This is a genomic window from Pseudarthrobacter sp. CCNWLW207 (genome assembly GCF_037203945.1).
Taxonomy (GTDB): Bacteria; Actinomycetota; Actinomycetes; order Actinomycetales; family Micrococcaceae; genus Arthrobacter.
Map to the genome: position 1 here is coordinate 1 of NZ_JBBCBS010000004.1, position 57,671 is coordinate 57,671.

Annotated in this window: 52 protein-coding genes, 1 tRNA gene and 1 pseudogene (1 of these 54 running past the window's edge); 35 read left to right on the forward strand and 19 right to left on the reverse strand. The window is 61.4% G+C overall.

The window, feature by feature from the left end; all coding sequences use genetic code 11:
* From V9L17_RS07950 to V9L17_RS07960, 3 genes and pseudogenes are all read left to right on the forward strand, one after another.
* Nucleotides 1-84 (forward strand): acyl-CoA dehydrogenase family protein (locus tag V9L17_RS07950; RefSeq protein WP_337351257.1); only part of this gene is annotated, 84 nt, incomplete at its 5' end.
* A gap of 17 nt (nt 85-101) precedes the next feature.
* Nucleotides 102-635, forward strand: a complete 534-nt coding sequence (locus V9L17_RS07955) for a MaoC family dehydratase (protein ID WP_337351041.1) — start codon at nt 102-104, stop codon at nt 633-635.
* 18 nt (nt 636-653) lie between these two features.
* Nucleotides 654-1,447: pseudogene (locus V9L17_RS07960) on the forward strand (HpcH/HpaI aldolase/citrate lyase family protein).
* Nucleotides 1,448-1,684: 237 nt separating this feature from the next.
* Here V9L17_RS07960 and V9L17_RS07965 read toward each other — a convergent pair.
* From V9L17_RS07965 to V9L17_RS08015, 11 genes are all read right to left on the reverse strand, one after another.
* A complete protein-coding gene (locus V9L17_RS07965) occupies nt 1,685-2,617 on the reverse strand; it encodes a cytochrome b/b6 domain-containing protein (RefSeq protein ID WP_337351042.1) in 933 nt (310 codons plus the stop codon).
* Nucleotides 2,618-2,702: 85 nt separating this feature from the next.
* Nucleotides 2,703-3,668 (reverse strand): electron transfer flavoprotein subunit alpha/FixB family protein, encoded by a 966-nt coding sequence (locus V9L17_RS07970; protein WP_337351043.1) that lies wholly within the window; start codon nt 3,666-3,668, stop codon nt 2,703-2,705.
* A 12-nt stretch (nt 3,669-3,680) separates the two neighbouring features.
* On the reverse strand, nt 3,681-4,460 hold the full coding sequence (locus V9L17_RS07975; RefSeq protein ID WP_337351044.1) for an electron transfer flavoprotein subunit beta/FixA family protein: 780 nt from the start codon (nt 4,458-4,460) through the stop codon (nt 3,681-3,683).
* Nucleotides 4,461-4,952: 492 nt separating this feature from the next.
* Nucleotides 4,953-5,156: a hypothetical protein gene (locus V9L17_RS07980; protein ID WP_337351045.1), complete on the reverse strand. Its 204-nt coding sequence runs from the start codon at nt 5,154-5,156 to the stop codon at nt 4,953-4,955.
* A gap of 693 nt (nt 5,157-5,849) precedes the next feature.
* Nucleotides 5,850-6,059 (reverse strand): hypothetical protein, encoded by a 210-nt coding sequence (locus V9L17_RS07985; RefSeq protein WP_337351046.1) that lies wholly within the window; start codon nt 6,057-6,059, stop codon nt 5,850-5,852.
* A 395-nt stretch (nt 6,060-6,454) separates the two neighbouring features.
* Complete coding sequence (aceB, locus tag V9L17_RS07990) at nt 6,455-8,116, reverse strand: malate synthase A (protein WP_337351047.1); 1,662 nt, start codon at nt 8,114-8,116, stop codon at nt 6,455-6,457.
* A 98-nt stretch (nt 8,117-8,214) separates the two neighbouring features.
* Nucleotides 8,215-9,375 (reverse strand): NAD/NADP octopine/nopaline dehydrogenase family protein, encoded by a 1,161-nt coding sequence (locus tag V9L17_RS07995; RefSeq protein WP_337351048.1) that lies wholly within the window; start codon nt 9,373-9,375, stop codon nt 8,215-8,217.
* A 1,379-nt stretch (nt 9,376-10,754) separates the two neighbouring features.
* Entirely contained in the window at nt 10,755-11,519 is a 765-nt protein-coding gene (locus tag V9L17_RS08000; RefSeq protein ID WP_337351049.1) for an amino acid ABC transporter ATP-binding protein, read from the reverse strand.
* Between the two features lie 4 nt (nt 11,520-11,523).
* Nucleotides 11,524-12,405, reverse strand: coding sequence for an amino acid ABC transporter permease (locus tag V9L17_RS08005; protein WP_337351050.1), 882 nt, complete (start codon nt 12,403-12,405; stop codon nt 11,524-11,526).
* Nucleotides 12,406-12,425: 20 nt separating this feature from the next.
* Nucleotides 12,426-13,313: an ABC transporter substrate-binding protein gene (locus V9L17_RS08010; RefSeq protein ID WP_337351051.1), complete on the reverse strand. Its 888-nt coding sequence runs from the start codon at nt 13,311-13,313 to the stop codon at nt 12,426-12,428.
* A 1,534-nt stretch (nt 13,314-14,847) separates the two neighbouring features.
* Nucleotides 14,848-15,753 (reverse strand): MurR/RpiR family transcriptional regulator, encoded by a 906-nt coding sequence (locus V9L17_RS08015; RefSeq protein ID WP_337351052.1) that lies wholly within the window; start codon nt 15,751-15,753, stop codon nt 14,848-14,850.
* Nucleotides 15,754-15,940: 187 nt separating this feature from the next.
* On the opposite strand from V9L17_RS08015, the gene V9L17_RS08020 reads away from it, so the two are divergent.
* The 4 genes from V9L17_RS08020 (at nt 15,941) to V9L17_RS08035 (ending at nt 19,378) form a co-directional block, all read left to right on the forward strand.
* Nucleotides 15,941-17,119 (forward strand): NAD(P)/FAD-dependent oxidoreductase, encoded by a 1,179-nt coding sequence (locus V9L17_RS08020; RefSeq protein ID WP_337351053.1) that lies wholly within the window; start codon nt 15,941-15,943, stop codon nt 17,117-17,119.
* Between the two features lie 178 nt (nt 17,120-17,297).
* Nucleotides 17,298-17,504 carry a hypothetical protein gene (locus V9L17_RS08025; protein WP_337351054.1) on the forward strand — a complete coding sequence of 69 codons (207 nt, stop codon included), beginning with the start codon at nt 17,298-17,300 and terminating at the stop codon, nt 17,502-17,504.
* A gap of 43 nt (nt 17,505-17,547) precedes the next feature.
* Complete coding sequence (locus V9L17_RS21290; RefSeq protein ID WP_443198020.1) at nt 17,548-18,936, forward strand: histidinol-phosphate transaminase; 1,389 nt, start codon at nt 17,548-17,550, stop codon at nt 18,934-18,936.
* Nucleotides 18,923-19,378, forward strand: a complete 456-nt coding sequence (locus V9L17_RS08035; protein WP_332603694.1) for an Lrp/AsnC family transcriptional regulator — start codon at nt 18,923-18,925, stop codon at nt 19,376-19,378. The genes V9L17_RS21290 and V9L17_RS08035 overlap by 14 nt, the downstream gene beginning before the upstream one ends.
* 488 nt (nt 19,379-19,866) lie before the next feature.
* Here the strand turns inward: V9L17_RS08035 and V9L17_RS08040 are convergent, their stop codons facing one another.
* Entirely contained in the window at nt 19,867-20,451 is a 585-nt protein-coding gene (locus V9L17_RS08040; RefSeq protein WP_337351056.1) for an antibiotic biosynthesis monooxygenase, read from the reverse strand.
* Nucleotides 20,452-20,961: 510 nt separating this feature from the next.
* Between V9L17_RS08040 and V9L17_RS08045 the strand changes: the two genes are divergently transcribed.
* Entirely contained in the window at nt 20,962-24,630 is a 3,669-nt protein-coding gene (locus V9L17_RS08045) for a hypothetical protein (protein WP_337351057.1), read from the forward strand.
* Here the strand turns inward: V9L17_RS08045 and V9L17_RS08050 are convergent, their stop codons facing one another.
* Together V9L17_RS08050 and V9L17_RS08055 are read right to left on the reverse strand one after the other, a co-directional pair.
* A complete protein-coding gene (locus V9L17_RS08050; protein WP_337351058.1) occupies nt 24,631-25,020 on the reverse strand; it encodes a hypothetical protein in 390 nt (129 codons plus the stop codon).
* A 259-nt stretch (nt 25,021-25,279) separates the two neighbouring features.
* Entirely contained in the window at nt 25,280-25,921 is a 642-nt protein-coding gene (locus V9L17_RS08055) for an ATP-binding cassette domain-containing protein (protein ID WP_337351059.1), read from the reverse strand.
* 55 nt (nt 25,922-25,976) lie between these two features.
* Between V9L17_RS08055 and aztB the strand changes: the two genes are divergently transcribed.
* From aztB to V9L17_RS08080, 5 genes are all read left to right on the forward strand, one after another.
* A complete protein-coding gene (gene aztB / locus V9L17_RS08060; RefSeq protein WP_337351060.1) occupies nt 25,977-26,861 on the forward strand; it encodes a zinc ABC transporter permease AztB in 885 nt (294 codons plus the stop codon).
* A 149-nt stretch (nt 26,862-27,010) separates the two neighbouring features.
* Entirely contained in the window at nt 27,011-28,108 is a 1,098-nt protein-coding gene (locus V9L17_RS08065; protein ID WP_337351061.1) for an ABC transporter, read from the forward strand.
* The gene (aztC, locus tag V9L17_RS08070) at nt 28,105-29,016 is read left to right on the forward strand and encodes a zinc ABC transporter substrate-binding protein AztC (RefSeq protein WP_337351062.1); all 912 of its coding nucleotides are present in this window, start codon (nt 28,105-28,107) and stop codon (nt 29,014-29,016) included. Before V9L17_RS08065 ends, aztC begins: the two co-directional genes overlap by 4 nt.
* Before the next feature lie 50 nt (nt 29,017-29,066).
* Nucleotides 29,067-30,290: a zinc metallochaperone AztD gene (gene aztD, locus V9L17_RS08075; protein WP_337351063.1), complete on the forward strand. Its 1,224-nt coding sequence runs from the start codon at nt 29,067-29,069 to the stop codon at nt 30,288-30,290.
* Between the two features lie 306 nt (nt 30,291-30,596).
* Nucleotides 30,597-30,672 (forward strand) — tRNA-Ala (locus tag V9L17_RS08080).
* A gap of 87 nt (nt 30,673-30,759) precedes the next feature.
* Here the strand turns inward: V9L17_RS08080 and V9L17_RS08085 are convergent.
* Nucleotides 30,760-32,094, reverse strand: coding sequence for a class I SAM-dependent methyltransferase (locus tag V9L17_RS08085; protein WP_337351064.1), 1,335 nt, complete (start codon nt 32,092-32,094; stop codon nt 30,760-30,762).
* A 120-nt stretch (nt 32,095-32,214) separates the two neighbouring features.
* Here V9L17_RS08085 and V9L17_RS08090 point away from each other — a divergent pair, with 120 nt between their 5' ends.
* The 7 genes from V9L17_RS08090 (at nt 32,215) to V9L17_RS08120 (ending at nt 39,488) form a co-directional block, all read left to right on the forward strand.
* Complete coding sequence (locus tag V9L17_RS08090; RefSeq protein ID WP_337351065.1) at nt 32,215-32,574, forward strand: zinc ribbon domain-containing protein YjdM; 360 nt, start codon at nt 32,215-32,217, stop codon at nt 32,572-32,574.
* A gap of 16 nt (nt 32,575-32,590) precedes the next feature.
* On the forward strand, nt 32,591-33,736 hold the full coding sequence (locus tag V9L17_RS08095) for an NAD(P)-binding domain-containing protein (RefSeq protein ID WP_337351066.1): 1,146 nt from the start codon (nt 32,591-32,593) through the stop codon (nt 33,734-33,736).
* Nucleotides 33,717-34,937 (forward strand): class I SAM-dependent methyltransferase, encoded by a 1,221-nt coding sequence (locus V9L17_RS08100; protein ID WP_337351067.1) that lies wholly within the window; start codon nt 33,717-33,719, stop codon nt 34,935-34,937. The genes V9L17_RS08095 and V9L17_RS08100 overlap by 20 nt, the downstream gene beginning before the upstream one ends.
* 99 nt (nt 34,938-35,036) lie before the next feature.
* Nucleotides 35,037-36,239 (forward strand): ROK family transcriptional regulator, encoded by a 1,203-nt coding sequence (locus V9L17_RS08105; protein ID WP_337348227.1) that lies wholly within the window; start codon nt 35,037-35,039, stop codon nt 36,237-36,239.
* Nucleotides 36,240-36,345: 106 nt separating this feature from the next.
* Entirely contained in the window at nt 36,346-37,698 is a 1,353-nt protein-coding gene (locus V9L17_RS08110) for an extracellular solute-binding protein (RefSeq protein WP_337348187.1), read from the forward strand.
* A gap of 45 nt (nt 37,699-37,743) precedes the next feature.
* Nucleotides 37,744-38,619, forward strand: coding sequence for a carbohydrate ABC transporter permease (locus tag V9L17_RS08115; RefSeq protein WP_337348226.1), 876 nt, complete (start codon nt 37,744-37,746; stop codon nt 38,617-38,619).
* Nucleotides 38,616-39,488 carry a carbohydrate ABC transporter permease gene (locus tag V9L17_RS08120; protein WP_337351068.1) on the forward strand — a complete coding sequence of 291 codons (873 nt, stop codon included), beginning with the start codon at nt 38,616-38,618 and terminating at the stop codon, nt 39,486-39,488. Before V9L17_RS08115 ends, V9L17_RS08120 begins: the two co-directional genes overlap by 4 nt.
* A 44-nt stretch (nt 39,489-39,532) precedes the next feature.
* On the opposite strand, the gene V9L17_RS08125 is transcribed toward V9L17_RS08120, so the two are convergent.
* A complete protein-coding gene (locus V9L17_RS08125; RefSeq protein ID WP_337351069.1) occupies nt 39,533-41,515 on the reverse strand; it encodes a PKD domain-containing protein in 1,983 nt (660 codons plus the stop codon).
* 191 nt (nt 41,516-41,706) lie between these two features.
* A complete protein-coding gene (locus V9L17_RS08130; protein ID WP_066294296.1) occupies nt 41,707-41,910 on the reverse strand; it encodes a hypothetical protein in 204 nt (67 codons plus the stop codon).
* 140 nt (nt 41,911-42,050) lie between these two features.
* Here V9L17_RS08130 and V9L17_RS08135 point away from each other — a divergent pair, with 140 nt between their 5' ends.
* The 9 genes from V9L17_RS08135 to metE all read left to right on the forward strand — a co-directional run bounded on the left by V9L17_RS08135 (nt 42,051) and on the right by metE (nt 50,968).
* A complete protein-coding gene (locus V9L17_RS08135) occupies nt 42,051-43,058 on the forward strand; it encodes an AAA family ATPase (RefSeq protein ID WP_337351070.1) in 1,008 nt (335 codons plus the stop codon).
* A gap of 7 nt (nt 43,059-43,065) precedes the next feature.
* Nucleotides 43,066-43,947 (forward strand): DUF58 domain-containing protein, encoded by an 882-nt coding sequence (locus V9L17_RS08140; RefSeq protein ID WP_337351071.1) that lies wholly within the window; start codon nt 43,066-43,068, stop codon nt 43,945-43,947.
* A complete protein-coding gene (locus tag V9L17_RS08145) occupies nt 43,937-44,407 on the forward strand; it encodes a hypothetical protein (protein ID WP_337351072.1) in 471 nt (156 codons plus the stop codon). The genes V9L17_RS08140 and V9L17_RS08145 overlap by 11 nt, the downstream gene beginning before the upstream one ends.
* Nucleotides 44,398-45,417, forward strand: coding sequence for a vWA domain-containing protein (locus tag V9L17_RS08150; protein WP_337351073.1), 1,020 nt, complete (start codon nt 44,398-44,400; stop codon nt 45,415-45,417). The genes V9L17_RS08145 and V9L17_RS08150 overlap by 10 nt, the downstream gene beginning before the upstream one ends.
* Nucleotides 45,414-46,091, forward strand: coding sequence for a VWA domain-containing protein (locus tag V9L17_RS08155; RefSeq protein WP_337351074.1), 678 nt, complete (start codon nt 45,414-45,416; stop codon nt 46,089-46,091). The genes V9L17_RS08150 and V9L17_RS08155 overlap by 4 nt, the downstream gene beginning before the upstream one ends.
* Nucleotides 46,088-46,528: a hypothetical protein gene (locus V9L17_RS08160; RefSeq protein ID WP_337351075.1), complete on the forward strand. Its 441-nt coding sequence runs from the start codon at nt 46,088-46,090 to the stop codon at nt 46,526-46,528. Before V9L17_RS08155 ends, V9L17_RS08160 begins: the two co-directional genes overlap by 4 nt.
* Nucleotides 46,525-47,280, forward strand: coding sequence for a hypothetical protein (locus V9L17_RS08165; RefSeq protein WP_337351076.1), 756 nt, complete (start codon nt 46,525-46,527; stop codon nt 47,278-47,280). The genes V9L17_RS08160 and V9L17_RS08165 overlap by 4 nt, the downstream gene beginning before the upstream one ends.
* A 332-nt stretch (nt 47,281-47,612) precedes the next feature.
* On the forward strand, nt 47,613-48,578 hold the full coding sequence (locus V9L17_RS08170) for a methylenetetrahydrofolate reductase (RefSeq protein WP_337351077.1): 966 nt from the start codon (nt 47,613-47,615) through the stop codon (nt 48,576-48,578).
* A 56-nt stretch (nt 48,579-48,634) separates the two neighbouring features.
* Nucleotides 48,635-50,968: a 5-methyltetrahydropteroyltriglutamate--homocysteine S-methyltransferase gene (gene metE, locus V9L17_RS08175; RefSeq protein ID WP_337351078.1), complete on the forward strand. Its 2,334-nt coding sequence runs from the start codon at nt 48,635-48,637 to the stop codon at nt 50,966-50,968.
* Between the two features lie 87 nt (nt 50,969-51,055).
* On the opposite strand, the gene V9L17_RS08180 is transcribed toward metE, so the two are convergent.
* Both V9L17_RS08180 and V9L17_RS08185 read right to left on the reverse strand, forming a co-directional pair.
* Complete coding sequence (locus V9L17_RS08180; RefSeq protein WP_337348176.1) at nt 51,056-51,562, reverse strand: DUF2004 domain-containing protein; 507 nt, start codon at nt 51,560-51,562, stop codon at nt 51,056-51,058.
* Nucleotides 51,563-51,607: 45 nt separating this feature from the next.
* A complete protein-coding gene (locus V9L17_RS08185) occupies nt 51,608-52,525 on the reverse strand; it encodes a LysR family transcriptional regulator (protein WP_337351079.1) in 918 nt (305 codons plus the stop codon).
* Nucleotides 52,526-52,649: 124 nt separating this feature from the next.
* Here V9L17_RS08185 and V9L17_RS08190 point away from each other — a divergent pair, with 124 nt between their 5' ends.
* From V9L17_RS08190 to nrdE, 6 genes are all read left to right on the forward strand, one after another.
* Nucleotides 52,650-54,023 (forward strand): NAD(P)/FAD-dependent oxidoreductase, encoded by a 1,374-nt coding sequence (locus V9L17_RS08190; RefSeq protein ID WP_337351080.1) that lies wholly within the window; start codon nt 52,650-52,652, stop codon nt 54,021-54,023.
* Complete coding sequence (locus V9L17_RS08195; RefSeq protein ID WP_337351081.1) at nt 54,020-54,751, forward strand: DUF1365 domain-containing protein; 732 nt, start codon at nt 54,020-54,022, stop codon at nt 54,749-54,751. The genes V9L17_RS08190 and V9L17_RS08195 overlap by 4 nt, the downstream gene beginning before the upstream one ends.
* Entirely contained in the window at nt 54,748-56,121 is a 1,374-nt protein-coding gene (locus tag V9L17_RS08200) for a class I SAM-dependent methyltransferase (protein ID WP_337351082.1), read from the forward strand. The genes V9L17_RS08195 and V9L17_RS08200 overlap by 4 nt, the downstream gene beginning before the upstream one ends.
* Before the next feature lie 474 nt (nt 56,122-56,595).
* Nucleotides 56,596-56,841 carry a glutaredoxin-like protein NrdH gene (nrdH, locus tag V9L17_RS08205; protein ID WP_337348171.1) on the forward strand — a complete coding sequence of 82 codons (246 nt, stop codon included), beginning with the start codon at nt 56,596-56,598 and terminating at the stop codon, nt 56,839-56,841.
* A 198-nt stretch (nt 56,842-57,039) separates the two neighbouring features.
* Entirely contained in the window at nt 57,040-57,444 is a 405-nt protein-coding gene (gene nrdI / locus V9L17_RS08210) for a class Ib ribonucleoside-diphosphate reductase assembly flavoprotein NrdI (protein WP_337351258.1), read from the forward strand.
* Nucleotides 57,445-57,506: 62 nt separating this feature from the next.
* Nucleotides 57,507-57,671, forward strand: the 5' portion of a protein-coding gene (gene nrdE, locus V9L17_RS08215; RefSeq protein ID WP_337351259.1) for a class 1b ribonucleoside-diphosphate reductase subunit alpha. Its footprint extends 1,956 nt past the window's final position; only the first 165 of its 2,121 coding nucleotides appear in the window; it begins with the start codon at nt 57,507-57,509; the stop codon falls past the right edge of the window.

Sequence of the window (57,671 nt, forward strand, 5' to 3'; positions counted from 1 at the left end):
TACCGCGACTCCAAGATCCTTGAAGTGGGGGAGGGCACCACGGAGGTCCAGCTGATGCTGATCGCCCGCGAACTCGGTTTATAGCCGAGGTGAAGACATCAATGGGTGAAAAGATTCTTGAGGCTGCAGATTTGCACTCCGACAGCGACCGCATAATTGAACAGCGTGGATTGTACTTCGAGGAGCTTAAAGAAGGCGTGGTCTATGCGCACCGGCCTGGGCGGACAGTTACGGAGGCCGACAACGTGCTGTTCACTACTATGACCATGAACACTCAAGCCCTTCATCTGGATTCGGCATGGAGCGCAGGACAGCCGTTTGGTCAGCGATTGGTGAATTCAATGTTTACGCTGGCCACTGTTGTAGGTCAGTCAGTTCCTCAGCTGACGCAAGGCACTATCGTCGCCCAGCTCGGTCTGACTGATGTTTCGTTTCCCCACCCGCTGTACCACGGAGATACGCCCTACACCGAGACGATTATCAGCCAAAAGCGGCTCTCTTCCTCCCGGCCCGGTCAAGGGATTGTGTCTATGCGGCATGTGGGACGTAACCAGGACGGGGTGATAGTTGCGGTGGCTGTGAGGAGCTGCCTGATGTGGGCTAGAGAAGCCCATGTCGCCCAGTGGGGTGTTTAGCTCCATGGCTATTGGGAGATTTGTGGACTGGGGCCGGCTGTGCTCTTCTGCCCCGCTGACCGCCCGGAGCGCTATCAAAAGCAGCGGAACGCGCCGACGCCGTAATTCTGGATCTTGATGACGCCGTTGCGCCAGAGGATAAGGAGTTCGCCCGACGCAATATCGTGGCTCAGATGGAAACAACTGGGTTCGCCTTGGATCCACTCTGGACCATTGTCCGAATTAATCCTGCCGGGACCGAAGAGTTCATTTTGGACCACCAGTGCCTGTTTCGGGCGCCGTTCCGTACCTTGATGCTGGCTAAGACTGAGCACGTTTCGCAGGTTCGGGCTGGAAGGATATGACGTCGTTGCCCTTTGCGAGACAGCTGCGGGCATCGTTAACGCATCCCGCATTGCGGCTGAGCCAAATGTCGTGGCTCTCATGTGGGGTGCGGAAGATCTCGTGGCGTCGATGGGTGGAGCATCAAGCAGGACTGATGAAGGTCGTTATCGCGCCGTCGCAATGCATGCACGCTCTGCGGTGCTCATCGCCGGTGGCACAACTGGCAAACATGTCATCGATTCGGTCTTTGTCGACATCGCAAACCTCAGCGGATTGGCCGGAGATGCAGCTGACGCGGTTGCCTTGGGGATTCGCGTCAAAGGCATGTATCCATCCAAGCCAAGTGCAGACCGTCCGCGCCGCCTACGCACCCACCATAGAGGACGCTGCAGCTGCGTCCGAGCTCCTAATGGCAGCAGCAAACGCAACTAATGGCGTTTTCAGCTTTCGGCAAGATGATTGACGGGCCAATCCTGAAGCATGCCTAAGCAGTGCTCCGCAGGGCGAACGTCAGTAGGTAGGCAAGGAACTCGTTGAGGGAAAGGGGGGGCAGCCGGTGACCTGATGGCCGCATAGTCGGTGCGCGATTGGCTCCCCTTGCCTCATAAGAAAGGGACACGTGGCTGGCTCCACCCCTCCAGCACATTTAGACAATCGGCGCGATGCCCATCCGGCCATCTTCTTGAGCCAGAGTGACCGGGTGCCGAAAAATGACCGCCCTCGACCTAGCGCGTAACTGAGCCGGTAAGTGAGGCTACAGGGCGCAGAAACAGTGGCTTGGTGAGGAACCAGGCGGCAACCATAACGAGGAGAGAAGCCGCGAAAATCCCGAATCCGACCCAGTTGTCTTCATTGCTTGACGCGTACATGTGGTTTAGGTTGCGCAATGCCCCGGTTGCCAGTACAAGGGTAACGTGAACGATCACGAACCCGACGAAATAGATCATTACTGGAAAGTGGAGGGCCCGAGCGAACTCGATGGGATACATCCTATTTAGCTTGCTGCTTTGTTTCGGCCATAGGGCGGACATCCGGAGTCCAGTGACAAATGCCAAGGGGGCCGCAATGAAGACAGTGACGAAGTACGACATTAACTGCAAAGCGTTGTACTTCACCCAGCCGTCTTCTGTTGGCCAGTCAAGAGCCAGGTACTGGACCCCTGCCGACAGGGCATTGGGGACGATATCCCAAGTTGTGGGGACGATTCGCTGCCAGTGCCCGGTTGAGAACAGCAAGAAGACGAAGATCATGCCGTTCAGAATCCAGAGCGCGTCGAGACTAAGGTGAAGCCACAGGTAAAGGCTGATCTTGGTGGGCGCCTTCTTGGTCCGAATAAGGCCTCTATTGTTTCGGGTCCAGTGCCCTTTCGGGCGGGTGTCGGTCCGTATTTGCCAGCCAGTCCTGATGATCAGCACCAAAAAAAAGACGTTGAGAAAATGCTGCCACCCGATCCACGCAGGAAAGCCTACGGCGGAACCTGTTGGAGCCTGCGAGTGCCCAGGGAACTCACGCAGGAACAGCGCCGTACCGGCCAGTCCTGTGAACCACTTCGCAGCAAGGACGACGGCAAGAAGCAGCAGCAGAATCGATGCTGCGACCATAGCCAGCCGTGCCCATCTTACCTTCGACGTTCGCTGCCTTTTCGCTTTGGTTGACATTGGCCTAGCTGCTCTCTTGTGAAAAGTTGAGGATCATGGTGGGCGTCAGCAGATGGACCCGCGGCCCATCGTGGCCGGATGGGTCTCATGCTGAGCGCGATTCGATGGCCTGAATTAGCTGCGGTACGACGGTGAAGACGTCCCCAACGATTCCGAAGTCGGCCACATCGAAAATGGGTGCACTCTCATCGGAGTTGATGGCCACGATTGTTTTGGCCATTTGCATGCCGGCTCGGTGTTGGATAGCGCCTGAGATTCCTAGAGCGACGTAAAGTTGCGGGGTTATTGTGACCCCGGTCTGCCCTACCTGGGAGCTCTGGTGAACGTAGCCTGCGTCTACTGCGGCGCGGGAAGCTCCGACCGCTGCGTTCAGCACGTCGGCGAGTTCTTCAACGAGGGCGAAGTTCTGCTTGGAACCCATCCCACGACCGCCGGATACGACCTTGTCAGCTGTGCGGAGATCGGGACGGGACGAAGTGACGACTGATGTGGATCCTTCGATTACTCCGGCTGTCCTCACGTCAACGGTCAACGGACGTACGGTCATTTCGGCGATGGCTGCAGGTGCCCTGGTTTCCACAGCACCGGGCCTCACAGTGACAACGGGCAACCCGCCCTTAGCGGTGGATTCCACAGCATAGGAGCCGCCAAAGACCGAATGAGTGGCCACCATCCGTTCCCCCTCCCAACGAACACCGACAGCGTCAGCAAGGAGCGCCCCATCCGCGCGCGCGGCCAGTCGTGCAGCTATTTCCCGTCCATCCACTGAGGTAGAGGCGAGCACGGCCGAAGGCCTGAATTCGTCGACGGCCTGCCAAAGAGCTTCAATCTGGGGTGTCAAGAGCAGAGTCGGTTCCAGCTCGCTCTCGCCGGCAAATATGTGTTGCGCTCCGAATGCTCCCAGCTGGGAGACGACGCCAGTCTCAAGGTGGGCCGTGGCGAGAACCGCAATCGGCGTGCCGAGTGTGGAAGCTAGCCCGAGCATTTCCCGGGCACTGGCGGCGATAGTCCCTGCCGGTGAAACTTCAACAAGTATCAATACGTTTGACATTTTCAATCCTCCTTAGAGCAGCCGGCTTGTGGCCAGGAACTCGGCAAGCTGAACTCCGGCAGTACCGTCGTCCACGATCTTCTTTCCAGCCTCACGCTTCGGATGGGCAACAGCGGTTAAGACGACCGACCGTCCTGCGGCTGAGCGAGCTGCGTAATCCAGGTCCAGGTCCTCCAAGGACAGCGTTGTGACAGGTTTTCGCTTCGCAGTCAATATGCCTTTGAAATTGGGAAAGCGTGCCTCAGGTGAACGCTCAGTAACCGTTACGATCGCCGGCAGCGTAGCGCGAACCTTGAGTGTGCCGGATTCCACTTCCCGCCTGCCAGCCACGGAAACGCCGCTGATCTCCACCGAACTAATGGAACCGAGAAGAGGAAGGGAAAGGTACTCAGCTACCATGGCTGGCACCGTCCCGGTTCGTCCGTCCGTCGATTCGTTTCCGGCCAGGACAAGATCAAATTCCGCCGCTTTCAAGGCGGCGGAAAGGACTTTCGCTGTCCAAACAGCGTCGGCGCCCGAAAGATCATCGTCCAGCACATGAACGGCGGAGTCGGCCCCCATGGACAAGGCCTTACGCAGGGCTTTGATAGCGCCTTTAGGCCCCATGGAGAAAGCGACCACCTCAGTTCCTTTGTGGGAATCCTTGTGAAGGAGAGCCACTTCCAACCCCCGTTCGTTGATTTCATCGACGACGCCCTCGGTCGAGATTCTGTCGAGAAGGCCGGTGGCAGGATCAAGATCTCTGTCATCCGACGTGTCTGGCACTTGTTTTATTAGAACGACGATCTTCATGAACAACTCCTTCGGGCCTGTCATGGCGGTGTTGGCAAAACAGTTTTGGGAACCTTCGAGGGGACGTGAGGCGGCATGTACGGTACGGCAGCCTAACGGCTGGACTTTGATCCTCCGAGGTGTCCGCAATGCTAGTAACTCGCATTTGAGTGGGCAACAGTCGGCAATGCAACCGGTCACGGTGTGCGAAATTCGGTGTTCTATGAAGTCCGATTTGGGCACCATGCTGAGCCGTGCCTGCGATTGTCGACCAGGACGGCGGCGATCGCCAGACCTGGAAAGGTCCCCACTCTGCAATAAAACCCCGAACGTACCCCAGCTGGTCGTTTCAGGTGCACATCATACTGCGGACAGTAATACTGGTCATTCGTCAAGCAAAACGACTGTTTCTGACTTGCCGTAGGCAAGTCTCCGAACTCGGTGCGTGGGGATCGTGGCGTTTTTTGCCTGGAATTTTGGCATCGTTAGATGTCAATCCTTCGACGAGTATCGTCAGCAACGGAGAGCCCTCGGCTCCCGGGCCAGGTGAAGGTTCTTGGGCGTGACGAAGACGAACGACGACTCCTCAAACTCGTCGATGAAGTAGCCGGGCTCGAAGGCCCTGGCCTCATAGTCGTCCGCACCGGACTCCCGGGAGAAATGGACGAGCGGCAGCGCCGCCTGTGCGGCGAGCGAATGTTCTACGATTTGCAACAAAACGGCGTGCAGAATGCGGTATTCGAATCCAAGACCGGCAGACCCGACTGTGCATCATCGGCCCAGTTGACGGTCATCCTCTTCCTGCGTTAGTCCCCCAAGCGTGGCCGCAGCTCCGGAACAGCGCTGATAACCACGAACAAAATCGACGACGTGCCGGAATTCATCGCAACACGTCATGCCTTGGGACGGATCTGGATCTATGACCCGACGGCATCTACCAGACCGCGGACCGTCCGGATATCATCTCACGCCGATGTTTTAGGCGGAGGAGACCGTCAAGGAGATAGTACTGGCCTCGATCATCATCACCGCGGCTAAGAAGAGAACCCGCGGCGGTGACGGCAAAGAAGACGTTCACTCTGGCCCGGCGGGCGAAACGTGCCTGGCGCGGGCATGGCTCACAGCTGACTCTAGAGTGATGCCCTCTCGTCGGTCCTCGAGCGTAGGGCCCAAGGGCGAGCTCGTCCTGATCAAAGAGATATTGGAGGACTCCGGTCATGAATCGCCTGCAGCTGATGTGTTCGGTTTCAGCGAGTGCCGAGACCGGGCCAGTGGCGCCCGCTGGTCGCCGTTACACCACTGGATGGAGGCTCCTTCACCTTGGAGGGGCACCTGTCGACTCATCTCATCTCAGTCTCGTGAGATTGAGCCTAGTCTTGTTTTAGTACAGCTGCCTGACGGTACAACAGGCTACAGGTCAACCTCCAGCGTCACTCCAAAGGGAACGCTGCTGGACAGGGAAGCCGTGTAGTGATCGGCCCGATGCCTTGTAACCAGAATTCCGTGCGTCTTTGTGGCCATCGCGAGTTGCTGAAGGTACCCGTGGACCGCTTCGAGCTGCTCTTCAAGGGCGATTCGGTTGGAGGCTGTTATTCCGATGCATTCGGTTGTGGAAGACATCGCGATCCTCTCATTCTGTTTCGGAAGCGGGACATGATCTGGTAACTCAGGGGGACAGGCCTTGCGAAGGCAATTAGGGAGACACGATTCGTGCGGCAGCGAGCTGGGAATTGACTTCCATGGTAAGTGGCCTGACCTGCGACTACTGAAATTTCCACCCAATTCCCAGCCCCAACGGGAAGGTTCACGGTTCGCAAACCTTCCGCCGAAGCCCTCACTCTCTCCACGAGGGTGCGCGTTAGCGCGCCGTGAGCTGCCCTACGGCGGAACGATCACTGGTTCTTCATGCATGTGCTCATATAGCCCAGCGCAACAGAGTTGCCCGCTCCCCTCGTGAAATGCATGAAATGCCAGTCGCGATGTCAGATCGGGCCTTCTAAAAATCTCTGCCGCCCTCAGAGATGTCTCGGGGTCTGCACTTCTGCTTCTTTGCCAGGCTTGATCCGGCCCTCCAGGTACCAGACGTAGGCGGGGAGGGTGAGGAAGGAGGGGAAGTCCTTGCTGAGGGTGACTTCCTCGAAGATGTCGCGGGAGTCTTCGAAGCGGTCGCCGTCGAAGCGTTCCAACTTGTCGAATTCGTCATCCAGAAGGTCTTCTACCCACTCGCGGGTCACAATCTCTCCGTCATCGGTGATGGCGGACGCGAACATCCATTGCCAGATCTGGGACCGGGAGATTTCCGCGGTGGCGGCGTCCTCCATCAGGTCGTGGATGGCGACGGCGCCGTTCCCCCGCAGCCAGGACTCGATATAGCGGATCCCTACCTCGATGTTGTTCCGGATGCCCTGCTCGGTGATGGTGCCCTCAGTGGCGGCCACGTTGATCAGGGCGCGGTCATCGGGGATCACGTCCTCGCGGAGCTTCCCGAGCTGGTTGGGACGCTCGCCAAGGATGCTGTCGAACACTTCGCGGCACACCGGCACCAGGTCCGGGTGGGCCACCCATGAGCCGTCGAAGCCGTCGTTGGCCTCGCGCGTCTTGTCGGCCCGGACCTTTTCGAAGGCGTTGGTGTTGGCTGCTTCGTCCTTGCGGTTGGGCACGGCTGCCGCCATCCCGCCGATGGCCATGGCGCCGCGCTTGTGGCAGGCACGGACCAGCTGTTCGGTGTAGGCGCGCATAAAGGGCTGGGTCATGGTCACCTGGGCGCGGTCCGGGAGGACGAACCGGGGGCCGCGGGTGCGGAAGTTCTTGATCAGGGAGAAGATGTAGTCCCAGCGGCCGGCGTTCAGGCCTGATGCGTGGTCGCGCAGTTCGTAGAGGATTTCTTCCATTTCGAAGGCTGCGGTGATGGTTTCGATCAGCACGGTGGCGCGGATGGTGCCCTGCGGGATGCCGAGGAGGTCCTGGGCGAGGATGAAGATGTCGTTCCAGAGCCGGGCTTCGAGGTGGTTTTCGATCTTGGGCAGGTAGAAGTACGGGCCTTTGCCCTGGGCCAGGAGGCGGCGGGCGTTGTGGAAGAAGAACAGGCCGAAGTCAACGATCCCGCCGGCCACCGGGGTGCCGCCGATGAGCATGTGCTTCTCCGGCAGGTGCCAGCCGCGGGGACGGACCACGATGGTGGGCAGTTCCCCGGCGGGGCGCAGCTTGTACTCCTTGCCTTCGGGGCTCGTGTAGTCGATGCGTCGTTCCAGCGCATCGGTGAGGTTCAGCTGGCCCTTGATCACGTTCCGCCACGTGGGGGTGGAGGAGTCCTCCATATCAGCGAGCCACACATTCGCGCCGGAGTTCAGCGCGTTGATGGTCATCTTCTTGTCCACCGGCCCGGTGATCTCCACCCGGCGGTCCTCCAGGCCCGGGGCCGGCGGAGCAACGCGCCACGACGGGTCGTCACGGATCTGGGCGGATTCAGGCAGGAACCTGGGGTCCTGGCCGCTGCGAATCGCGGCTCGCCGGGTCTGCCGGGTTTTCAGGAGCTCCTGCCGACGTTCCTCAGTCATCCAGTGCAAAGTCGAGATGAATTCCAGCGCCTCCGGAGTGAGGATTTCGTTCTGCCGTCGAACGGCGTGAGCCGTCAGGGTTATCCCGTTGATCGTGAAGTTGTCAGTAAAGCTGTTCATTGATGTTCTCCTGGTGCAAGGTTCAACTGAAAGAGCAGCAGAGGGCGTGTAATCCCACGTGCTGCTTTCCAGCTGGGAAGATTCTTAGTGGAATTCTCCTAGGCGCGCATGATTGGCAACTTAGAACTCACGCTCTTCGTCCAGGTCAGAAACGAAGCATGGTCATTGACCAATTCCTTCATGGAATTCACGGTGAGTCCCTCTAAAGCAAGGTTCCGGGCACTGCGACCAGTTGCACGGAAGTCACGCCCAAGAGTGGCACTGGCCAAGGCTACGAACGCATCGCATATCGGTACCGGCACGTCCGCGATTTCGGCCAGAGCCAGCAGAGGCACTGCACCTGACAGTGTGTCTTCCCATAGGAAGCGGTGATTAAGGCTGTCCGGTGCGCGAATTCCGGAATACATCGCACATCCACGGATTGACTCGTACAGACTTCCCTGAGGAGCGCCGACCACTTGTGTGAGGTATTCGGATAGTGATGTAGGTTCGTAGCCGAACGCTCGAGCTACGGCTATACGTTCATCATCCAGTTGGCCAACGACCGATGCGATGCCTGGAGTCACCCCTTCGGCGTAGTAAAGGAAATCTGAACCTGGGTGTTCAATCCTGCCCGCGTTGAGAAGCATTGGAACAATGTGCAGTGCTGGCCCCACATTGCTCAGCCCGGATATCAGCACGTCCTCGACCGCCACGAACGGGAACTCGGGAAGAAGACCTGCCATGAAGTCTGCCTGTCCGCTTGGAAGACTTGCGATTTCTACGCGATCCTTCATTGCGCGGATGTGAACGCTAGCCGGGCCGATCACGTTGCTACCAAAGACGGTGGTCGATGTTTCGCCTAGCATCAGGTCATCTTTGTAGCCGGCTGCCACGAGACTGTGCCACATGCCGATGGATCCGAGCGTTCCGGGGGACATCAGGATGAGAATCTGTGAGCTCAGGAGATGCGGTGCCAACTGCAAAGCGATATCTGGATAGGCGTCGGCTGTGGTGTTGACCAAAATAACGTCTGCGCCGGAGATCGCATCTGCCATTTCTGTCGTGACGTACCGGACGGGCGCGAATCCTTCAATTGTTCCCTGGACGCTGATGCCGCCGCGTTCAATGATGGGCTTTAGCCACTGGTTCACTTCGCCGTCATCGTCACGGTTCCAGAGGTTCACGTGGTATCCACTTAGCCCAAGGAAGCCCGCGATCGCTTGTCCGCTGCTGCCAGCACCTATGACGGCGACAGTGGCCACCTTTGTTCTAGCCATTTATATTTCCCTTCTCTGGTGAACCGTGAGCACGACGAGGAACCATAGAGACCTCGGCGTGTTCGGTGGAAGACGAGGGCCTGCCGACAAGACCCTGCCCTTGCTGGTGCATCAAGACTTGGCGCAAGGATGCTTGTGAGTGCAGGAGTGAACTCAACAGAGACTCCCCTGCGGTGCTGCACCACTCATGTAATCCGGAACCCTCAGTAAGCTCTCGCAGTCGTCGGATTAGCGTGATGCTCAGTAGGCGTCGAGGTTCTTCTCTTTAAGAAATTTGGTTACTTCGTCGGCCACTTGAACGTTGTTGAGATCGGACATGGGGAAGTGAGTGTTCCCGTGGAGCCCTCGGTCCGGCAGACGCACCACAGTGGCGTCACCGCCGTGGCGGTTGGGGGAGTCTCGGCGGATGATTTCGGGATGTTGTCGCCGAAATAGATGACGATTGGAATCTTAGAGAGTGCGGTGAACTGGTCGAGCGTAACCGCTACGCCGGGTACCGTTGCGATCGGGCCTATAACAGGCGGCGGCACTTCGCCTTCAGGAAACACAAATCCGCTTGATGGTTCGAAGGAAACGATGCCCTTTTCCCGTGGATTCTGGATTGCCGTCAACCAGCCCGACCCCCGCTCTGCGAATGGGTGAACAGAACCCCGTCCCCGATCCGGTCGAACAAGGCGGACATGGACTTAGCCACAACCTCGGGGTCGTACGGTCCGGTGTTGGGTGTCATCTGTCGAAAATACTGATCGAGAGCTGATGGTTCGTTCGAGAATTGAACGCCAGGGTATAAATCCGGCCAGTTACCGAGCCGAAAAACGTTGAATAGATATTGTTCATCGGGAGTGGGGGTGATTGTCGTGCCGACTGTGCTTCGGCCGGCATCGCCTCGAGGTGGTTGATCGACAAGATACGTACTGTAGTGACGGCGCAGGAATAGGCTCTGAAAGCCTTCGCGTCCGTCGGGGGTTGACTCTCATGTTTTCGAGGATTGTCCGGCGCCGTGCACCAACACAAGGGGTAGCCGAGGTGCGTCCTTCGGTACTTGGTAGAAGGTGTAGGCATGATCACCGTGATACGTCTGACCTTCCGGCTTCAGCGGCTGCAGGGGATCGAACTGGCCGGGGGCAGTCGTGGTGGTTCCGCCCACCGTGAAGCTACCTTGCTCCGCGATGGTCAGAGGCCCTGCGGTGTCGGGCTCCGAGCCAGATCCGCAAGCGGACATCGTGGCCGCCGTAACCAGCATTACGGCTAAGGAGCGAGTTCGTAAACGACTAAGTTTCAAAATAGCAGCCCTCTTCATTTCGTCGCGTTCTGCCTAGCACATTTGGCTCCCCATAGAGCCCGTTCGCTGCCCATCTGGCGACGGGTGGCGTTCCCTGTCAGAGGACCTTTGAGAGGAAGGACTGTGTTCGTTCGTGCTGGGGCGCCCCGATGACTTGTGATGGACTTCCCGATTCAACGATTAGTCCTTGGTCCATGAAGATGACGTTGTCGGCGACTTCACGGGCAAATCCCATCTCGTGGGTCACGACAATCATGCTCATCCCGTCCTGGGCAAGTCTCTTGATAACGGCTAGGACTTCACCGACGAGTTCGGGATCCAAGGCTGACGTGGGTTCGTCGAAGAGGAGTATTTCAGGGTCCATTGCCATGGCCCTGGCGATGGCAATGCGCTGTTGCTGGCCTCCGGACAACTGGGATGGGTAGTGCCTTCCGTGCTCCGACAGCCCGACAACCTCCAGGAGTTCCTCGGCCCGGAGAAGCGCGGCCTTCTTAGGGGTTCCCTTGACCCTCGTCGGGCCTTCGATGATGTTCTCGATCGCGGTCATGTGCGGGAAAAGGTTGAATTGCTGGAAGACCATGCCCGTCTTCCTCCGTCTTAGGGCGATGTCCTTCTCGCGCATTTCGTAAAGTTTGCCGTTCCGACTGTCATAACCAACTGTCTGGCCACATACCTCGATGCGGCCTCCATCCAGGGTTTCGAGGTGATTGATGCAGCGAAGGAACGTGCTCTTGCCGGATCCGGAGGGGCCGATGATGCAGGCTACTTCTCCAGAGTGCAATGTCAGATCGATGCCTTTGAGGACCTCGTTTTGACCGAAAGTCTTGGTTACGCCTTCAGCGACGAGGATGTTCGTGGTCATAGTCTTACCTGTTCGCATAGTGGCGCTCGACTCGGCCTTGGATGAGGGTCAGTACGGTTGTAATCGCCAAGTACCAGACACAGACGACCATCAGCAGGGGAATGGTTTCATACGTTCTTGCGTAAATCAGTTGTGCGGAATGGAGCAGGTCCGTCATGGCGATGACACTCACCAAGGAGGTACCTTTCAGCATTGAGATGAGCTCATTACCAACCGGGGGGATAATGCTGGGCATGGCCTGGGGAAGGACTATCCGTCGGTAAATCAGTCCAGGTGTCATGCCAATCGCTTTGGCGGCTTCCCGTTGGCCTTTTCCTACGGAAAGGAAGCCACCGCGGATGACCTCTGCTGTATAGGCGGCCTGGTTAAGACCCAATCCCAAGATTGCCGCCGTCAACGGCGTGATGAAGTCGTTGCTGGGGACACTGAGCAGCTGTGGTCCGAAGGGGATTCCCAGCGACAGGTGGGAGTACAGTGCCCCAAAGTTGTACCAAAAAATGAGTTGGACCAGCACCGGGGTGCCCCTGAAGAACCAGATGTAAGCGGAACTGATGGCTTGGAGCAGCCAAGTCGGGGACAACCGCATGACCGCCAGCGTGATTCCCAACGCCAGACCGATCATCATCGCGATGACGGTCAGATACAGAGTGTTGACAAGACCTTCGAGGATCTGAGGATCGAATAAGTACTGGCCGACGGTTTCCCAGCCGAAGTTTTCATTGGTGACAACGCTGTATCCGCCAAGAAGGAGCGTGATCGCGATGACGATAGTGATGGCGTTGCGCACCGGGTGCTTCAGCCTAACAACGGTCGCATTCGTTTTTCCGGGTCCGTCTTTGGATGCTTCAGATGAAGTGTGCACCGGGCGTAGTGGGTAAGTTTTCATGAGGTTCTCTTTTGCTGCAGTTACCAGGTTATTTCCGGATTGAGTTTGGCGTCAGTGACTCCGTTGTCCTTCAGGCCCCACTTTTCGAGGATCCGCTGGTAGGTGCCATTTTCCATGAGATGTTGGAAAGCGGCTTCAATCGCTGGCCCAATGGAGGATCCCTTATTCAAGGCGATGCCTGTTGGGTTGGGCTGCAGGTGGTGACCAACGACTTGCGCCTCTGGTGATTTCGACACGAGGTAGCCGACGTTGGTAGCACCGGCCCAGTAGATTTCCGTTCGCTTACTCTGCATGGCCAGCCAGGCGTCGTTGGCACTTTGGAAGACGCTGAGATCGACCGCTGGCTTGCCCTTTTCCCCACAGGTTTTGGACTGCGTCGCTCCAAATTCCTGCTGTCGTGAGCCTTGGATAATCGCCACCTTCTTGCCGCACAAATCATCGATGGTCAGGTCGTGAAGACCGGCGGCCTTAAGAGCTGCGAAGGCCTGGTTAGTGCGGATCAGCGTTACGAAGTCGACAATTTCCGCTCTCTCGCGGGTGATGCCGATTTGTCCGACAGCCACGTTGAAGCGCGCCGACTTGAGCCCAGGGATGAGCGAGGCAAAGTCAGTGATCTGCCAGTCGACTTTCAGCCCCAATACGCCAGCGATCTCCTCCAATAGCTGCACTTCGTAACCATCCAGAGCACCGGATTCTGTCTTGAATCCTTCGGGAGGGCTGGACGCTGGGGTTCCCACCGTCAGCACTCCCGAGCTGGCTACTTCTTTGGGGAGCAGATTGGCCGCGGTTTGCACGACGGCATTGCCGTTGCCGGTCTCTTGATTCTTCGGGGTTTCGCCGCTTGAACCGCAAGCTGCTAGAGAACCCATCAAGAAAACAGCTGTGACTGCTGCGAGGATTTGTTTCATTCGAACTCCTTAAGTACTTACCAGCGGGCGCTTGCGGGCCATTTGGCCTATGAGGCGGTGTTGGTGCCATATGTCGCCAGTTCAGCAATGACTTCGCCTATGGTCGGCGTATTTGAATGCGTGGCCTAAGAGTCCAGCCATTGGACTGCATAACTTGTCGTTGCCGTTCGGGCCAATGATCGGGGGGGGGCGGTGGGGCCGATGGCCTTCCACGTACGACTCTCGGCGGACAGCGATGTCAGTGAGGCCGTTTTGAAACTCCAGCGGAATGCTTCCCGCGTTGCATCAGTTCACTAGTCTCCGCGAGTGGTGAGCCTCCACAGTGCAAAAATCCACGCCGGATTACTGCGATGTTGAGCTTCGGAGACATGACTCTCCGATTAGTCGTTCTGGGCTTATACGGATAGACCGCTCCCGCCCTATGCGTTTCATTTGGACCTCCAGCAAACGCTTGTTAGATGTGGTGTAGCTCATACTGTAGTGCTTACTCTAAAAATCGTCAATACTGTAGTGAAAACTTGAAGAACACTTTTTTGGGCGTCCGAGATGCACTTGTTTGCCCCCGCTACCATTTTCCGTAGCCTGTTCCTGTGCCGGGATAGGTGCGCTGCCCTGCCGGTCCCGGGCATGATTGGCGCCCTACTCCTCGATGATCCGGGGTGTGGTGTTACCGGGGTCCGAAAAGTGCTGGAGAGACCGCCGAAGCGGTTATGGCTGCGGAAGAGCGAGCGGGCGATATAGCGCTTGAGGCCGCGGTGAATCTCTCTATCGATATGCCTCGGCGAGCCGGCCGTCTGCCCTTGGTTTCGGGGTGGTTCGAGATATGGACGCGGGAGATGGCCTCGAGCGCGCTGACGAACTGGCGGTCGCCGCCGCAGTTTAGCCATGGCGGACCACGCTCCCGATTGACGCCCGCAGGGGCGCAGCAGCCGCAAGAGCCGCGGACACGGCATCGGATTCTGCCCCTGCGCGAGTAGGTGACAAGCACGCAGACGGCGGTGACAGGGCCGACGCCCGGGCCTCTCAGCCTGGACGCGAGTTCGCCGACATGCTTGCCCAAGGCGGCGTGGTTGGACTCCGTCTGGCCGTGAGCTCGAGGACCGGGTTGGCCAGTCTCCGGGCTCCTCGCGGATCGTCTGCGGGGCTGTGTCCTCGCCGCGACGGGCCCGCCATGCAAGCCATGCTGCGCACGTAGGCATCGGGCAGGGGTTTCCGGGCGTCGATGCCGAGCCCGAAGCTGCGCAGCAGGCGCGGTGGCATGTTCCGCTCCGCGGTTCGGTGAGTGTCAATCGCTCGGCGGGCAACCGGGAGTACCTTCGGAGCCGAGCGGGTCCGTCCTGCCCGGCAGGCAAGCCAGCGGAAAGCACCCTCAAATGGGCCAAATTGCAGTAGCGCCACGCGTAGCGGTGCCGGACCCCAGTCTGTTAGCCAGTCCCAGACCAGCCCCCATTACAAATGTGGCAGGACACTTCGGGTCGTTTGCACTGTTTTCTCAAGCAATAGAGGTTGACCGGAATCTCAGGACTCTATCAAGTTAGTCAACGTTGATGTCGACGGGAAAGAATGGCGGGGAGAGCATTTCCGGACTGCCGGTGAATCTGGAGGACAACTCGGTGAAGAGTTCACCGCGCTTCGCGGACGCATCCCTATGCTTCGAAGCCAGTTGCACGGTGACTGCGTAGCTGAACGTCAGGGGGGCCAACCCTTCACTTGCAAGACTGGAAATGGTGGAGGGGGTCTTAATTACGACTTGGACTCGGTCCTTGAGGGAGGGCCCCAAGGCCTCTGTCACCAAGACTACAGACGCGCCAACCTTATTTGCATGGTCCACCAGCACTTCGACTTCAGCTGTCCGATGGTAAGGGGCAAACAGGACTACGCAGTCCCCGTCCCTTAAGAGCAGCAGATCATCGGCGAGTCGATAGCCGGTCTGTGTTATTGAATGCGCGTCATAACCTACCCGGACCAGATTAAGCGCGAGGAATCCGGCAATCATCCCGCCAGGCCCAAGACCATAGGCATATATCCGCCTGGCCGACGCCATGATCTCGACGCTTCGTTCGAACGCTTCAACGTCAAACTCTTCGCGGAAAGCGTCCAAAACGCCGACGGATTCAGACAGCATGCCCAGCACCGGTTGCTCATTCATGAGCATCCGGTCAATTCTGTGATCAATAGTTGCCGACACGTTCCTGCGCCGAAGGACGCTTTCAAGGAACTCTTTCTTCATCTCCTTGAGCCCGGAATACCCCAGCCCTTTTACCGTTCTGACGACCGTGGCATCACTAGTCCCGGTCGCTTCCGCAATACGCAACGCAGATGCGCCAATCACCTCATCCGGGTGCCGCAAAAGGTACTCGCCAATTTTGCGTTCGCTCGGCGTCAGTCTGGAGCCGGCGCCCATGTAGCGCTCTGAAAAGGTAAGAGTTGATCTTTCCACTACGAGTTCGCCGGCTTTCTGTGGGGTTGACTACCTACGGTTCATCCTAGGCTAGATTCGCCAAGCTTCGCAGGACCGAGCAGTCGACCTGGTAGACGTCGATCCAATCCCCACTGGCAACGGGCAGACTCCGCAATTTTTCGTCTGCCCCTACCCTTACCGCGTCAAGTGCTGTAGTTTTTGCTACATGAATGAAAACTTTTCCTACATTGTTGTCGGGGGCGGGCTCTATGGTTGCGCAACCGCTTTCGAGCTCGCTTCGCGTGGCCACTCGGTGGCACTCTTCGAAGCAGACACGCTCGCATCCGGTGCCTCCGGAGGCCCAGGACAACGGGGCGTTCGGGCAAATCACCGAGACTACCGCGAGCTTCCTCTTATACGGCTCGCGGCTGCCATGTGGCCGGGGTTGTCCGAAAAATTAGGCGAGCCCACCTACTACGAACGCGTGGGTTCTCTCATGCTGTACGAACGTGAGGCAGTGGGAATTCGCGGGGGACTCGTTACTGCGCGCGCCCAGCAGCGTGTGATGAGGGATTACGGTGTGGCGGCAGAGCTTCTGGAAAGTGCTGAGCTACGTGAGCTTCTTCCAGAAGTTAGTGCGGACGTTCAGGCCGCCATGTTCTGCCCGACCGACGGCGTAGCAGATCACGGGGCAACGACACGAGCCTATGCAAATGCGGCCGCTCGATTGGGAGCCCAGGTCGTCGAACACAGTCCAGTCGCTCGTATTCAGGAAGCCCCCAACCATTCCATTGATGTCACGCTGTCTTCCGGTGAGCGATATGTTGCTGAGCGCGGGGTGGTTCTCGCCACAAACTCCGGAACTAGCGCAATCTTTGAATCGCTCGGCCTGTCCGACCCCCCGCTGTGGAGTGTTTACCCCCAGGCCATAATCCTCAAGGTCCCGCGTTCGCAGTTCCCTCTGACTCAGTTGGTGAATCATAATCACAGGGTTCTCTCGGTAAAGCGCATCGACGATGACCACGTGATGGTTACGGGGGGATGGTTGGGCAGCTCCGCCGGGACACAACTCGAGGACCAGATCCAAGGCAGCCTGCGCGAAGCAGAAGCGGTTTTCCCGCTACTCGCGGGCGCGGAAGTAGTAGCGGTTCATACCGATAGGGCGGAAACGGTCACCATCGACCAACTCCCTATCATTGACCGCATTCCTGGTCTGGGGCAGACCTATCTGGCCACCGGGTGGAGCGGACACGGCTTTGCCATCGCTCCGGCAGTCGCAAGCCTGCTTGCCGAGTGGATAGATACGGGCCATAAGCCTCAGGTACTTGAACCGTTTCAGCTTGACCGGTGGGATGGTGACGTCGGCGCACTGACGGACGATCCCTCACTTAGCTCGTCTCACTAAAATGGTTGGAACGGGCTTGAGTACGAAGTGGCCCGCTGACCGCATGTCGTCCGATGTGATCACCAGTCGCTGATACGTGAAGAAGGAATCCCCCAAGGCCAGGACTCGGACCACCTGATCCCCAGGATTGGTCGTCTCACACCCATGGCATTGCGTCCGGGCTCTGCTTTAGGACGGGATGACCTTTGCAGCAGACGTTGAAACGAAGACGAGCTATTCCACAGCAGTGTCGGTCATGCGCAATGACACCATGAAGGCCCACCAGGTTTGCGGACTCACCGGAAGCGCATGGCTGCTGCCGTCCGAAGAAGCCGCTCATGAGCGAGTAAAAGGGCCAAGCGTCATCGAACCAACCTTCCGGCTGGTTCGATTCATGGCTCACTGACGCCGTTCCGGAGGGCACCCTAGCCGCATGGCATCTACGAAAAATGACCTCTAAGAGAAAGGATCTTGACCTCAACCGGAGATGCTCCTTGATTTCCGGTGGTGGGGAAGTACGGCGTCCAAGCATCCAACACACCGAATCTACGAAGGACTATCTTGTGGGAACCATCCCTACGCACGAAGACACTGAATCTCACGAACCGAAGCTAAGGAACGTGCTATCTGAGCTCCCTTCGTACATCGCCGGACGCAGAGCTTCGGGCCCTTCGACCGCGGCCTTGGCCTCTAACGAAAGCCATGAGACTCCGATTCCCTCCGTCCTGGCATCCGTCGTGGCCGGCGCAGAGGCTCTCAACCGCTACCCCGACATGGGTGCTGTTGAGCTTCGAAACAGGATCGCGGTTACTCTAGGGACCGCGGCTGAACAGATTACTGTCGGTCCAGGCAGCGTAGGGGTACTCCAACAAATTCTCGCGGCCACTTGTGAGCCCAATAACGAAGTCATCTTTGCCTGGCGTTCCTTTGAGGCCTATCCAATCCTCGTCACGCTCGCTGGGGCCGTACCGGTGCACGTTCCGCTCGGTCCGGACGAAGGACACGATCTGGCCGCTATGAGAGACGCCTTTACAGAGCGAACGCGTGTCGTAATTGTGTGCTCGCCCAATAACCCGACAGGTGCAACGGTCGACAACGAATCGCTTTCTACTTTCATGGCCTCGGTCCCTCCACATATTTTGGTCGTCATAGACGAGGCCTATGTGGAATATGTCGACGAGGTCGATCGAGTTGACGGGATTACGCTCTTCCGGAGTTACCCCAACGTTTGCCTTCTGCGGACATTCTCAAAGGCGCACGGTCTGGCTGCCCTTCGAGTGGGCTACGCCGTGGCCCACCCGAACCTTGCCAATGCCCTCCGCAAGGTAGCTCTTCCTTTTCGGCGTGAGCGCACTGGCCCAACGGGCGGCCATCGCTTCGCTCGACGCCGCCTTAGCAGTCCTCGACCGAGCTGCCTTGGTGATCACGAGCGACTCCGAGTTGCTGGAGCTCTGCGCCGGGCCGGATGGCATATTCCAGATAACCAAGCAAACTTTATTTGGATCCGAGCGACAGCGGACCTTATGACGGCATTAAAGGCCGCATTCGACGAGGCAGACATCCTCGTGCGCGCTTACGAGGGCGACGGCGTGCGCATCACGTTGGCTGATCCCGTGACCAACGACAAGGTTCTTGCCGTGCTAATCAGGTTCCCGCCGTTCCAACGGCAACGTCTACCTAATGGCAGCATCCCTTGCCGCCGAAAAGCAACTGTAGCTGGTGCCAGGACCCGGCGTTACCTGAACCTACGGCAGGTGGGCCTGATTGCCCCAGATCTAACGAGCGGTGCACCTGAGTTCTTAGTTCGATTAATTAGGAAAAAGTATGGATATATTTGACTCAACCGACAAAAGTATTTTTGCCGCACTGGACGAGGATCCAAGAAAACCGATCCTTTTTCTTGCCCGGGACCTCGGCCTTGCGCGGGGGACGGTGCAGAGCCGACTGGAACGAAAACTCGATGGGGATTGTCTGCAACCCCATACCACTCGCATATTTCCTGAAGCATTGGGTTTTCCTCTGCTCGCGTTGGTAACAGCAGAAGTCGAACAGTCTTCCCTTCAGGAGGCTGTCAGGGCGCTCTCCGAAATCCCGGAAGTGCTGGAAGTGCAAGGCATGGCAGGGGAAGCGGACCTACTTTTGCGGGTCGTTGCACGAGATACCGATGATCTCTTTCGGGTGGGTCGGGCAATCACGGATAGCCCCGGCATCCGCCGGACAATGACTTCATTGTTGCTGAAAAGCCTAATTCCCTACCGCGTATTCCAGCTGCTTCAGTAACCGACATTCGGTGGTACCAGTGAGCAAATTCCGCAGCTAGGCAAGGTGCTGGTCCTGCGGGATGACGGGGCGGGCCTTTGGCGGCGTAGTGGCCGATATCGGCCCATATTCGGACCGGTCTTCTTGGCGAAGACCGAATGTCCGGACGGCTTTCCTGGTGGCTGGTGGTCGGCCCGGTTGTGAGCCAGGTGTCCATGTCCTGCGGCGCTCGGGTGGCGGCGGTGCGGTTGTGGCTTACCAGAACCGGCCGAGGAATTTGATGGTTTCGGTGATTTCCTGCGCGGTGGAGTGCACCGGCAGCGGCAACTGCCCCGACCGCGGGCAATGCTCCGGGGCGGCCACCGTACAGGATGGAAGACCACGTTAAGCCGCCCTTACGTTGACATCCTCCACAACTTCCGCTTCGCCCGCCGCAGCCACGAAGGTGAGTTGTACCGCCGCGGCATCTGGCCCCGCTGCGCGGTCAGAGAGACGACCTCACGGCCTGGCTACAACGTCGTGTTCTCCTTACCGACGGCGGCCGTTAGCCAGGACTGGAGAATTCGAGTTATCAAAGGCAGGACCCAAACAGTCATCACCGGGGTGAGTATTGTTGTCGTCAGGAACACCTTGGTTATCGTCCCAAATTCGCTCCAGTCAGGGAAGATCGCTTCAATTAGCAGTCCGAAGATCAGGCTGACAGGAAAAAAGGCCAGCCAGACACTCACCGTTTGCTTCCAACGAGGCGGCCTGGGCGCTTGAGACGCTAGGCCATCACGGACTTGCTGTGTTTTTTGGGCGGAGTCAAACCATCCCTCGACCTCGGTAAGTTTTTCGACTCGACGCTCCTCAACTAAGTCTTCGCCTTGAGCCAGGCAACGCCTGCGGGCGCTTGACGTTTCCCATGCGACTAAAGATGCATGGTTAACAAAGCGGTAGATCATGTGCCACTCATCACTTCGTGAGGATGACATGATCCATCCGGATCCGAGAAATCCTGCCCAGCGCCTGACAATGTTCACCCCCACCTGGATCCAATCTGTCACTTTGTCTGCACGCGACATATCAATCCGTCTCGTGACAGATACTGTCACTGACGAAGATCGACTGTAATGCAAATTATTCTGAAGTCATTGTCCACAATCCAAAAATGGAGGGCAGTGCCTTTGGCGAGGAATGCCGGCATGGAAACAGTCAAAGACTGTTCTGGTCCTTACTAACCCATAACGGTTAGTCCTGAGCATACGTCCATTGGCACAGCCAAAGATTGACGTCGATGCATACATAAAAACCGTCATACAGATTGTGAACAGACTGGCTGTAGAAGCTCCGGGTCGCTTGCGCGGCATGACATGTCGCTAGAAGCTTGACCGATTGGAATTGGGTGTCACAATAAGGGGCAGAATGGCTATCGTACGACGCAGCAAAATTGGGGACATCTTGATGAACCGAGCAACGGCAGACTCAACTTGCACCGACGAGGTTGCGTTGTGAACTACCGATTACCTCAGCTTGCTGGCCTTCACGATATCGAGAACTGGGCCGGCGAGGTCCTGTCGCGAAGTACCCTTCCTAATTTGGTAAGGCGCTTGATAGCCGCGACCGTGACTGAAGTGACGGAATTGACGATGTCAGGAGATGAGCACGTTGGCCTTCCTGGCTATGACGGAATCGTCAGTTCGCCTATCCAGGCGCCATTTGTCCCTCAAGGTCGGAGTGTCTGGGAATTCGGAACGGACGCGGACATCCTCAGGAAGGCCAACAAAGACTACAAGAAGCGCACGGAAGACTCACTTGGGATCGACCGCAGCGCCACCACGTTCGTCTTCGTAACACCTCGACGATGGCCCGGCGCCCAAAAATGGGCTGAGGAAAAGTCGGCACTGGGTAACTGGAAAGCTGTGGCGGTTCGTACCTCGGCCGATCTCTATGCAGCACTCGAGACTACGCCGCGAACTCATATTTGGTTTTCCGAACAGCTTGGCATCCGTTCGAATGGTGTTAGCACCTTGGAACATTGGTGGAATCAATTTACGTCCGGGACCCAGGGACTACTGACCCCTGAGTTGCTCGTAGCTGGCCGTGCCGACCAAGCTGCTCAGCTACTAAGGCGATTCGTTGACGAAGATAGTGCGCATATATGGATTAAGGCACCGTCGACCGACGATGTACTGGCATTTGTTGCAGCCGTGATTAAAATGGCTGAGCCAGATATCCGACAAGAGCTCCTTGACCGAGCCCTTGTTGTCTTTGAACCGGGAGCGCTCATGGACTTGAGCCGAACAACCGGGGTACTAATACTGGTCCCCTTCGAAGAGTCACTAATCCGCCATGCAGACCTGGTCAGTGGCCACCATGTGGTGATGCACACTACTGACCCGGCAGCGGCCTCGGTAGCGCTACCTGCAATCCCGATTAACGCTTCTGAGTTGCTGCTCAAGGAGGCCGGTGTAGAAACTGCTCGTCTCTCGAAGCTCTGCCTGGCTCTGAGCAAAAGTGTGCCGCTGTATAAACAGCTTGTCACAGGGAGTGTCAGCGTCGTTACAGCAGGGAGTGCGGAGGGCGCTGCTAGTTCTATTGTTGCCCGACGAGCATGGCTTCTAGGGTCATGGAATCTGGAGCACTCCGGAGACAGCGTCATACTCGAAAAGATGACAGGTCAGAAAGTTGTCGTCATCGAGGAAGAACTTATGAAATGGGCCGACGTGGCTGCTCCGGTCTTCACGAGAGTTCGCGGGGCGTGGAAAGTCTTGGACCCAAAGGATAGTTTTCCAAGCTTCGCTTCACGGATTACGCTCGATGACCTGCGAGCATGGGAGGTGGCAATCCAAGAGATCTTGGGTGCTGTTGATCCCAAACTTGATCTGCCTCCAAGCGAACGATGGCGGGCGAACCTAGACGGCAAGGTCCGTGGTCATTCGACAGACCTACGAAAAGGAATCGCACGAACTGCGGCGCTAATGAGCGCTTTTGGGAGCAGCGCTGAGCAGCAAAACGGAGGTCAGTCTCTAAGGGGGTGGGCGCAACTCGCCTCGCGAGCAACTTTTGTTCGGGCCAATCAGGACGCGACAGGAAAGCTCTGGGAGTCGTTAGTAGACGTGATTGGACTATTGGCCGAGGCTGCGCCAGACATCTTCATGGAAGAGTTGGACACTGCCATCAAACCCGGGGGCGTCCTCGACGGAAACATATTTGCCGACACCAGCAACGACTTCATGTCACCTACAAGTCCTCATGTTTACTTGCTCTGGTCCCTGGAAGGGCTGGCGTGGTCGCCGAACTACTTCGGGGCGGCTGCAGCGCTATTAATGCGAATGTCCGAGATGGATCCGGGCGGTAAGCTATCCAATCGTCCCGTCGGTTCTCTGACAAATATGTTCCTTCCATGGCACCCTCAAACAGGTGCCTCGCTCAAGTCGCGAAACGCCGTCCTCTCCAAGTTTTCAAAGACTCACCCCGTGCAGGCGTGGGACCTGCTACTGAACCTCCTCCCAGAGGCGCACGCAAGTATGATTGATGGAGGTGGCCCGGAATTTCATGACTGGAAAGAGCTACACGCAGACGCCAAAGTCACGATGGCTAATTACTTTGAGGCTGTGTCTTGCGTCGTCCGGCTTTGCCTAGATCTTGCAAGGACAGATCCATCCCGGCTCGTAGATCTGGTCGATAAACTTGACGATCTGACTCCAGACCTGCGGAATGAAGTAGTCAGTGTATATGAGGAGGCTACGGCACTCGATCTTGCGCCGGAAACTTCGGAGTCAGTCTGGAAGTCGCTAACTTCTCTGATCCGCCGGCACCGGCAATTCAAAGATGCCCAATGGGCGCTCGACGAGACGGTGCTTCAGCAACTGGCTGCCCTTGCGAAAAAATACGAGCCTGCTGATCAGGCTGAACGGGTCGAATGGCTTTTTGACTACACGCCCGATCTTGGGGACATAGACCTCAGAGACGACTACGACAAGTACAACGCTGAAGTAAACAGGCGGCAGGTCGAAGCCGCCGAGAGTGTCTACCGGCAAGCTGGTGTCCCTGGTTTGATCGAGTTAGCAAGGAAAGCCAAGACTCCATGGACGGTAGGCTATGCGTCTGCGTCCTCTTCGGATATCGATCTTGATTTGGATGAGCTTGCGCTACTGCTGGTTGCTGAAGAACGAGCGCTGATGGAGTTTGCGCGATCAGCCATACGGAAGCGTGTCGAAGGCGACGCAGATAGTCTCCTCACCCTCTCTTCAAGGCATCAACAACAACCGCTCGTGCAGGCCAGAATCCTTCAGATAGCCGAGGATCTACCTAGAGTGTGGCAAGCCGCACTCGATGCCGGCAATGAGGTGGACGGGTTGTACTGGTCTGAATTTGAGATTTTCGGCCGTGGTGAATTCGCATTGGTCAACGAGGCAGCAGCGCAGCTGGGTAGTCACGGACGACTCGCGGTAGCGCTGGATCTCATGGCCATCGACTCGCACAATGCGAAAGTGGGCCTAGACTCACGGCTGATAGTGACCCTCCTCAACCAACTAACGCAGGCTAAAGAACCTGATTTGCAGGGCTTATCTCAATATGACATAGCAGCGCTACTGGACTACGTTCGGGCTGCTGACGACATATCCACAGAAGAACTTGGCCTACTCGAGTGGCGACTCTTGCCAGCACTCGACGACACGGCCAATATCGCAGCGCTTCAATCACTACTGGCATCATCACCCGAGTTTTTTGTACAAATAATCACACACTTGTATCGCAGAAAAGACGGCGAAGACGATGCAGAAAAATCGGAAGCGACAACCCACAACGCATGGGAGCTACTGCATCGATGGAAGGTTGTCCCCGGATCGAAGACAGCGTCAGGAAAGATTGACGAGCACGCACTACTCGAGTGGGTTGCCTCTGTTCGCAAGCTGCTGACTGATGTCGACCGGCTGGACGTCGGAGAAGCTCACATCGGACAGGTTTTTGCGCACGCCAAAGCTGATGACGGGACATGGCCACCTCTTCCCGTTCGAAACTTTCTCGACAGCAGTAGTACAGACGCCATCAATCGAAACTTTGTCGTCGGGATTCGCAATAAGCGCGGGGTGACGTCACGCGGCATGACAGAAGGCGGCGACCAAGAACGCGTCCTAGCTGCGAAGTATGACGATTTCGCAACACAGATTGCCGATGAATGGCCTAAGACAGCCCGACTCCTCCGCCGCGTAGCCGAAGGATACCGACATGAAGCAAAACAGAATGATGAAGAAGCGCAGCGTGTTCAGGAAGGCTTCGACCTGTAGTCATCCTGATGGCAACTTTCGAACGAGATGCTCATATGTACTCCGCATCGCAATCCCCTTCATAACCAAGGTCTGACGAACCGTCGTGGGCGAGACGCCATACTTCTTCCCAAGCGCAGCCAAAGATGTACCGGCCTGGTAGCGAGTAGTGGCATCCAAAACCTGAGCTTCGCCCAACCCACGTGAGCGCTTCTCGATGCCATGGAATGCGAGGTGATCCGCGACGGTCACCCGGTGGATGCCGTACTTTTTAGCCAGCTCGCCGACCTTCATGCCCTGACCGTAGTCGTCCGCCGGCTGGGCGGAATACTCGTCGCTGATTTGCTTAGCGCGCCGGGGGATAGGGGATGCTACATGCGCCACTTCTGGCCTGGACTTGATCTTACGCATCAGGGAACGAAGTCTGACGGACCCGCTACTTTGTTTCGAATAGGCATGTAGGACCCCCACCATATTGGTCTTGTTCGAAACATCGGCAAACACTTGCTGCGGAATGGGCCAGTAGCAAAACCTAAAGGAGAGTTACCAAATCTGGTAGCTCTCCTTTTTTGGTTTTTGGTTATCTGCGGATCATCGGTCCAGTGGGCCATGCACGGAATCGGGAGTGGGGCTTCAGCGGTTCGTTCCGGCAAGGGTCTGACCCGACTTCTCAGATGACTCTGCGTCCACCTTCCAGGCTGACAACGCAGTCGGCCGCAGCGATTGACTCTTCATCGTGGCTGACGCAGGCCACAGCCGCTCCGCGATTGGCTTCTCCTGCAAGTATGGACCGTGTCCGCTCGCGGCTCTCGAGGTCGAGTCCGGCGGCAGGCTCATCGAGCAGGAAGATGCGCGCCTGACGGGCGATTCCCTGGGCCAGCAACGCGCGTTGGCGCTGGCCGCCGGAAAGGGCGTTGAATGGCGAAGATGCGAGGTTTGTGAGCTGGACCCGTTCTAGGGCGTCGGCAACTCGTATTTTCCGTTCCTCTTTTGTGATTTTGGAGGCACGGCTTGGTGATGCACCCCACGTACCCATCATCACCACGTCACGAACCGTGAGCGGGAGTGCATCAGGAGTTGTGACCCGCTGGACCATCAGCGCCACCTCGTCGGCGCGATGAAGAGTGCCCCGGAGAGGCTTGCGGACGCCTGCAAGGATCTCGATAAGCGTGGATTTGCCGGCACCATTAGGCCCGGTGATCGCCGTTACCGTTCCCCATCGCAGATCGATGTCAACGTCCGCCAAGGCTGGAGATTCTCCGAAAGTGAAATAAAGGTGTCGGGCGCGAAGGGCGTAGTCGGAAGGGGTCACACTTCGATCCTAACTCAAATTGAGAATCATTATCAATAGTGGCTATGGTGGTCAGGTGCAATGGCTGACCGAACCTTTTACCGCAGACTTCTTTCTGCGGGCTCTCCTTGGCGGCGTCCTCGTCGCCCTCATCTGCGGTGTCGTAGGCACCTGGGTGGTAATCCGCGGCATGGCCTTCCTTGGAGAAGCGATAGGTCACGGCATGCTGCCCGGCGTGGCTCTGGCAACAGTTGCCGGTGCCCCTGCCATCGTTGGTGGGGCGGTGAGCGCCGTCATCATGAGCGCGATGATCAGCGCGCTGCAGCGGCGGGGTCGCCTTTCGTACGACACGAGCATCGGTCTGCTGTTCGTGGCGATGCTCTCCCTCGGCGTCATCATCGTGTCCCATTCACGCTCTTTCGCTACCGATGCGACAGCCATGCTCTTTGGCGACATTCTCGCTTTGGACGACGGGGACTTGCTTGGACTTCTCGCCGCTGCGACTATCACAGTCACTATCGCCGTCGTCCTCCATCGCAGCTTCGTCGCCGCTGCCTTTGATACCCGGATTGCCGTGACGTTGGGCCTTCGTCCCCATTTCGCCCAACTGGCACTGGTGGGACTCGTGACCCTTGCTGTTGTTTCTTCATATCAGGCCGTCGGATCTTTGCTTGTGGTGGGGCTGTTGCTCGCCCCGGCAGTAGCTGCCAGCCCCTGGACGCGCAGCATTCCGGCCCGCATGGTGGGCGCATCCTCTTTTGGCGCATTGGCGGTGGGTCTCGGACTGCTGTGCTCCTGGTACGCCGGCACTGCGGCAGGCGCTTCCATCTCCACAGCCGCGATCACACTCGCTGTCTTTTCCACTGCCGGCGCGCGCCTGTACGGCTGGCGAAGCAGGCAGGCAACCAGAACTCACGAGCCCACGCCGGCCCCCGCTTCTCTATCCCTCACTGGAAAGTAATAATGAATCTCCGAACAGCGCAAACAGTCCTGGCCGCCCTGGCACTTCTTTTTGTCGCGGGGTGTGGCAGTGCGCCAACCCAGCACGAACCGCAACCTGACACGAGCAAATCGGCGTCCGCTAGTGATGGGCATGGAGCGATTGCGGGAGTGGCCGAGGTCGCTGAACCGCAGCTTCATCTTGTGGCGATCGACGCCGAAGGCGAAGCCTCGATGCTGGACCTCCTCACCGGAACAGAGTCCCGGTTGGGGCACGTAGGTCCGCCGGCCCATGTCAGTACTGATGGCCGCTACGTCTTTGCAGCCACCGGCTCCGGCGTGGACATTGTGGATAGCGGCGTATGGACCTGGGATCACGTGGACCACTTCCACTATTACCGGACAGAACCCAAGACTCTGGGAAGGGTTGCAGGCGAGGGCACAGCCACTATCGCCACAGGCATGCTTTCGACGGCCGGTACAACGGGGCTGTTCTTCCCTTCTTCCGGGGAGGCTATCCTGCTGGATAACTCGGCGCTCTCCAATGGGACTATCTCAGAAACCCTTCGCCTCAAGACCGAACCGCACGCCGGCATCATCGCCCCTCTGGGTGAGGGTGCCGTAGTCTCCGAGCCCGACAACACAGGGAAGGCCGCGCGGTTGCGTGCCGTCGACGCTTCCGGCAAGGAGTTGGCCACCACCGAATGCCCGGCGGCAGCAGGAACCATCACCACCCGGCTGGGTCTGGTCATCGGTTGCGCGGATGGCGCAGTGATCGCCACAACGGAGGGGGTGACACCGGTCTTCGAACGGGTTCCCTACCCGGCCGGGGCGGCCCCGGCAACGGAATTCGATGGACGTAAGGGCAGGCCCACGGTCGCCGGGCTCAGTACTGATGCCGGAGTCTGGCTGCTGAACACCCGCCAGCGGGCTTGGGAGTGGCTGCCGACCTCAACCCCGGTACTCGCCGCGGCAACAGTTGACGACACTGACCACCATGTCGTTGTCGTTGGCGCTGACGGCACGGTCCAGGTATATGACGCATCGACAAAAGAGCGCATCGCGGTCACCGAACCGCTGTTGGCGGCAACCCTCGCGGATTCAGCCTTGGCTGGAAAAGTGCAGCTCACCCTCGATGGTCAGCGCGCCTACGTCAGCGCACCGGCGGAGGGCATTGTCTTTGAAATTGACTACGCCGATGACGCACGGATTGCCCGGACCCTCAAGCTGCCCACAAAGCCCGTGCATCTCGTGGAGACCGGTCGATGAAACGCGCGCCGCTGATTGCCCTCGCCGCTGCGGCTGCGCTGATATTTTCCGGTTGCTCACAACCGAACACGCCGGAGAAGCCCCAGGTTGTGGTGACCACCAACATTCTCGGTGATGTGACGCGACAGGTCCTTGGAGACCAGGTCCAGGTGACTACTCTCATGCAGCCAAATGCTGATCCGCACTCCTTTGAAATATCGGCCCAGGAAGCGTCCCTCATGGGCAGTGCGGACCTGGTGGTGTCCAACGGCCTCGGTCTGGAGGGAGGGCTGCAACAGCACCTCGACAGGGCTGCAAAGGCCGGTGCGCCAATGTTGGTGGCGGGGGACGTGGTCGAGGTCCTGCCCTACAGCTCCGGAGATGCTGAAGGCACCCCTGACCCCCATTTCTGGACCGATCCTGCCGCCATGCTCGATGTCGTCAACGCCATGGAAACCGCCGCGCGGAACATTGAAGGAATCGACGCCGGGCGGCTGGCGGCCAGCGCAGACGCCTACCGGGATCAACTCACCCGGCTGGACGTCGAGATGACAGATGCTTTTGCTGCCATTCCCAAGGAGCGCAGGGCCTTGGTGACGAACCACCATGTTTTCGGCTACCTCGCAGAACGGTTCGATTTCCGCGTTGTTGGCGCCGTCATCCCTGGGGGGACCACCTTGGCAGCCCCAAGCGCTGCCGATCTGCGCAAGCTCAGCGAGGCCGTCCGTGACGCCGGTGTCCCAACTATCTTTGCCGAATCGTCCCAGCCCGACCGCCTGGTGCAAGTACTCGCCAGCGAGGCTGGCCTCAATGTGCGGGTCGCTGAACTGTTCACCGAATCGCTGACCGGCCCCGACGGAGGCGCAGCAACCTACCTGGACATGATGCGTGCCAACACGGAGCGGATTGTCCAAGGACTCAGGACTTGACCACATCGAATAACACACGCCCAGGCAGAACCCTGCCTGACAAAAATAGAATGAGGAACCGAAATATGATCTGCAAACGAAATACGCGCCTGGGAGGCATCGCCCTTGTTGCCGGGATGACGCTCTTGGCGTCCGCCTGCGCCAACAGCACGCCTGCCAGTAATACCCAAACCCCTGCCGCCTCCGCTTCGGCTGACGCGCTCGGACGTGTCGCCATCTCCTACCCGGGAGGCATCAGCATCCTCGACGGGAAGACTCTGAACGTCGTCAAGAAGTTCGACTCGGAGGAATTCACCAGGCTCAACGCCGCTGGCGACGGGCGGCACGTTTTCGTCACCACGAAAGCCGGCTTCCAACTACTGGACACGGTGGAACCCAAACTCACGGATCTCGTAGTGGACGCATCGGCTCCCGGCCACGTCGTGCGGCATGCAGGCAACACCGTCCTGTTCGACGACGGCACGGGTACCACAACCATCCTGAAAACCGCAGACCTAGCCAAAGCAGACGGCGCCCTACCCGAAACCCAAACTTACAAAGCTGACGCTCCGCACCATGGAGTATCAATCGTGTTGGAGGACGGGAAACTTCTTACCACCGTCGGTGACAAGACCTCCCGCACCGGCGCGGTTGCACTCGAATCACACCATGGCCACTGGGACAAGTTAGCTGAGAGCAAGGAATGCCCCGGCATCCATGGCGAAGGTACTGCAGCAGGCGAAGCTGTGATCTTTGGCTGCGAGGACGGTGCCTTGCTGTTCCACGATGGCAAGTTCGAAAAGTTCCAAGCACCGGATAAGTACGGCCGGATGGGCAACGCCTTCGTCTCCGAAACAAGCCCTATTGTGGTCGGGGACTACAAAACCGATCCAGACGCTGAAGGCTACCTCCTGAACTCAGTAGCCCTCATCGACACCCAGAAGCACAGCTTCAACGTCGTCAAGCTTCCCGAGACAGTGAAGTACACGTTCCGGGATATTGCCCGTGGACCGGGGGATCTGGCTTACATACTTTCCACGAACGGATCGATCCATGTTCTGGATCCCAAGGACGGGAAGATCGTCAACGAATTCCCCGTGATCGGGGCCTGGGAAGGTCCTGTCGATTGGCAGGACGCCCACCCCGCCATCGTTGTCAAAGGCAACACCGCCTACGTCACCGAACCGGCAGCAAGCACCGTACATTCGGTTGATCTGACCACCGGCAAGGTGACCGGGTCGGCCAAGTTGGACGTAGTGCCCAACGAAATCGCCATCACCCTCGGAGCGCACTGACCCTTCCTGCGTCGAGTCAAACAGCAGGTGCCGCACCCTCGTGGCGCGGCACCTGCTGTTCAATTAGATGCCGGCGGGGGAGCTGCTGTTCATGCGGTTCCACGGGGCTTGAGTTGGAGCTTATCGATGAGGCCTGGACTCCAGTTTTTGTTTCCGGCCACGGAATGTGTCCCGCCGTCCAGCATGCGGAACTGCGTCGGGCGCGCCGCACCCGGAAGCGACGTATTCGATTGGCGTCTACGGCAAATCTGCATTAAGCTGATCAGGTTGCTTCCGGGAACGAGAGTTCCCAGGAAACAGAAGTTTGGGGCTGTGGCGCAGCTGGTAGCGCACCTGCATGGCATGCAGGGGGTCAGGGGTTCGAGTCCCCTCAGCTCCACCAAAAACAAAAAAACCACCCGGCGGGTGGTTTTTTTGTTTCCGGGGTCTTGGCTGGGATCCGGCCGGTCCACATCAGGTCCGGCCGGAATCAGGTCCAGTCGGAGCGGCGAAGCGGGGGTTCGGCGCCACCCGGTCGTTGTACGAGAACCTGGTTTACGCCCGTAATTCCGGCCTCGAAGCCGAGGGCGCTGGACGCCATGTAAAGCCGCCAGATCCTCGCCCGCCCCAGGCTCGTCAGCCTCACAGCCTCGTCCCAGTTGGCTTCTAGGCGGCGCACCCACGCACGCAGCGTCAGCGCGTAATGCCTGCGCAGGGCCTCGACGTCGAGGATTTCCAGGCCGCCGGCCTCCAGGGCGCTGACCATTTCGCCCAGGCTGATCATTTCGCCGTCCGGGAAAACGTAGCGGGGAATGAAGGAGTCCGGGTCCGGGCTGGTAGGGCCGGCATTCCAGGAGATCGCATGGTTCAGCAGCCGGCCACCGGGCTTAAGCAGGTTGTACAGCCGGGACACGTAGCCCGGGGTCTGTTCGCGACCCACGTGTTCGGACATGCCGATGGAGCTGATGGCGTCGAAGGGGCCGTCGTCCACGTCGCGGTAGTCCTGGACCCTGATATCGATTCTTTCCGTCAGGCCGGCGTCCGCTGCTCTTTTGCGCGCCATGACTGCCTGTTCGCTCGAGAGCGTTACCCCGACCACGCTGACCCCGTAACGTTCCGCGGCGTGGAGGGCGAAACTGCCCCAGCCGCAGCCGACGTCCAGTACCCTCATGCCTGGTTGCAGCCCGAGCTTGCGGCACACGAGGTCGATCTTGGCTTCCTGGGCGGCGTCGAGCCCGGCCACCAGGCTGTCGGGGGAGCCATCCCCGGGACCATCACCTGAGGGATCCGAGCCTGAGCTGGTGCCCCATACTGCGCAGGAGTAGACCATGGACGGTCCCAGAACCAGTGCATAGAAGTCGTTGCCGACGTCGTAATGATGCGAGATCGCGGCGGCGTCCCGGCGCTTGGAGTGCATGCGCCCTGCCTTCCGGACACGCGCCTCTTCCGGCGGAGGGGTGGGATTGGGTCCAAGGGCCCCTAGCCTGATCGCCGTCTTCAGCAATGTCCAGACTTCAGCCGGCGTGAGGGGCTTGAACGGTCCTGGCTCGGCGAACTTTCCCATGGAGCTAAGGGCCGTGAAGGCTGCGAAGATGTCCCCTGGCGCATCGATGTCGCCGGCAACGTATGCCCGGCTCAGCCCAAGCTGGCCCGGGGACCAGAGGATCCGCCGAAGGGCGCGCCGGTTACGGAACTCCAGCACGGGGGCCGCAGACGGGCCAGCCTCGGATCCGTCCCACGCCTTGAGCCGGAACGGGATTTCCTTTGTTCCCAGGACAATGCCCAGCGCCCTGGCCAGCCTTGATGCAGCAGTGGTGTTTTTCATGATGGGTGACCTCTCTTCCGCCATGCGCCTACAGTACGGCGGCGGTGGGCACATGTCAGCGATTGCGGGACACTTTTCTGTCTGCGCTGGCAAGTAATGAAGCCCGATTATCATTGGGAGGTGACTGACACGCTTCCTCCTTGTCCTGCCTGCTCAAGCCCGTTCGCCTACGAGATGGGCGCACTCCTGGTCTGCCCGGAATGCGGCAACGAGTGGGCCCCGGAAGCCGGCGGCGACGACGACGGGGCAGCGACGGAAGCGCGAGTGATCAAGGACGCGGTAGGCAACGTCCTGGCCGACGGCGATACAGTCACCGTCATCAAGGACCTCAAGATCAAGGGCAGTTCCAGTGTGATCAAGGTAGGCACGAAAGTGCGCGGCATCCGGCTGCTGGATGGCGTGGGCGACCACGACATCGACTGCAAAGTGGATGGGGTCGGTCCCATGCAGCTCAAATCCTCCGTAGTGAAAAAGGCCTAGCCGGGAGCCCGAAGCGATGGAGAAGCAGTTGGTGGACGTTGCGGTGATCGGTGCTGGGCAGGCCGGGCTCTCGGCGGCATATCACCTGCAGCGCCGGGGATTCAGCCCTGCCGGTGCCCTTGGCGCCGCGACATATGCCGTGTTCGACGCCGAGGAGGGCCCGGGAGGTGCCTGGCGGCACCGCTGGAAAAGCCTCCGGATGGCCACGGTCAACGGCATCAGCGACCTCCCGGGCATCGCCAAGCCAGTGGTGGACCCAGCAGAACCCAGCTCGGAGTTCCTGGCACGCTACTTTGCCGGCTATGAGCAGGACCTCGGACTAGCCATCAGGCGGCCGGTCAAAGTCACGGGCGTCACGCGGGAAGACGCAGACCCCCACGGCCGGCTGGGCATCACCACCTCCGACGGCGACTGGTCCGCGAAAGCGGTCATCAACGCCACGGGCACCTGGACCAGGCCGTTCTGGCCCATCTACCCGGGACAGTTCACCTTCCGGGGCAGGCAACTGCACGTGGCCGATTATGTTGCAGCGGAGGAGTTCCGCGGCCTGCACGTCATCGTGGTTGGCGGAGGTATTTCCGCCGTCGGCCTCCTGGACGAAATCTCCCAAGTGACCACCACGAGCTGGTTTACCCGCAGGGAGCCAGAATGGAGGGACGCCGAGTTCGACGCCCAGGCCGGCCACAACGCCGTAGCGCTGGTGGAGGAGCGGGTGCGCCAGGGGCTGCCGCCGCAAAGCGTGGTGGCGGTCACCGGCCTGATCTGGACGCCCGCCCTGCGCGCGGCGGCCAGGAGGGGTGCGCTGGACCGGCGTCCGATGTTCACGTCCATCGAACCCGACGGCGTCCGGTTGCCGAATGGTGAACTGCTCGTCGCTGACGTGATCTTGTGGGCTACCGGGTTCCGCGCCGAACTTGAACACCTCGCTCCGCTGCATCTCCGTGGTCCCGGCGGCGGCATCGCCATGGACGGCACGCAAGTGGCGGCGGAACCCCGCGTCCACTTGGTGGGCTATGGGCCGTCGTCGTCCACCATCGGCGCCAACAGGGCAGGGCGGGCAGCTGTGGCGGCCATCCTGAAGTTGCCCGGAGTTCACTACGAAACCTCCACGGCCCTATCCAGTGAAAAGGCGGCACCAGCCAGTGGTACAAAACACTCTTGAGGATGTCTTCGGGGCGCTCCGGCGGCGACCGGACGTGGAGGCCCCGAATCTCCAGGCCTGGGATGCCACGGACAGGCTCCTGCTGGAGACGGCGGCGGACCGGGCAGGTGCCGGCAGCAACGTGGCCGTCATCGGTGACCGCTATGGTGCCCTCACTCTGGGCGCCCTGGCGACGCTGGGTATACGCACGGTGCGCGTCCACCAGGACCTCATCACCGGCGAGCGGGCCCTCAGGAACAACGCCGCGGCCCTCGGCCTGGACTCAACGCCGCCGGAACCGGGGACGGGGAAGCGTTTCGAGCAGCTGCCGCTGGGGAAGGAACTGCTCACCGGCGCAGACCTCGTCCTGCTGCAACTGCCGAAGACCCTGGCAGAACTGGACCAGATCGCCGGGGCAGTGGCACGATACGCCGCACAGGGGGCGGTGCTCCTGGCCGGCGGCCGGGTCAAGCACATGTCGTTAGGCATGAACGCAGTATTGGAACGGCATTTCGGGACCGTCCAGCCGCAGCTTGCCCGCCAGAAGTCCCGAGTCATCGTCGCAGCGGACGCAAGGGAAGCGTCAGGGCCGGAGCCGGTTCCCGTGGTGGAGCACCTGGCCGAACTCGACCTGGACGTTGCCGCTCACGGCGCCGTCTTCGCAGGGCACAGGCTGGACATCGGCACGAGGTTCCTGCTGACGTTCCTGCCCGCGATGCCCGCTGCCGGGCACGCAGTGGACCTGGGGTGTGGCACGGGGATCCTGGCCGCCATGTACGCCAGGCAGAATCCGGGTTCCGTGGTCACCGCCACCGACCAGTCGGCCGCCGCCGTCGCATCCGCGGCAGGCACCGCTGCAGCCAACGGCCTTTCGGACCGCATGAAAGTCCTCCAGGACGATGCAATGAGCACGCTCCCGGACGCCAGCGTGGACCTCATCCTGCTGAACCCGCCCTTCCACCTTGGCGCCACCGTCCATGCGGGCGCCGGAATCAAGATGTTTGAAGCTGCCGGCAGGGTCCTCACCCCGGGCGGTCAACTATGGACCGTCTTCAACCGGCACCTGAACTACCTGCCCGCACTCGAACGGCTGGTGGGCCCCACCGCAGTCAAGGGCCAAAACCCGAAGTTCACGGTTGCAGTCAGCACGAGGCGGTCATCCCGGCAGCAAGGGGCCGCGCCGCGACCCCGCCTCCACATGTGGGCGGATGACAAGGGGTAACGTACCATTCAGACATCATTTAGTGACGAAGACGTTTAGGGGAAATCCGTGTCCGAGATCCGGCAGCCATCGCCTAGGCGCGGCACCAACCTGCCGCGGATGGGGGACTTCAACCTCACGGTCATTCTTGACGCCATCCGCAGGTCCTCCGGTGGCCTCAGCCGAGTGGAGCTCGCACAGATTGTGGGGCTCTCACCGCAGACAATTTCCAACATCTCCCGTCGGCTGCTGGACCAGCACCTGATTGTGGAAGCCGGCAAGGAAGGCAGCGGCCCGGGCAAGCCGCGCACCATACTGCGCCTGAACCCCTCGGGCATGTACGCGATCGGCGTCCACCTGGACCCCGCCGTAACAACCTTCGTAGTGCTTGACCTCGTAGGCGCCGTAGTGCAGCACTCACGGATCAAGACGCCGGGCGGAAACGATCCTGCAGCCGTGATCTCAACCATTGCCATGGAGATTGGGCAGCTTGTCACTGAATCCGGAGTGGATACTGCCAAGATCGCAGGCCTTGGCCTGGCCGCTCCCGGCCCCATCGACCTCGACAACGGCACGGTCGTGGATCCGCCACTGTTGCCCGGGTGGGACAGGGTTGAACTTCGCAATGCACTGGCCGAGGCCACCGGCTACTCGGTCCTGGTGGATAAGGACGTTACCAGCGCCGCCGTCGCCGAAACGTGGGCGGGCGGCCCCAGCGGCGCGGGCAGCTTCATCTTTATGTACATGGGTACCGGTATCGGCTGCGGCATTGTGCTCAATGATGAAGTGGTCCGCGGAACGTCGGGCAATGCCGGCGAAATCGGGCATATCGTGGTGGATCCAGATGGCCCCGTGTGCGACTGCGGCCTGCGTGGCTGCGTGAAGTCCTCGGCGATCCCGCAGGTGCTGGTGGCTGAGGCAGAAGCCGCCGGCATTCTCGACGGTTCCCGCACGGACAACAGCGGTGCCGTTGTCCAGCAGAGCTTCTCGCGGCTCTGCGACCTCGCTGATGAAGGAAACACGCAGGCCCTCGCCATCATCGACAAATCGGCAGTGCTCGTGGCCCGCGCCGTATCGGTGGTCACCAACACCCTTGATGTGGAGCGCGTTGTCTTCGGCGGGCCATACTGGAGCCGGCTGTCCGAGCGGTACCTGGACAAAATCCCGGCCCTCTTGGACGCCAACAGCGCAGCCCGCCTCATCCATACCATCGAGGTAGTAGGAACCGGGGTAGGAGAGGACGTGGGCGCCATCGGTGCGGCTTGCCTCGTCCTGGAGCATACGCTGGCACCCCGGGCACAGCGCCTCCTTTTGGAGAGTTGAACCGGGCGCCTTGCCCGCGGCAGGGTGCACATCTAGCATTTGGATATCGCCGCGGCTGGGGGCCCGCAGACAACGGGGACTGCAGCCATTTACTGAATGGAGCACCATGCGTCGCCGGGCCCTGAGCATAACCTCCCTGATCGCTGCCGCAGCCTTGGCGCTGTGTGCCTGTTCCCCGGCGGCCCCCGCTGACCAGGCCAAGACCCTGAAGGTGGTCTACCAGAAGACGGATTCCTTCGTCGCACTGGACGACCTCTTCCAGTCAGCCAAGGCTGAGTTCGAAGCCGCCAACGACGGCGTCACAGTGGAACTGCAGCCCATCCAGGCCAACGATGACGACTACGGCACGAAGCTGGCCCTTGCCCTCCGGTCGCCGTCCACCGCTCCGGATGTCTTCTACGAGGACACCTTCAAAGTCCGCTCCGACGTGGATGCGGGCTTCCTGCTGAAGCTTGACGACCACCTGGCGCACTGGAAGGACTGGGACACCTTTGACGACGCCGCGAAGGCTGCGGGGCTGGGTGACGACGGCGGCACGTACGCGGTGCCGCTCGGCACCGATACGCGTGCCATCTGGTACAACAAGAAAGTCCTCGCCGCTGCCGGCGTCAGCCTCCCGTGGGAGCCTCGGACCTGGCAAGACATCCTTGAGACCGCGCGGAAAATCAAAGCCAGCGACCCCACGGTAGTGCCCTTCAACATGTATGCGGGCAAGGGCACCGCGGAAGGTACCGTGATGCAGAGCTTCTATGAGTTGCTGTACGGCACCGGCGACGAACTGTATGACGCAGACGCCAAAAAATGGGTAGTGGGCTCGGACGGCTTTACGGATTCTCTGGCGTTCCTCAAGACCCTCTACGACGAACAACTGGCCGTTTCCCCGGCCGAAGCACTCGACGCGAATGTGTGGAAGAAGGTGTTCGGGGAATGGCTCCCGCAGGGGAAGATGGGGGCCACCGTGGAAGGGTCCTACGCGCCGTCGTTCTGGCAGGAAGGCGGCAGCTACGAATGGCCGGAGTACGGCACGGACATGGGCGTAGCGGCGTTCCCCACCAAGGATGGACAGGCACCCGGCGGAGTCAGCATGTCCGGGGGCTGGACGCTGGCCGTCGGAGCAGGCACCAAGGACCCGGACCTTGCCTTTGACTTCCTGGCCACCGCGCTGAACCAGAAGAACTCGCTGGCATTCAACGTCGCCAGCTCCCAGATCGCGGTCCGCGAGGACGTCGCGTCCGACGCCGGCTACCAGTCGGCAAATCCGTTCGTGAAAGACGTCTCCGAGCTTGTGTCCGTCACGCATTACCGTCCGGCAACGGCCGACTACCCGCGGATCTCCGCCGCTGTGCAGGAAGCCACCGAAGCGGTGATCACCGGCTCGAAGACCCCGGAACAGGCCTCTGCGGACTATGACGCCGCAGTGGAAGGCATCGTGGGCGGCGACAAGACCGTCCGGAAGTAGCCTGTGCCGGTTCTTCCCCTCCAGCGTCCGCGGTCCACACCGCGGATGCCCGCCCGGCTGCGGCGCAAGGCACGCCTGTTGCCGGTGCTTCCTGCCATCCTGCTCCTGCTGGTATTCCTGGCCGGTCCTGTGCTGTGGGCGTTCCACGCATCCTTCACCAACGCCGCACTGACCGGACGCAACGCGCGCAGTCCCGGCTGGGTGGGCCTGGATAACTACCAGCGGCTGGTGACGGACCCGGTCCTGCCGCTCTCGCTTGTCCTGACGGTTCTCTTCGTCGGGGGGTCGGCCATCCTGGGGCAGAACCTGCTCGGACTCACTATTGCGGTGCTGATGAAGCAGGCGCGGAAGCCCGTTGCCGCCGTCGTCGGAACGGCGGTGGTGGCCGCCTGGGTGCTTCCGGAGATTGTGGCAGCGTTTGCCGCGTACGCGTATTTCAGCCGCGACGGGACGCTGAACCAGCTGCTGGGATGGCTGGGCCTTGGCCAGCCGGATTGGCTCTACTCGTTCCCGATGGTGGCGATCATGCTGGCCAACGTCTGGCGGGGGACCGCTTTTTCCATGCTGGTGTACCGCGCCGCGCTCGACGACATCCCTGCGGACGTGACAGAGGCGGCGCTGATGGACGGTGCCGGCGGCTGGCAGCGCCTGGCCTTCATCACACTCCCCATGATCCGGAGCAGTATAGCTACCAACCTGATGCTTATCACGCTGCAGACACTGGCCGTCTTCACGCTCGTCTGGGTCATGACAGCCGGCGGGCCCTCGAATTCCAGCACAACGCTGCCCGTGCTGGCGTACGTTGAGGCATTCAAGTTCGGGGACATCGGTTATGGCACGGCGGTGGCGTCCGTGCTGATCCTGATCGGGGCTATCTTCGGCGCGGCCTACGTCCGCCTCCTCCGTCAGGGCAAGCCATGACGACGGCGGCACAGGCCTCCCGGCGCGCACGGCAGGCCGGGCCCTCCCGCAGCCGCCGGCGTGCCAGGCTTCCGGCGGACGCAGCCCTGCTGCTGATCGGGGCATGCTTTGTGCTGCCGCTGCTGTGGCTGGTGTTCGCGTCCCTGGACGCGGGTGCGGGCCACCAGACGCGGATTCCGGGCGAAGTGTCGCTGGAGAACTTTGCCGCGGTCATGACGCCGGGCCTGCTGTTCCAGCCCCTGTGGAACAGCATGGTGCTCTCCGCAGGCACGGCGGCTGTCAACCTCGCCGCCGCAGTGCTGGCGGCCTACCCGCTCTCCCGCTACCAGTCCAGGTTCAACAGGCCGTTCCTGTACGCTGTCCTGTTTGGCACGTGCCTCCCCGTCACCGCCATCATGGTGCCGGTCTACGGGCTGTTCGTCCAGCTCGAACTGTTGGACTCCATGCCAGCCACAATTTTCTTCATGGCCACCACCACGCTCCCGATGGCTATTTGGATGACCAAGAATTTTATGGACGCTGTGCCTGTTTCACTCGAGGAGGCCGCGTGGGTCGACGGCGCTTCCGGGCTGACCGCCCTGCGCACCATCGTCCTTCCGCTCATGCGCCAAGGCCTGGGCGTGGTGTTCATCTTTGTCTTCATCCAGGCGTGGGGGAACTTCTTCGTCCCGTTCGTGCTGCTGCTGTCCGAGGCTCGGCAGCCCGCCGCAGTTTCCATCTTCAGCTTCTTCGGACAGCACGGCGCAGTGGCCTACGGCCAGCTGGCAGCGTTTTCCATCCTCTATTCAGTTCCGGTCCTCGCCCTGTATGTCATCGTGGCGCGCGGCGCCGGCAGTTCCTTCGCACTGACCGGGGCCATGAAGGGGTGAACCAGCAAGGCCGTCAGCACAAGGGCCATCGATGCCAACCGGGGCTAGGGCGCGGCTGCCCGGACGTCGTCCAGCAGCACCGTTACCGGTGCGTTCGTCGCTGAGCCGGAGAGGTACGTCATGATCCCGAGACTGCCCGATACCTGCAGGGCTGCCGTCGAGTCAGTAACACTGCGCTGCCACGTGGTCGGCTCTGCCGTGCCGAGCTCCCAGACGCGTGCACGGACAGTGGTGGGGTTTGTGCCGCTGACCTGCAGCCGGATTCCCAGCCGATCGCCAACAGCGTAGTTCAGTCCTGGGATTGCCGCGCCGCTGGCGATGGTTGTTTCGGCCCCGTTGGCCGCAGTACGCACTAGCGTGAGGTTGACGCTGCCCGTTGACGTAAGGCTCACTTTCGCCCGATATTCGCCGCTGCCGGAAACCCGCCGCCCAATAACGGAGACATAGAGTCCGTTGCCTGTCGCAGGCTTGTCCGTTGCGAAGGACAGGGACAGGTCCGTGGCAGCTGACGAGACCGAGCCAAGGTACGCGTTGTTCCCCACGGCGGGCGCAGAGATGCGGATCCTGCCCGTTCCGCCGGACACGGAATAGGCGGAGGAACTGCCGGTAGTCGTCCAGGGACCGCCGACGTCTGCGGAACCAAGCCCGTTGGTGACTGTCCTGCCGAACGCGTCCGAGGCCAACAGGGGCGTGGCCCCGACGGTCACCTGCGTGTTGGTGGAGGCCGTGGCACCGGCGTTGTCAGTCACGGTGAGCGTGACAGTGTACGTCCCGGCTGCGGCATAGGTCCGTGATGCCGTGGCAGAGCTGGCGGTGGTTCCATCACCGAGGTCCCACGCATGCGACGTTATGGATCCATCCGGATCCGAGGATGCGGAGCCGTCAAAACTGCACTGCAGCGCCGTGCAGCTGCTGGTGAAGGAAGCTACGGGTGAAGCGTTTCCAGTGCCGGGAACGATGCTGAAATCATCCTGGAAGCTGCCTGCTGTGGCTACAAAACGTCCCGTGAGTGAGGTCTCAGTGAACTGCAGGTCCAGCAACCCGTGGCTTGGGCTGGCGTTGAGCCCCGAATAGGCAGCGAAATAGGGAGCCTCAGGATCCGCGGCGTTGACATCCCTCAACGCCACTCCGCCGGTGCCCACCGTCGTGAAGACGGTTCCTGTGCCTTTGGAAAGTGCGTTGTCGGCGTCCCGCACACAGTCAGCGTCATAGGTACCCGGGACGAGCCCGGTGCAGCCGGTCCCGGTGGCAAGTTGCTTACTGCGCTGATACAGATGCTCGTGGCCGTTCATCACCAGATCCACCTTTTTAGTCACCATCAGGTTGGTGATGTCGGCCCCGGCTACGCAACTGTATATCCCCACGGACAGGCACGGCGTGTGCATTCCGACAACGACCCAGGGGATGGAGGCGGCCCTGGCGCCATCGATGGCTGCTGACGTCCAGTTGTAGCGTGTGCTGCCGGCCGAGTAGTTCCAGGTTCCATCGGAGAAGGGAATACCCGGGGATATCATGATGAACCTGGCTACGGGGTCCTGCTGAGGGACGTCCACGTAGTACTGGCGGCCGTAGGTGCCGATCACGCCCGGCAATTGATTTGGCAGGCAAGCGGCAAAGTCGTTGATGTTTCCGTTCTGGCCATTGCTTTCGTGGTTTCCTGACACCAGTTCGAACGGAAACCCCGCACCTGCATTCGACGTCACAAGATCGCACCAGGCCTGTTCCGCGCCCGTGGCCCCGTACGACAGGTCACCGAGGGCAAAATGGAGGTCGGGCGCGATGGCACCGATCCTTGCCAGGACACCCGAAGCGGCCGCACTCGAGGAATAGTCGCCCGCCGTGGTCACGTGCAGCTGTCCGGGAACTGCCGGGATCACTGCCGCCAGCGCCGAAGGTTCTCCGTCGACGACGACGGGCGCCGCCTGCAGCTCAGGCGATGCTGTCTGCCACACGCTCAGCCCCGGAAGCGATCCCAGGATCAAAGCGGCGCTGGCCACTGCGACGGCTGCAAATCTGCCATTGCCCATAGCGGACTCCTACTACCCGGAGTTCCGGCGCAAGTCCGGTGCCAAGGCCCGAGCTGGGCTGAGACGCCCGTTTCAGTCCGCGGGTACCGGACAACGGGCGTGAGACCACACGTGGCGTATATGCCAAATAGTAGTGCCGGGCAGGAACGCTGCATAGGCTCCGGAAGCCGCTGGCGTCCGGTGCATGGCACTCAGTCGATATCCTCGACCACTACTCCAAAAGGAATGCTGTCGTCGAGGTGGGCCTGATGGCCGGTGGGACCCACGTTGTAGGTGACCCGGACCCCGTGCAGCTGGTCGGCAGCGGACTGCTGCAGGACAGGCTTGACGGCAAGGATGAAGCTCTCGCTCTTGTCGGCGAGGAACTGCTTGTAACTGGCTGGAAGCTCGCTCATTGCAACAGAATAGACCTGAGGGCCACGGATGGGGAGGGGTCCCCATTGCACGGGTTGCCACTGGTGGCTTGGATAGTATGGCGGGCGGGGTGCAGTCGGCAGGCAACGGCCTGCCGCCCCGGCCAACCAGGGGGAATCCAGTGCTTCAGACCAGTACATCCGCGAGAATAGAACCGGCGGAACTGGCCCGCGCGCAGCAAGTCGTGGCGAACATCTCCCGAAGCTTCGACGCGAAGGTCGTAGGGCAGTCCCGGCTGCGTGAATCGCTCCTGATAGGCCTGATGACCGGCGGGCACATCCTGCTGGAGAGCGTCCCGGGCCTGGCCAAGACCACGGCGGCGCAGACGGTGGCGGAGTCCGTGAGCGCCGAGTTCCGCCGGATCCAATGCACCCCGGACCTGTTGCCCAGTGACATCGTCGGCACTCAGATCTACGACGCCGCCAAGGGAACCTTCATTACCCAGTTGGGGCCCGTCCACGCCAACATCGTCCTCCTCGATGAGATCAACCGCTCCAGCGCCAAGACCCAGAGCGCCATGCTGGAAGCCATGCAGGAGCGGCAGACGTCCATCGGGGGACAGGAGTACAAGCTTCCGTCGCCGTTCCTGGTGCTCGCGACGCAAAATCCGATCGAGCAGGAGGGCACCTATCAGCTGCCCGAAGCCCAGATGGACCGCTTTATGCTCAAGGACGTGCTGGACTACCCCTCACCGGCAGAGGAAGCAGAGATCATCCGGCGCATCGACGCAGGGGTCTACACGCCGGAGCAGATTCCGGCGGCGGCTGCGTCCCTGGATGCCGTGGTGGGGGTCCAGGAACTGGTGAAGCGCATCTATATTGATCCGGCCATTATTAACTACATCGTGGGCTTGGTGTTCGTGACGCGTAATGCCGGGCAGTACATCGACCGGCGGCTGGCAGGCTTCATCGAATTCGGCGCCAGCCCCCGCGCCAGCATCGCGTTCAGCCAGGCGGCGCGGGCAGTGGCCCTCATCAACGGCCGCGACCACGTCATCCCGGAGGACGTCAAATCCCTCGCGCACCGGGTGCTGCGGCACCGCCTCATCCTGGGCTTCGAAGCAGTGGCGGAGGAAGTACCGGTCGAGACCGTAGTTGATGCCATCGTGGCATCCGTCCAGATACCCTGAGCACCAGGTGACCAGTCTGCTTACGCGCGTGAAGTCGAAGATGTCCATCTTCGCGCACCGGAAAGCCCGCGGCATCCTTGACGGCGAGTACGGTTCAGTATTCCGGGGCCGCAGCCTGGACTTCGACGACCTCCGGGCGTATGTTCCGGGGGATGAGGTCCGGGACATCGACTGGAAGGCCTCCGCCCGCCACGGCTCCCCGCTGATCAAGCGCTACGTGGCCGTACGGCGGCAGACCCTTATGCTGATTGCCGATACCGGCCGGAACATGGCGGCCGGATCCCGCGACGGCGAACCCAAGAAGGACATCGCCGTGATGGCCCTTGGCGTCATGGCTTACCTGGCACACCGGCACGGCGACGTGGTGGGACTGGTCTGTGGCGATGCCTTTGGTTCCCGCACCATTCCGGCCAAGGCTGGGGAAGCCCACTTGGAACGGCTGCTGCAGGAGGTCCACTCCCGGGCCAGCCTGGACAGCGGACCCAGCCGGCTCGAAGAGCAACTTCGCCATGTGGCGCGCACCGTCAAGGGACGGAACCTGCTGTTCGTCGTCGCAGACGAGCTGGCCGCAGACCCCGGCCTGGAGCAGGTGCTCCGCCGGCTGCGGGCGCAGCACGAGATCCTGTGGCTCACCATCCGCGACGCCCACCTTGCCGGCGCCGGGCCCGCGGAAGATGCGTTCAGTGTCGTGGACGCTTCGCCGCTGCCCAGCCGGATCGCCGAGTCATCCGGCGTAGCTGCCGCATATGCAACGGCCACAGCGGGACGGGACGCCGGCCGGCATGCCATGCTGCGCAGCGTCGGGATTTCCGAGGGCCGCGTGGCCAACAGCCAGGAAGTCATGACTGAACTGTTTGCCTTGCTGGAACGGCACCGGCGTGCAGGATAACGGCGGGTTCTACGCACCGCTTCAGTACAGCCCGCTCTGGCTGTGGGCGGGCATCGGGTTGCTGGTCCTCGTCGTGGGCTGGTACTTCTTTGTTTACCTGAGCACCCGTGAACGCCCGGTGCCGGCGGCAGCGCCGCGGTTCACGCCGCCGTCGGACATCCACAGCCTCAAGGAAGCGTACCTGCAGAGGATCGATGCCGTGGAAGCCGAGGCAGCAGCCGGACGGCTGACGTCCCGGGCGTCCCATCAGGAACTCAGCCTCCTGGTCCGGAAGTTTACCCGCGACGTCACGGGCGTTGATGCCCCCAGGATGACCCTGGCGGAGCTGGACAGCCATCCCCTGCCCGCAGCGGCCACAGCCGTTGGCGTGCTCTACCCCGGCGAGTTCGGCGCGGAACCGCTGCCGCCGCTGGCCCGGTCAGCCGAGACGGCCCGCCAGTCGGTGCGCTCATGGAACTGATGTTCTGGTGGCTCCTTCCCATCGCAGCGGCCGCGTCAGCCGGTGCCGCCTGGCTGGTGTTCCGCAAGGACTCCCGGGACAACGCCCGACGGCGGCCTGTTGCCCACGCGGACCGCCTCACCGCGCTGCCCGAGTACCAGCGCGCCCTCCGGCGGTACCGGCGCTGGCTTGCGGTCGCGGCGCTCGCGGCCCTGACCCTGGTGGTATCGGCTGCCATCGCCACGGCCCGGCCCGTAAACATGACCACCATCCGGCCCGAGCAACACAACCGGGACATCATCCTGTGCCTGGACGCGTCCGGATCCATGAGCAGCGCCGACGCCGAAGTGGTGGAGGTCTTCACCGAACTAGCCGCCGACTTCGACGGTGAACGGATTGGGCTCACGATCTTCGACAGCAGCGCGGTCCAGGTCTTTCCCCTGACCGATGACTACAGCTATGTGCAGGAGCAACTGACAATGGCGAAGGACGCCTTCAACGGTGAAGCCGGGAGCTCAGGCTTCCTGGACGGCACCTGGAATGGGCGCGGCTCGTCCCTGATCGGCGACGGACTGGCCAGCTGTGTGGAGAGCTTCCCGGCTACCGACGCCACGCCCCAGAGCAATATGCCTGCAGCCAAGACGCCTCCGCGCTCGCGGTCAGTGGTGCTGGCGACCGACAACTTTCTTTCCGGCGATCCGATCTTCACGCTGGAACAGGCGGGTGCGCTCGCCAAGGAACGGGACATCCGCGTCTACGCCCTGAACCCCGGCGACTTCGACTACGGTACTGACTCCAAACAGCCGGGTGCCTTGCTCAGGGCCACGGCCGAAACCACCGGCGGAGCCTACTACGCGCTGGACAGCCCGGAGGCCGTGGCAGGCATCGTCCGGGACGTCCAGGCAACAGAAGCAGCCGCCATCCAGGGTGCGCCCCGTGCCGTGGTCTCGGACCGTCCGGACCTGCCCCTGGCGCTCGCACTCCTCTCCGGCCTGGTCCTGGCCGGCGCGTCCTGGCGGCTCAGGCCATGACGCTGCTTCCGGTTCTGCCAGCATGGGTGATGCTGCCACTGACCGCCGCCGTCGTGCTGTTCCTGGGTTGGCAGGTCATCAGTGTCCGACGGCGGAACCCCCGCCGGGGGCCGGGCTCAGGCCGCGACGGGGTGCTCCGCGGGATACTCGTGCTGCTCGTTGTGGGGGCGGCGCTTCGGCCGGGCATCCCGGGCGGAAGCGCGGAGGCGGCGACGGCGGACATCAACGTCTTCTTTGTTGTCGACACCACCAGCAGCATCGCCGCCGAGGACTACGGAGATTCCCTGCCACGGCTGGAGGGAGTCCGTGCGGACATCAGTGCCATTGCCGAACGCCTGGCCGGTGCGCGCTTTTCGCTGATCACCTTTGACACCAACGCTGCCGTCCGGATGCCGCTGACCACTGACACGTCCGCACTGGACACCTCGTCACCGTGCTGGAACCGCAGGTCGCGGCCTATTCCAAAGGAAGCAGCGTCACCGTGGCGGCGAAACTGCTGGACGAGCGGCTCCGGGCTGCCCGCGACAGCCATCCCGAACGGCCGCGCATCGTTTTCTATCTCGGTGACGGGGAACAGACCAGTGGAAAACCCCCTGCACCGATGCGCGTGGACACGGGGCTGGTCAGCGGGGGAGCCGTGCTGGGCTACGGGACAGCCGAGGGCGGACGGATGAAGGAAAACACCGGGCCAGGCCCCGACGACGCAGGCTACATCCGCGACAGAAGCGGCGGGACCGGCCGGGACGCCCTCTCCATGCTGGACGAGGCCCAGCTCCGGCGCATCGCAGCCGACCTCGAGGTTCCCTATGTGCACCGTTCGGCAGGTGACGCTGCCGCGCCCATGCTGCAGGACGCCAATCCCGGCGCCCTGCAGCGCGGGGAAGGGGACAACAGCCTTGAAGGGCGGATGGAACTGTATTGGATCCTGGCGGCCGGGGCGTTCCTGCTGGCCCTCCGGGAAACGGTCCTGGTGCTGCGGCAGTTGCGTGAACTCCGGCCGTTGAGTCAGCACAGGAAGTTGGGTCACACAGGGCCGCCAAGCCAGCCCGGGCCGTCACAAACTTCGCCGTCCAGCCGTGACCGCCAACCTGTGCAGGGGGCATCTAAGTGAACCCGGATCATTCTTCGACGGCGGCCACCTTGCTCAGGCGCCGGAGGCTCCTTCTTCTCTGGTCCGGTTTGCCCGTGCTCCTGGTCCTTTGCCTGTCAGTTAAGCTGCTTAGCCTCGGCGTTCTCGCGGGCCAGGCGGCCACGGGATTTGAACACCGTGATGCCGACGCGGTGGGCTCCGCAGCGGCGGGGTTGGGCACCGTCAATGTCATCGAACCGCACAAGGCACCTTTCGCCGCGGGGGACGCCCGGGCCCTGGCCGGGGACTTCGAGGCAGCACGGAAACGTTTTGAGGAGGCCCTGGCGCTCACCGGGCCAAATGATGACTGCGTCATCCGCGTCAACCTGGTACTCAGCATCGAACAGCTTGGTGATGCCCGGCTGGCTGCCAAGGACCCGACGGCGGCAGGGCAGCTTTTCGCCGAAGCGCTGGCCGTCGTGGACGCCGCGCCTGACGGCTGCCTGGCGTCCTCCGACCAGTCGGCCGCCCCGGCCCCGGGAGAGAAGCTGGACCAGGCAGAAGCCCGGCTCCGGCAAAAATCCGAGGACGCCAAGGCCGGGGAGGGTGCGGGGGAGCAGCCCGAAGGCGAAAAACCGCAGGCTCCGGCAGAGCCCGATCCTGGGCAGCAAACCCAGCTCGAGGAGCTCAAAGACAGCGCCCGGAACTCCCAGCTGGAACGCAACAACGGCCAGGAACGCGACGAGTACCTCAGGGACGGCGATTACGGCGCAGGACCGGACAAGCCCTGGTAGCCGCCACAGTGGCGAACAAAATTCTGTGGCACCGTGAAATACGGCGTAAAGCTGCGTCTTAATTCGGCGGCCAACTTGAACGCTTCCGGAAGGACTCCTAGAGTTCTATACAAGTTACCGCGGTAACGTGTCAGCGATCCTCCGTTACGGAGGGTGTGGGTGCCCCCATGTGGGCCTGACATTTGCTCACGGACAACTTCATTCCAGGCGTAACAGTCGCGGCTGCGTCCTAGTGGAGTTCCTTCCGTGTTCCCCAAACTCAATTCATTGACGGCAATACAGTCGCAACGTCGACGTACATCGCCGCCAATGGCCCAAAGCCAAGGACGCAAATGTCACCACCAAGCCTTATTGACACCCATCCCAACCTCTCAGATACCGCCCCGGTGGCGCTTTCCTATGAGCTCTTCCCGCCCCGGTCCCCGGCTGCCGCCGAATCGCTGTGGAACACCATCCGTGAGCTTGAGACCACCGACCCGGACTACGTCGCCGTCACCTACGGTGCCAGCGGCTCCAACCGGGACACCGCCCTCGAACTCATCCACCGGCTGGTCCAGGAAACCACGCTGCGGCCCCTGGCCCACCTGACCTGCGTCGGCAACACGCCGCTGGAACTGGCTGAGATCATCGGTGAACTGCTGGACACCGGCGTGCGCGGCATCCTCGCCCTTCGCGGCGACATGCCCAAGGACGGCGGGAAGCCCGCCGAGGGATCGTTGACCTACGCGCAGGATCTGATTGAACTGATCAGGCGTGTGGAGCAGCGGCGTTCGGCCTTGCTGTGCGCCGGCAAGATCGCTGTCGGCGTCGCCGCTTATCCCACGCGGCATCCGGAGTCGCCCAGCGAGGAACACGACGTTGAGGTGCTGCTCGCCAAGCAGCGGTCCGGGGCAGACTTTGCCATCACCCAGGTTTTCTTCCACGCGGGGCAGTACGCGGAACTGGTCACCCGGGCCCGGCGGGCCGGCGTCACCATCCCGATCATTCCGGGCGTTATGCCCCTCACCAGCCTCCGCCGCGTTACACGGCTTGGTGAACTGACCGGCGTTGAGCCGTCCCCCGAGCTCATGGAACGCCTCGCCGCAGCCGACACCGACGCCGAACGGCTCCGGATCGGCGTCCGGGCGACGGTGGACCTGGCCAATGCGGCCCTCCAAGCCGGTGCACCGGGCATCCACCTCTACACCTTCAACGAACACCAGAGCGCGCTTGAGGTGCTGGACAAACTGGCTCTTCCGCGCCACTCACGCTCAGCCAGCCGCCGCAGCGCCGTTGCCCGGCGCCAGCTGGCCAGCTGATCCCCAGATATCTGCCAAGACCTTCCGAACTGTCTCACCACTCCAAGGAATCTTCCATGACTGAAATCAACACTCCGTTTCCCGCTGCCTCGCTCCTCGGCTACCCGCGCATCGGCCGCCGCCGCGAACTGAAGAAGGCTGTCGAAGCGTACTGGGCCGGCAAAATCGACGCCGCTGCCCTCGACGCCGCCGCCAAGGACATCCAGCTCACCATCGCCAAGCGCCTGCAGGAACTCGGCCTGACCGAGGCTGCCGCCGTGCCTGGCACGTTCTCCTTCTACGACCAGGTCCTGGACACCACGGCACACCTCGGTGCGGTCCCGGCCCGCTTCGGCAAGCTCCTCAACGCTGAGGGACAGCTGGACGTCGACGGCTACTTCACCCTGGCCCGCGGCAACAAGGAACAGCAGCCGCTGGAAATGACCAAGTGGTTCGACACCAACTACCACTACCTGGTTCCGGAGATCGGCCCGGAGACCGAGTTCACCCTCGCGTCCACCGCCAAGGTTGAAGAGTTCGCTTTCGCCCTTGCCAACGGCATCGAGACCCGCCCGTACATCGTTGGCCCGGTCACGTACCTCCTGCTGTCCAAGGCATCAGACGACGCACCGGCCGGTTTCGCGCCGCTGTCCCGGCTCGAGGACATCCTGCCCGTCTACGTCCAGCTGCTCGAAAAGCTCGCCGAAGCGGGCGCCAGCTGGATCCAGCTCGACGAGCCTGCACTGGTGGTCGACCAGGACACCTCCGCCGAGGAGATCCAGGCCGCCGTCGCCCGGGCTTACGAGGTACTCACCGCGGCTGCCAAGCGTCCGCAGATCCTCGTCTCCACGCCGTACGGCTCGCTTGATGGGCAGCTCGGCACCCTTGCCGCGACCAACATTGATGCTCTGCACATTGACATCTTCAAGGGCGCAGTTCCGTCCGCAGCAGCCCTCGCCGGCCTCGGCGACAAGACCCTGGTCGCCGGTGTGGTTGACGGCCACAACATCTGGCGCAACGACCTCGCCTCGTCCGCTGCCAAGCTGGACGAGTTGAAGGCCGCAGCCGGCAAGCTTGCCGTCAGCACCTCCACGTCCACCCAGCACGTCCCGCACGACGTCGCTGAGGAAACCCAGCTGTCCGAGCAGCTGCGCAGCTGGCTTGCGTTCTCCGACCAGAAGGCCGTGGAAGTCAAGACTCTCGCCGCCTACCTCGCCGAGCCCGCTTCTGCCAAGGCCGCCATCGACGAAGCTTCCGCCGTGATCGCTTCCCGTGCAACCGCTGAAGGAGTCCGTCGCGACGACGTCCGCGCCCGCACCGAAGCACTGACCGCCGCAGACTTCAACCGCTCCGAGTACTCGGTCCGCGAAGCCGCCCAGGAAGAGGCCCTGCACCTTCCGCCGCTGCCCACCACCACCATCGGCTCGTTCCCGCAGACCTCCGAAATCCGCTCGGCCCGCGCCCGCAACAACAAGGGTGACCTCACCAACGAGCAGTACGAGCAGCTCATGAAGGACGAGATCAAGCGCGTTGTGGAGCTGCAGGAAGAGCTCGGCTACGACGTCCTGGTACACGGCGAGCCCGAGCGCAACGACATGGTCCAGTACTTCGCCGAGAACCTCGAAGGCTTTGACGTCACGGTCCACGGCTGGGTCCAGTCCTATGGCTCCCGCTGCACCCGTCCGTCCATCCTCTGGGGCGACGTCACCCGCAGCGCCCCCATCACGGTTGCCTGGGCCGAGTACGCACAGTCCCTGACCAGCAAGCCGATGAAGGGCATGCTCACCGGTCCGGTCACCATCCTGGCCTGGTCCTTCGTCCGCGACGACCAGCCGCTCGGCGAGACCGCCAACCAGGTTGGCCTGGCGCTTCGCGACGAGATCGCTGACCTCGAAGCGGCCGGCATCAAGGTCATTCAGGTGGACGAACCGGCCCTCCGCGAACTCCTCCCGCTGCGCAAGGCAGACCACGCAGCGTACCTTGATTGGTCCGTGAACTCGTTCCGCCTGTCCACCGCCGGTGCTGCTGACGCCACCCAGATCCACACCCACCTGTGCTACTCCGAATTCGGCGCCATCATCGACGCCATCGACGGACTGGACGCCGATGTGACCTCCATCGAGGCCGCCCGTTCACGCATGGAGGTTGTCCACGACCTCGAGTCCCACGGCTTCGGCCGCGGCGTGGGCCCGGGCGTCTACGACATCCACTCGCCGCGCGTTCCCGGCGAGGAGGAAGTCACCGAACTGCTCAGCACCGCCGTCAAGCACGTCCCGTCCCGCCAGCTCTGGGTCAACCCGGACTGCGGCCTGAAGACCCGCGGCTACGCCGAGACCGAAGAGTCCCTGCGCAACCTGGTCAAGGCCACCAAGACGGTCCGCGCCGAACTGCTGCAGGCAGCACAGCAGTAGCAGCAAAGTAACTAAAGCACCCATATAAAAGCGGCGGCCGGTCACCTAAGTGACCGGCCGCCGTCGGGCTTTATGCAGTGGTTTTGTTCAGGATTCCCAGAGGATTTCGTCGTCAACCACGCCGTCCTCGTCGGCTGAGACCACCAGGACCTCGTCAGTGAAGTGCGAGCCGAGCGTGAAATCAAGGACGAAATAGCGCTCCGGCTGCCCCGGATAGATGCCGACATGGCCGAGCTTCAGGGCCTTGAGGAACACAGCGTTGGTGAGCTGGCTGCGGTCTTCGACGCCGAAGACTTTCTTCAGGTGCTCGTCCTTGAGGGCGTTGCAGTGGAAGCGCAGGTACTCCTGGGGGCTGGTGCCCTCCTGCTCCAGCTCTTCGGCGATCATGTCGCGGACCTCGTCAACGAGCTCTGGGAGGTAGCGGAGCCGGTAGTCCACCTTGTGCATGGCTGCTTCGTCAAAGTGGTCGTGCGCGTTGATGTTCAGGTCGAGTTCCAGTGTGGTTCCGCCGAGCTCATGTTTAGCGGCAATGTTGTGATCCTCGCCGTGGTTGAGCTCGATTTCTCCAAAGTGCTGGCTCGCTACCCTGTTCATATCTTCAACATAGACCCGAAAAGCGGTCCGTTCCAGCATTCGGCCCTAATTGCCTGTTGTCCCCAGGCCTGCGAATGTTTCGGCCAGCAGGTCCACGAACAGCTGCACGCGGGCGGTTTTCTTCTCATTGATCAGGAGCGCGAAAACGTTGCGGGCCAGCCGGATCTCCGGAACGTCCAGCACCACCACCCCGGCCGGCCGGTGCCGCAGCGCCAGTTCCGGCACCAGGGCGGCGCCCAGTCCGGCCGCCGCCATCTCCAGGCTGGCATGGAAGTCGTCGCTATGGGCCACCACCCGCGGATGCAGGTTGCAGCTTGCGAAGAGCCGCTCGATCACCACCGCGTCGGGAGTGCCTGGATGGTGCATGATCCACGGCATCTCGGACAGATGGTCCGCGGCGACCTTGGCATCGGAACGGAAACCCCAGCCGGCGGGCAGCACCACGCGGAAGTTGTCGTCACCGATCCACTGCCTGTTGATGGTGTGCGGCCACGCGAGCCCGGACTGGCCCACCTGGAAGACCAGCGCCACATCAAGATCCCCGCCGGTGCGCAGTCCCTGGATGGTCTGGGACGGCTCCGCCACTGAGACCCTGAGGTCGATCCCCAGGTTCTTCCAGGTCGGATTCTGCAGGATCCGGGGGAGGACGTAGGTAGCCAGGCTGGGAAAAATTCCCAGCCTGAGCTCCTGGCTGGCGCTGTCCTGGGTCCTTGAGGCGGCGGCCATCAGCGCCTCGATGTCCGTGAGGACCTTGGCGGCGTGCCGGGTCATCACCTCGGCTGCCTCCGTGGGGACCACGCTGCGGGCCGAGCGCTGGAAGAGGACTACCCCCGTGTCCCGTTCGAGGGCGGACATCTGCTGTGAAACCGCCGACGCCGTGTACCCGAGCCGGGCTGCGGCGGCCGCAAATGAGCCGAGCCGCGTCACTTCGAGCAGTGTCTTCAGATGTACGGGATTAACCACCCGCCCACACTACTCTGCCGGGTTGCCCGCGAAAAAGAAGCCGGCATTTTTACCCATCCGGCCCTCTCACCGTTCCGAACTGCCCTTGACTACCCAACGGCAATGTTCAGCAGAGGAGCAAAAATTGTCACTGATCCCCACCCGAAGTGGCGGCGCGGGCAGACGCATAGCGGTCATCGGCAGCGGCGTGGCCGGCCTGACGGCGGCCTACGTCCTTAACCGGCACGACAACGTGACCCTCTTCGAAGCGGACACGCGGTTGGGTGGCCATGCCCACACGCACAGTGTGCCTCAGCAGGATGGCCAAGCCCTGGGGATTGATACCGGCTTCATCGTCCATAACGAGCGGACCTACCCTACGCTGCTGAGGCTGTTCGCCGAGCTGGGCGTGGAAACCCAGGATTCCGAAATGAGCATGTCCATCCGCTGCGACGGTTGCGGCCTGGAGTACGCCGGGGCACGCGACGGAGCCAAGGGGATTATTGCCCGCCCGTCCAGCCTGCTGCGTGGACGCTACCTCCGGATGCTGGTGGAGGTCATGCGCTTCTACCGCCGGGCCCGGTCACTCATCCAGGCAGAGCCGGAGTCGCCCGTTCTCCCCGACGCCGCCACGCCGGAGCTGACTCTTGGCCAGTTTTTGCAGCGGGAGCGTTTCAGCCCCTACTTCATCTCGCATTTCATGACTCCTGTGGTCAGCGCCGTCTGGTCCTGCGACCCCACCACAGCGCTGTCCTACCCGGCCCGGTATCTGTTTACCTTCCTGGCGCACCACGGCATGCTGGGCGTCAAGGGCTCGCCCCAGTGGCGCACCGTGACGGGCGGCTCAGCGAGGTACGTGGAGAAGCTCGCCGCGACACTGCCGGACATCCGGCTCGGAACGGCGGTAACATCCGTCCGCCGGCATAACGACGGCGTGGAAGTTACCACCGGGAACGGCGTGGACAACTTTGACGCCGTGGTTATAGCCACTCATCCGTCCCAAGCACTCGGCTTCCTCGCGGACGCCACTCCGGAGGAGAAGGAAGCCCTCGGCGGGATGCCCTATTCCGTCAACCACACTGTCTTCCACCGCGACCCGGCGGTCCTTCCCGGGGCCGACAATGCCAAGGCGTCCTGGAACTACCGGCTCCCCGGCTGCGACGCCCGCCCCGACAAGGTCCTTGTCAGCTACGACCTCACCCGGCTGCAGCGGCTTGAGCCCGCGGACGGCCGGCCCTACCTGGTCAGCCTGGGGGAGTCCGAACTCATTGCCGATGACCAGGTGCTCGAACGGATGGTCTACGAACACCCGCAGTACACGCCCGACTCCCTGAAGGCCCAGCAGCGGATCAGGGCACTCAGCAACAACCGCATCGCTTTTGCCGGAGCCTACCTGGGCTGGGGTTTCCACGAGGACGGTGCCCTGTCCGGCGTCCGGGCCGCTGCCATGCTGGGCCGGACCTGGACTGCGCCCGGGACGGCGGGGGAGCCAGGACTGCTGGCTTTGGAGGGCGCATGAGTCAAACGGCAGCCATCTACCGCACGTCGATATCCCATGTGCGTCACACCCCGCTGAAGAACGCTTTCACGTACCGCAGCTACAGCTGGTTCGTTGACGTCGATCGGATCCCTCGGCTGCCGCGGCTGCTGCAGCCGCTGGCCGTCTTCCGGGCCGGCGACCACCTGGGCGACCCGTCGGCAACCATCCGCGCCAATGTTGAGCGGTTCCTGCGGACCCGGGGGATTGAGCCCGACGGCGGGAACATCCGGATGCTGACCAGCGCCAGGGTCTTGGGGTACGTCTTCAATCCGCTCACGCTCTTTTGGTGCTTTCGGCAGTCCGGGGACCTGCAGTGCGTCATCGCAGAAGTGCACAACACTTACGGCGAACGGCACTGCTACCTCCTGGAGACCGACTCCTCCGGCCGGGCCAGCGTGCCCAAGGCCTTCTATGTTTCACCGTTCAACGACGTTGACGGGCAGTACCGGATGAAGCTGCCTGCACCGGATGAGCGGCTGGCTGTAGCGATCGTGCTGGAGCGCGAAGGACACCGGCCGTTCATCGCCACCATGGACGGTGAAAGGCGCCCCGCCACCACGAGGAACATCCTTGCAGCGGCACTGGCGGTTCCGGCGGCGCCGCTGCTGGTCTCCGCCCTGATCAGGATCCAGGGCGTGAAGCTCTGGGCAAAACGCCTGCCCGTCGTCAAAAGACCACATCACCCCTCACAGGAGGCAGTTCAATGACAATGACCGATGAGAACGGAACCGCTGCAGCCGCGAAGGTTTCCAACCCCAAGCCCGCAACCCATTCCCGGGTGACTGATTGGAACATTGCCGGGGTACCGGCAGCCCCGGCCACTATCGATCCGGACGTCTGGCCCGGAGTGGCCCACACGCCGTCGGGCACTAAAGCATTAGTGGCGGGCAAGGCCGCGGGCCTGCTGTTCAGGGGTGCCGCCCGCCGCCTGCCCCTGCGTGTGGCCTATCCGGACGGTTCAGTCCTTGGGACCGGCGGTCCCGCCGCGCCGGTTATGACGATGGTCAGGCCGGAGGCGTTTGAGGCCCGCATCGGGGACAACGGCCTGATCGGGCTGGGGGAGTCGTTTATGGCCGGGGACTGGGAGGCGTCGGACCTCGCCGGCGTGCTGGAAGTCTTCGCGGCGTCCGTGGACACGCTGATCCCGACTCCGCTGCAAAAGCTGCGCACGCTCTACCTGCCCCGGACGCCGCGGCAGGAGCGCAACGACGAGCAGAACACCCGCAGCAACATCTCCCGGCACTACGACCTCTCCAACGAATTGTTCTCAAAATTCCTGGACGCCACCATGAGCTATTCGTCGGCGCTGTTCCCGGCGGATGCCGGAGCATTGACGTCCGTGCCGTGGGATTCGCTGGCGGAAGCACAGCAGGCCAAGATCGACAGGCTGTTGGACAAGGCAGGAGTGCGGGAAGGGACGCGTGTGCTGGAGATCGGCACAGGCTGGGGCGAGCTGGCACTGCGGGCAGCGGCGCGCGGCGCCACCGTGTACAGCGTCACCCTTTCCAGTGAGCAGCAGGCCCTGGCCCAGGAGCGGATCGCCGCTGCCGGCTACGCGGACCGGGTGACAGTGGGGCTGCAGGACTACCGGGCCGTGGAAGGCGAATTCGACGCCGTCGTATCCGTTGAAATGATCGAAGCCGTCGGGTACGAATATTGGCCCATCTACTTCCAGACGATTGACCGCGTCCTGGCCCCCGGCGGCAAGGTGGCCATCCAGGCCATCACCATGCCGCACGGGCGCATGCTGGCTACCCGCAACGCCTACACGTGGGTCCATAAGTACATCTTCCCCGGCGGCTTCCTTCCCTCGGTGCGGGCCATCGAGGGCGTGACGCAGCAGCACACCACCCTCCGGGTCCGGGAGCGCATGGGCATGGGGGACCACTACGCGGCCACCCTGCGGCTGTGGGAGGAACGCTTCATGGCCCGTTCGCAGGAAGTGGCCGGGCTCGGCTTCGACACGGTTTTCCAACGGATGTGGCTGTTCTACCTCTGCTACTCGCGGGCGGGGTTCCAGTCTGGCTACCTGGACGTCCAGCAGATTGTGCTGGACCGCCGGGAGGCGCAGCTCTAGTTACCGCGATCACGCGGATGGCCTTGCTTGTCCGTGGGATTGATCACCTTGAGGGGTTCCGAAGGTCGCTTCGGGGCCCCTTTTGGCGTGTCCAACACAACATGTAGTGCCCCCGGCACAAGGCGCGACACGCCGTCCACGGAACGACACGCTGGGGGTTAAATGTGGCTAAGTACTCCACAGGGTGTGGATTTCGTCCCTGAAATCAGCGGATTTCCGGACATTTTGCGGGGTCCTGCCTGTGGATTAAAAGTGCATTAAATGACATACTTGTAATACATCATCTTGGGGTTCCGAAGAGCCGTCTGCACTACATGTAGTATCTACATACAGCTTGAGCGGGACACCAGCGCAGGACATCAAACTGTAGACGGGCTGCGGAAGCGGCAATGCAGGCGGCAGTAACGGACATGGATTCCAGTTCGGAACGGCCCGCCTAAGAAGAGCGATATTTCGACAAAGGGGACAGGGACCATGACCGTTACGGTTTACACAAAGCCGGCTTGTGTTCAGTGCAACGCAACGTACCGCGCACTGGATAAGAAGGGCATCGCCTACCAGAGCGTGGACATCTCCCAGGATGCCGAGGCGCTCGATCGCCTGAAGGCGCTGGGCTACATGCAGGCTCCTGTTGTGGTCACGGACCAGGACCACTGGTCAGGCTTCCGCCCGGACAAGATCGAGGAACTGGCACTATCTGCCGTTTCCTCCGTGGCCTAGGGCCTTACTTTTTCCTGCCGTCAGGCAACCTTCGATGCAGCTGAGGTGACTCCCGTGGCACTGGCAACAGCCGGGGCTTCCTTCACAGCAACTGGTGAAACCGACCATCCCGTTGACGCGGCTCAGCGCGCCGGACGGGATGGTGCCGGCAAGGACCAGGCGTTTTCGCCGGATCCTGTCACAACGCAGAGCCAGCTCATCTATTTTTCCTCCACCTCCGAGAACACCAGCCGCTTCGTTGCGAAGCTTGGCCGTGAATCGGGCAGGATCCCGCTTTACCCGAAAGACGCACCCCTTCTCGCCACCAGGCCTTTTGTTTTGGTGGTGCCGACCTATGGCGGCACCGGGGGAGAAGGATCGGTGCCCAAGCAGGTCATCCGCTTTCTGAACAACCCGCAGAACAGGAAACTGATCCGCGGCGTCATCGGTGCAGGCAACACAAACTTCGGGGACAACTACTGCATGGCTGCGGACATCATCGCCGCCAAATGCAAAGTTCCCACGCTTTACCGCTTCGAACTTATGGGCACGCCAGACGACGTTGCCCGCGTCAACAATGGATTGGACACGTTTTGGACACGACTGTCGCAGATACAGAAGTAACCAGGGCCGAAGGCCAGGGCAGCGCCGCTGAAAAGCGGAGTGCCGCCGTCGAAAAGCCCGAGATGCCGGCCGCCTACAAGGGTCTGGGCTATCACGAGCTCAATGCCATGCTGAACCTGTACGGCCCCAGCGGAGAGATCCAGTTCGAGGCCGACCGCGAAGCCGCGCATCAGTACTTCCTGCAGCACGTGAACAACAACACCGTGTTCTTCCACGACCTGGAAGAG

What these genes read in the sequence shown, in the direction of transcription:
- V9L17_RS08085 (WP_337351064.1), bottom strand. Translation starts at nt 32,094, where the DNA reads ATGAAAAACACCACTGCTGCATCAAGGCTGGCCAGGGCGCTGGGCATT.
- V9L17_RS08155 (WP_337351074.1), top strand. Translation starts at nt 45,414, where the DNA reads ATGACGCTGCTTCCGGTTCTGCCAGCATGGGTGATGCTGCCACTGACC.
- V9L17_RS21290 (WP_443198020.1), top strand. Translation starts at nt 17,548, where the DNA reads ATGACCTCTAAGAGAAAGGATCTTGACCTCAACCGGAGATGCTCCTTG.
- aceB (WP_337351047.1), bottom strand. Translation starts at nt 8,116, where the DNA reads ATGAACAGCTTTACTGACAACTTCACGATCAACGGGATAACCCTGACG.
- V9L17_RS08160 (WP_337351075.1), top strand. Translation starts at nt 46,088, where the DNA reads ATGAAGGAAAACACCGGGCCAGGCCCCGACGACGCAGGCTACATCCGC.
- aztC (WP_337351062.1), top strand. Translation starts at nt 28,105, where the DNA reads ATGAAACGCGCGCCGCTGATTGCCCTCGCCGCTGCGGCTGCGCTGATA.
- V9L17_RS08130 (WP_066294296.1), bottom strand. Translation starts at nt 41,910, where the DNA reads ATGAGCGAGCTTCCAGCCAGTTACAAGCAGTTCCTCGCCGACAAGAGC.
- V9L17_RS08000 (WP_337351049.1), bottom strand. Translation starts at nt 11,519, where the DNA reads ATGACCACGAACATCCTCGTCGCTGAAGGCGTAACCAAGACTTTCGGT.
- V9L17_RS08025 (WP_337351054.1), top strand. Translation starts at nt 17,298, where the DNA reads ATGACCTTTGCAGCAGACGTTGAAACGAAGACGAGCTATTCCACAGCA.
- nrdH (WP_337348171.1), top strand. Translation starts at nt 56,596, where the DNA reads ATGACCGTTACGGTTTACACAAAGCCGGCTTGTGTTCAGTGCAACGCA.
- V9L17_RS08170 (WP_337351077.1), top strand. Translation starts at nt 47,613, where the DNA reads ATGTCACCACCAAGCCTTATTGACACCCATCCCAACCTCTCAGATACC.
- V9L17_RS08180 (WP_337348176.1), bottom strand. Translation starts at nt 51,562, where the DNA reads ATGAACAGGGTAGCGAGCCAGCACTTTGGAGAAATCGAGCTCAACCAC.
- V9L17_RS08095 (WP_337351066.1), top strand. Translation starts at nt 32,591, where the DNA reads ATGGAGAAGCAGTTGGTGGACGTTGCGGTGATCGGTGCTGGGCAGGCC.
- V9L17_RS07955 (WP_337351041.1), top strand. Translation starts at nt 102, where the DNA reads ATGGGTGAAAAGATTCTTGAGGCTGCAGATTTGCACTCCGACAGCGAC.
- V9L17_RS08125 (WP_337351069.1), bottom strand. Translation starts at nt 41,515, where the DNA reads ATGGGCAATGGCAGATTTGCAGCCGTCGCAGTGGCCAGCGCCGCTTTG.
- V9L17_RS08105 (WP_337348227.1), top strand. Translation starts at nt 35,037, where the DNA reads ATGGGGGACTTCAACCTCACGGTCATTCTTGACGCCATCCGCAGGTCC.
- V9L17_RS08150 (WP_337351073.1), top strand. Translation starts at nt 44,398, where the DNA reads ATGGAACTGATGTTCTGGTGGCTCCTTCCCATCGCAGCGGCCGCGTCA.
- V9L17_RS08050 (WP_337351058.1), bottom strand. Translation starts at nt 25,020, where the DNA reads ATGCGTAAGATCAAGTCCAGGCCAGAAGTGGCGCATGTAGCATCCCCT.
- V9L17_RS08110 (WP_337348187.1), top strand. Translation starts at nt 36,346, where the DNA reads ATGCGTCGCCGGGCCCTGAGCATAACCTCCCTGATCGCTGCCGCAGCC.
- aztD (WP_337351063.1), top strand. Translation starts at nt 29,067, where the DNA reads ATGAGGAACCGAAATATGATCTGCAAACGAAATACGCGCCTGGGAGGC.
- V9L17_RS08120 (WP_337351068.1), top strand. Translation starts at nt 38,616, where the DNA reads ATGACGACGGCGGCACAGGCCTCCCGGCGCGCACGGCAGGCCGGGCCC.
- V9L17_RS08115 (WP_337348226.1), top strand. Translation starts at nt 37,744, where the DNA reads ATGCCCGCCCGGCTGCGGCGCAAGGCACGCCTGTTGCCGGTGCTTCCT.
- metE (WP_337351078.1), top strand. Translation starts at nt 48,635, where the DNA reads ATGACTGAAATCAACACTCCGTTTCCCGCTGCCTCGCTCCTCGGCTAC.
- V9L17_RS08035 (WP_332603694.1), top strand. Translation starts at nt 18,923, where the DNA reads ATGGATATATTTGACTCAACCGACAAAAGTATTTTTGCCGCACTGGAC.
- V9L17_RS07970 (WP_337351043.1), bottom strand. Translation starts at nt 3,668, where the DNA reads ATGTCAAACGTATTGATACTTGTTGAAGTTTCACCGGCAGGGACTATC.
- V9L17_RS07965 (WP_337351042.1), bottom strand. Translation starts at nt 2,617, where the DNA reads ATGTCAACCAAAGCGAAAAGGCAGCGAACGTCGAAGGTAAGATGGGCA.
- V9L17_RS07995 (WP_337351048.1), bottom strand. Translation starts at nt 9,375, where the DNA reads ATGGCTAGAACAAAGGTGGCCACTGTCGCCGTCATAGGTGCTGGCAGC.
- V9L17_RS07985 (WP_337351046.1), bottom strand. Translation starts at nt 6,059, where the DNA reads ATGTCTTCCACAACCGAATGCATCGGAATAACAGCCTCCAACCGAATC.
- V9L17_RS08200 (WP_337351082.1), top strand. Translation starts at nt 54,748, where the DNA reads ATGACAATGACCGATGAGAACGGAACCGCTGCAGCCGCGAAGGTTTCC.
- V9L17_RS08005 (WP_337351050.1), bottom strand. Translation starts at nt 12,405, where the DNA reads ATGAAAACTTACCCACTACGCCCGGTGCACACTTCATCTGAAGCATCC.
- V9L17_RS07975 (WP_337351044.1), bottom strand. Translation starts at nt 4,460, where the DNA reads ATGAAGATCGTCGTTCTAATAAAACAAGTGCCAGACACGTCGGATGAC.
- V9L17_RS08010 (WP_337351051.1), bottom strand. Translation starts at nt 13,313, where the DNA reads ATGAAACAAATCCTCGCAGCAGTCACAGCTGTTTTCTTGATGGGTTCT.
- V9L17_RS08195 (WP_337351081.1), top strand. Translation starts at nt 54,020, where the DNA reads ATGAGTCAAACGGCAGCCATCTACCGCACGTCGATATCCCATGTGCGT.
- V9L17_RS08020 (WP_337351053.1), top strand. Translation starts at nt 15,941, where the DNA reads ATGAATGAAAACTTTTCCTACATTGTTGTCGGGGGCGGGCTCTATGGT.